The organism is Veillonella tobetsuensis (genome assembly GCF_001078375.1).
GTDB classification, from domain to species: Bacteria; Bacillota; Negativicutes; order Veillonellales; family Veillonellaceae; genus Veillonella; species Veillonella tobetsuensis.
The window spans coordinates 346,028-403,698 of record NZ_BBXI01000009.1; the positions used below are offsets into that span (position 1 = coordinate 346,028).

Annotated in this window: 61 protein-coding genes, 1 pseudogene and 1 riboswitch (2 of these 63 running past the window's edge); of the genes and pseudogenes, 59 read left to right on the forward strand and 3 right to left on the reverse strand. The window is 35.5% G+C overall.

From position 1 onward, the window contains the following. The 20 genes from mutS to VEI_RS04550 all read left to right on the forward strand — a co-directional run. Positions 1-814 carry the final stretch of a DNA mismatch repair protein MutS gene (gene mutS / locus VEI_RS04455; RefSeq protein ID WP_059362350.1) on the forward strand. 1,808 nt of this gene lie to the left of the window's left edge, so 814 of the gene's 2,622 nt are visible here — the last part of the coding sequence; the start codon falls outside the window, past its left edge; the stop codon is at positions 812-814. Further along, positions 814-2,772, forward strand: a complete 1,959-nt coding sequence (mutL, locus tag VEI_RS04460) for a DNA mismatch repair endonuclease MutL (RefSeq protein WP_059362353.1) — start codon at positions 814-816, stop codon at positions 2,770-2,772. Before mutS ends, mutL begins: the two co-directional genes overlap by 1 nt. Before the next feature lies 1 nt (position 2,773). Next, positions 2,774-3,568: a class I SAM-dependent methyltransferase gene (locus VEI_RS04465; RefSeq protein WP_059362356.1), complete on the forward strand. Its 795-nt coding sequence runs from the start codon at positions 2,774-2,776 to the stop codon at positions 3,566-3,568. Further along, positions 3,565-4,488: a tRNA (adenosine(37)-N6)-dimethylallyltransferase MiaA gene (miaA, locus tag VEI_RS04470; RefSeq protein ID WP_059362359.1), complete on the forward strand. Its 924-nt coding sequence runs from the start codon at positions 3,565-3,567 to the stop codon at positions 4,486-4,488. Before VEI_RS04465 ends, miaA begins: the two co-directional genes overlap by 4 nt. 17 nt (positions 4,489-4,505) lie before the next feature. Beyond that, on the forward strand, positions 4,506-5,744 hold the full coding sequence (locus VEI_RS04475; protein ID WP_059362363.1) for a methionine gamma-lyase family protein: 1,239 nt from the start codon (positions 4,506-4,508) through the stop codon (positions 5,742-5,744). Positions 5,745-5,943: 199 nt separating this feature from the next. Then, the gene (mnmA, locus tag VEI_RS04480; protein WP_059362366.1) at positions 5,944-7,005 is read left to right on the forward strand and encodes a tRNA 2-thiouridine(34) synthase MnmA; all 1,062 of its coding nucleotides are present in this window, start codon (positions 5,944-5,946) and stop codon (positions 7,003-7,005) included. 38 nt (positions 7,006-7,043) lie between these two features. Beyond that, positions 7,044-8,843, forward strand: coding sequence for a translation elongation factor 4 (lepA, locus tag VEI_RS04485; protein WP_059362369.1), 1,800 nt, complete (start codon positions 7,044-7,046; stop codon positions 8,841-8,843). Between the two features lies 1 nt (position 8,844). Next, positions 8,845-10,023, forward strand: coding sequence for a radical SAM family heme chaperone HemW (gene hemW / locus VEI_RS04490; protein WP_059362372.1), 1,179 nt, complete (start codon positions 8,845-8,847; stop codon positions 10,021-10,023). Between the two features lie 81 nt (positions 10,024-10,104). After that, the gene (locus tag VEI_RS04495; protein WP_059362375.1) at positions 10,105-10,707 is read left to right on the forward strand and encodes a nitrite/sulfite reductase domain-containing protein; all 603 of its coding nucleotides are present in this window, start codon (positions 10,105-10,107) and stop codon (positions 10,705-10,707) included. Between the two features lie 274 nt (positions 10,708-10,981). Next, positions 10,982-11,998 (forward strand): heat-inducible transcriptional repressor HrcA, encoded by a 1,017-nt coding sequence (hrcA, locus tag VEI_RS04500; RefSeq protein ID WP_059362378.1) that lies wholly within the window; start codon positions 10,982-10,984, stop codon positions 11,996-11,998. Positions 11,999-12,010: 12 nt separating this feature from the next. Next, a complete protein-coding gene (grpE, locus tag VEI_RS04505) occupies positions 12,011-12,562 on the forward strand; it encodes a nucleotide exchange factor GrpE (protein WP_059362381.1) in 552 nt (183 codons plus the stop codon). A 28-nt stretch (positions 12,563-12,590) separates the two neighbouring features. Next, positions 12,591-14,429 (forward strand): molecular chaperone DnaK, encoded by a 1,839-nt coding sequence (gene dnaK, locus VEI_RS04510; RefSeq protein WP_059362384.1) that lies wholly within the window; start codon positions 12,591-12,593, stop codon positions 14,427-14,429. Between the two features lie 16 nt (positions 14,430-14,445). Further along, complete coding sequence (gene dnaJ / locus VEI_RS04515; RefSeq protein WP_059362386.1) at positions 14,446-15,603, forward strand: molecular chaperone DnaJ; 1,158 nt, start codon at positions 14,446-14,448, stop codon at positions 15,601-15,603. A gap of 56 nt (positions 15,604-15,659) precedes the next feature. Then, positions 15,660-16,523, forward strand: coding sequence for a 50S ribosomal protein L11 methyltransferase (locus tag VEI_RS04520; RefSeq protein WP_059362389.1), 864 nt, complete (start codon positions 15,660-15,662; stop codon positions 16,521-16,523). Further along, complete coding sequence (locus VEI_RS04525) at positions 16,520-17,251, forward strand: RsmE family RNA methyltransferase (RefSeq protein ID WP_059362392.1); 732 nt, start codon at positions 16,520-16,522, stop codon at positions 17,249-17,251. The genes VEI_RS04520 and VEI_RS04525 overlap by 4 nt, the downstream gene beginning before the upstream one ends. A 24-nt stretch (positions 17,252-17,275) precedes the next feature. Next, on the forward strand, positions 17,276-18,571 hold the full coding sequence (gene mtaB / locus VEI_RS04530; RefSeq protein WP_059362395.1) for a tRNA (N(6)-L-threonylcarbamoyladenosine(37)-C(2))-methylthiotransferase MtaB: 1,296 nt from the start codon (positions 17,276-17,278) through the stop codon (positions 18,569-18,571). Positions 18,572-18,582: 11 nt separating this feature from the next. Beyond that, positions 18,583-18,927 carry a histidine triad nucleotide-binding protein gene (locus tag VEI_RS04535; protein WP_009351489.1) on the forward strand — a complete coding sequence of 115 codons (345 nt, stop codon included), beginning with the start codon at positions 18,583-18,585 and terminating at the stop codon, positions 18,925-18,927. 156 nt (positions 18,928-19,083) lie between these two features. Then, positions 19,084-19,263 (forward strand): 30S ribosomal protein S21, encoded by a 180-nt coding sequence (gene rpsU / locus VEI_RS04540; protein WP_004695751.1) that lies wholly within the window; start codon positions 19,084-19,086, stop codon positions 19,261-19,263. 129 nt (positions 19,264-19,392) lie between these two features. Then, complete coding sequence (locus tag VEI_RS04545; protein ID WP_059362398.1) at positions 19,393-19,836, forward strand: GatB/YqeY domain-containing protein; 444 nt, start codon at positions 19,393-19,395, stop codon at positions 19,834-19,836. 183 nt (positions 19,837-20,019) lie between these two features. Next, positions 20,020-21,921 carry a type I glutamate--ammonia ligase gene (locus VEI_RS04550; protein WP_059362401.1) on the forward strand — a complete coding sequence of 634 codons (1,902 nt, stop codon included), beginning with the start codon at positions 20,020-20,022 and terminating at the stop codon, positions 21,919-21,921. Positions 21,922-22,005: 84 nt separating this feature from the next. Here VEI_RS04550 and VEI_RS10070 read toward each other — a convergent pair. Together VEI_RS10070 and tpx are read right to left on the reverse strand one after the other, a co-directional pair. Continuing rightward, positions 22,006-22,218, reverse strand: a pseudogene (locus VEI_RS10070) (phosphate-starvation-inducible protein PsiE); the annotation flags it as partial. A gap of 63 nt (positions 22,219-22,281) precedes the next feature. Then, positions 22,282-22,797 (reverse strand): thiol peroxidase, encoded by a 516-nt coding sequence (gene tpx / locus VEI_RS04555; RefSeq protein ID WP_059362404.1) that lies wholly within the window; start codon positions 22,795-22,797, stop codon positions 22,282-22,284. 196 nt (positions 22,798-22,993) lie between these two features. Here tpx and VEI_RS04560 point away from each other — a divergent pair, with 196 nt between their 5' ends. The 11 genes from VEI_RS04560 to VEI_RS04610 all read left to right on the forward strand — a co-directional run bounded on the left by VEI_RS04560 (position 22,994) and on the right by VEI_RS04610 (position 33,857). Next, positions 22,994-24,724 carry an ABC transporter ATP-binding protein gene (locus VEI_RS04560; protein ID WP_059362407.1) on the forward strand — a complete coding sequence of 577 codons (1,731 nt, stop codon included), beginning with the start codon at positions 22,994-22,996 and terminating at the stop codon, positions 24,722-24,724. Then, complete coding sequence (locus VEI_RS04565) at positions 24,708-26,438, forward strand: ABC transporter ATP-binding protein (protein WP_059362410.1); 1,731 nt, start codon at positions 24,708-24,710, stop codon at positions 26,436-26,438. Before VEI_RS04560 ends, VEI_RS04565 begins: the two co-directional genes overlap by 17 nt. Then, complete coding sequence (locus VEI_RS04570) at positions 26,420-27,214, forward strand: TrmH family RNA methyltransferase (RefSeq protein ID WP_059362413.1); 795 nt, start codon at positions 26,420-26,422, stop codon at positions 27,212-27,214. Before VEI_RS04565 ends, VEI_RS04570 begins: the two co-directional genes overlap by 19 nt. Positions 27,215-27,418: 204 nt before the next feature. Beyond that, the gene (locus tag VEI_RS04575) at positions 27,419-28,273 is read left to right on the forward strand and encodes a ChbG/HpnK family deacetylase (protein WP_059362416.1); all 855 of its coding nucleotides are present in this window, start codon (positions 27,419-27,421) and stop codon (positions 28,271-28,273) included. Continuing rightward, positions 28,270-29,256 carry a lysylphosphatidylglycerol synthase transmembrane domain-containing protein gene (locus tag VEI_RS04580; RefSeq protein ID WP_059362419.1) on the forward strand — a complete coding sequence of 329 codons (987 nt, stop codon included), beginning with the start codon at positions 28,270-28,272 and terminating at the stop codon, positions 29,254-29,256. The genes VEI_RS04575 and VEI_RS04580 overlap by 4 nt, the downstream gene beginning before the upstream one ends. A 16-nt stretch (positions 29,257-29,272) precedes the next feature. Further along, positions 29,273-29,722 carry an ACT domain-containing protein gene (locus VEI_RS04585; protein ID WP_059362422.1) on the forward strand — a complete coding sequence of 150 codons (450 nt, stop codon included), beginning with the start codon at positions 29,273-29,275 and terminating at the stop codon, positions 29,720-29,722. A 42-nt stretch (positions 29,723-29,764) separates the two neighbouring features. Then, positions 29,765-31,054: a homoserine dehydrogenase gene (locus VEI_RS04590; RefSeq protein ID WP_059362425.1), complete on the forward strand. Its 1,290-nt coding sequence runs from the start codon at positions 29,765-29,767 to the stop codon at positions 31,052-31,054. 4 nt (positions 31,055-31,058) lie between these two features. After that, entirely contained in the window at positions 31,059-31,985 is a 927-nt protein-coding gene (gene thrB / locus VEI_RS04595) for a homoserine kinase (protein WP_059362428.1), read from the forward strand. A gap of 47 nt (positions 31,986-32,032) precedes the next feature. After that, positions 32,033-32,893, forward strand: coding sequence for a zinc metalloprotease HtpX (htpX, locus tag VEI_RS04600; protein ID WP_059362431.1), 861 nt, complete (start codon positions 32,033-32,035; stop codon positions 32,891-32,893). A gap of 19 nt (positions 32,894-32,912) precedes the next feature. Then, on the forward strand, positions 32,913-33,320 hold the full coding sequence (ndk, locus tag VEI_RS04605) for a nucleoside-diphosphate kinase (protein ID WP_059362434.1): 408 nt from the start codon (positions 32,913-32,915) through the stop codon (positions 33,318-33,320). A 21-nt stretch (positions 33,321-33,341) separates the two neighbouring features. Beyond that, positions 33,342-33,857 carry a cob(I)yrinic acid a,c-diamide adenosyltransferase gene (locus tag VEI_RS04610; RefSeq protein ID WP_059362437.1) on the forward strand — a complete coding sequence of 172 codons (516 nt, stop codon included), beginning with the start codon at positions 33,342-33,344 and terminating at the stop codon, positions 33,855-33,857. A 40-nt stretch (positions 33,858-33,897) separates the two neighbouring features. Here VEI_RS04610 and VEI_RS04615 read toward each other — a convergent pair whose 3' ends face one another. After that, positions 33,898-34,236, reverse strand: a complete 339-nt coding sequence (locus VEI_RS04615; RefSeq protein ID WP_059362441.1) for a hypothetical protein — start codon at positions 34,234-34,236, stop codon at positions 33,898-33,900. Between the two features lie 63 nt (positions 34,237-34,299). On the opposite strand from VEI_RS04615, the gene cobU reads away from it, so the two are divergent. The 28 genes from cobU to panC form a co-directional block, all read left to right on the forward strand. Beyond that, complete coding sequence (gene cobU, locus VEI_RS04620; RefSeq protein ID WP_059362444.1) at positions 34,300-34,878, forward strand: bifunctional adenosylcobinamide kinase/adenosylcobinamide-phosphate guanylyltransferase; 579 nt, start codon at positions 34,300-34,302, stop codon at positions 34,876-34,878. Then, positions 34,871-36,397 (forward strand): cobyric acid synthase, encoded by a 1,527-nt coding sequence (locus tag VEI_RS04625; RefSeq protein ID WP_059362447.1) that lies wholly within the window; start codon positions 34,871-34,873, stop codon positions 36,395-36,397. Before cobU ends, VEI_RS04625 begins: the two co-directional genes overlap by 8 nt. A 5-nt stretch (positions 36,398-36,402) precedes the next feature. Continuing rightward, positions 36,403-37,395 (forward strand): adenosylcobinamide-phosphate synthase CbiB, encoded by a 993-nt coding sequence (gene cbiB / locus VEI_RS04630; RefSeq protein WP_059362450.1) that lies wholly within the window; start codon positions 36,403-36,405, stop codon positions 37,393-37,395. Between the two features lie 7 nt (positions 37,396-37,402). Continuing rightward, on the forward strand, positions 37,403-38,290 hold the full coding sequence (cobS, locus tag VEI_RS04635) for an adenosylcobinamide-GDP ribazoletransferase (RefSeq protein ID WP_059362453.1): 888 nt from the start codon (positions 37,403-37,405) through the stop codon (positions 38,288-38,290). A 54-nt stretch (positions 38,291-38,344) separates the two neighbouring features. Beyond that, on the forward strand, positions 38,345-39,223 hold the full coding sequence (locus VEI_RS04640) for a GHMP family kinase ATP-binding protein (RefSeq protein WP_059362456.1): 879 nt from the start codon (positions 38,345-38,347) through the stop codon (positions 39,221-39,223). 14 nt (positions 39,224-39,237) lie between these two features. Next, entirely contained in the window at positions 39,238-40,368 is a 1,131-nt protein-coding gene (locus tag VEI_RS04645; RefSeq protein WP_059362459.1) for a pyridoxal phosphate-dependent aminotransferase, read from the forward strand. A gap of 9 nt (positions 40,369-40,377) precedes the next feature. After that, on the forward strand, positions 40,378-41,016 hold the full coding sequence (gene cobC, locus VEI_RS04650) for an alpha-ribazole phosphatase (RefSeq protein ID WP_059362461.1): 639 nt from the start codon (positions 40,378-40,380) through the stop codon (positions 41,014-41,016). Between the two features lie 33 nt (positions 41,017-41,049). After that, on the forward strand, positions 41,050-41,748 hold the full coding sequence (locus VEI_RS04655) for a pseudouridine synthase (protein WP_059362464.1): 699 nt from the start codon (positions 41,050-41,052) through the stop codon (positions 41,746-41,748). Between the two features lie 70 nt (positions 41,749-41,818). Continuing rightward, on the forward strand, positions 41,819-42,892 hold the full coding sequence (locus VEI_RS04660; RefSeq protein WP_059362467.1) for a M24 family metallopeptidase: 1,074 nt from the start codon (positions 41,819-41,821) through the stop codon (positions 42,890-42,892). Positions 42,893-42,907: 15 nt separating this feature from the next. Beyond that, positions 42,908-43,465, forward strand: a complete 558-nt coding sequence (efp, locus tag VEI_RS04665; protein ID WP_009352604.1) for an elongation factor P — start codon at positions 42,908-42,910, stop codon at positions 43,463-43,465. 130 nt (positions 43,466-43,595) lie between these two features. Then, on the forward strand, positions 43,596-43,985 hold the full coding sequence (locus tag VEI_RS04670; RefSeq protein WP_059362470.1) for an Asp23/Gls24 family envelope stress response protein: 390 nt from the start codon (positions 43,596-43,598) through the stop codon (positions 43,983-43,985). Positions 43,986-43,996: 11 nt separating this feature from the next. Then, complete coding sequence (locus VEI_RS04675; protein ID WP_059362473.1) at positions 43,997-44,368, forward strand: Asp23/Gls24 family envelope stress response protein; 372 nt, start codon at positions 43,997-43,999, stop codon at positions 44,366-44,368. Between the two features lie 13 nt (positions 44,369-44,381). Next, entirely contained in the window at positions 44,382-44,786 is a 405-nt protein-coding gene (gene nusB / locus VEI_RS04680) for a transcription antitermination factor NusB (RefSeq protein ID WP_059362476.1), read from the forward strand. Beyond that, the gene (locus VEI_RS04685; RefSeq protein WP_059362479.1) at positions 44,786-45,724 is read left to right on the forward strand and encodes a Kae1-like domain-containing protein; all 939 of its coding nucleotides are present in this window, start codon (positions 44,786-44,788) and stop codon (positions 45,722-45,724) included. Before nusB ends, VEI_RS04685 begins: the two co-directional genes overlap by 1 nt. Before the next feature lie 7 nt (positions 45,725-45,731). After that, positions 45,732-46,955: an exodeoxyribonuclease VII large subunit gene (gene xseA, locus VEI_RS04690; RefSeq protein WP_059362482.1), complete on the forward strand. Its 1,224-nt coding sequence runs from the start codon at positions 45,732-45,734 to the stop codon at positions 46,953-46,955. Beyond that, positions 46,930-47,136 carry an exodeoxyribonuclease VII small subunit gene (gene xseB, locus VEI_RS04695; RefSeq protein WP_038123450.1) on the forward strand — a complete coding sequence of 69 codons (207 nt, stop codon included), beginning with the start codon at positions 46,930-46,932 and terminating at the stop codon, positions 47,134-47,136. The genes xseA and xseB overlap by 26 nt, the downstream gene beginning before the upstream one ends. A gap of 5 nt (positions 47,137-47,141) precedes the next feature. Further along, on the forward strand, positions 47,142-48,020 hold the full coding sequence (locus VEI_RS04700; protein ID WP_059362485.1) for a polyprenyl synthetase family protein: 879 nt from the start codon (positions 47,142-47,144) through the stop codon (positions 48,018-48,020). Between the two features lie 20 nt (positions 48,021-48,040). Then, positions 48,041-48,526, forward strand: a complete 486-nt coding sequence (locus tag VEI_RS04705) for a divergent PAP2 family protein (RefSeq protein ID WP_059362489.1) — start codon at positions 48,041-48,043, stop codon at positions 48,524-48,526. Then, positions 48,523-49,326: a TlyA family RNA methyltransferase gene (locus tag VEI_RS04710; protein ID WP_059362492.1), complete on the forward strand. Its 804-nt coding sequence runs from the start codon at positions 48,523-48,525 to the stop codon at positions 49,324-49,326. Before VEI_RS04705 ends, VEI_RS04710 begins: the two co-directional genes overlap by 4 nt. 11 nt (positions 49,327-49,337) lie before the next feature. After that, complete coding sequence (locus tag VEI_RS04715; protein ID WP_059362494.1) at positions 49,338-50,222, forward strand: NAD(+)/NADH kinase; 885 nt, start codon at positions 49,338-49,340, stop codon at positions 50,220-50,222. 15 nt (positions 50,223-50,237) lie between these two features. Continuing rightward, positions 50,238-50,813 (forward strand): tRNA (mnm(5)s(2)U34)-methyltransferase, encoded by a 576-nt coding sequence (locus VEI_RS04720; protein WP_059362497.1) that lies wholly within the window; start codon positions 50,238-50,240, stop codon positions 50,811-50,813. Positions 50,814-51,159: 346 nt separating this feature from the next. Continuing rightward, entirely contained in the window at positions 51,160-51,615 is a 456-nt protein-coding gene (gene argR / locus VEI_RS04725; protein WP_059362500.1) for an arginine repressor, read from the forward strand. Positions 51,616-51,619: 4 nt separating this feature from the next. Further along, on the forward strand, positions 51,620-53,284 hold the full coding sequence (recN, locus tag VEI_RS04730) for a DNA repair protein RecN (protein WP_059362503.1): 1,665 nt from the start codon (positions 51,620-51,622) through the stop codon (positions 53,282-53,284). A 41-nt stretch (positions 53,285-53,325) separates the two neighbouring features. Then, a riboswitch (Lysine riboswitch) is annotated at positions 53,326-53,500 on the forward strand. Between the two features lie 74 nt (positions 53,501-53,574). Beyond that, complete coding sequence (gene dapB / locus VEI_RS04735; RefSeq protein WP_059362506.1) at positions 53,575-54,372, forward strand: 4-hydroxy-tetrahydrodipicolinate reductase; 798 nt, start codon at positions 53,575-53,577, stop codon at positions 54,370-54,372. 34 nt (positions 54,373-54,406) lie between these two features. Then, complete coding sequence (locus VEI_RS04740) at positions 54,407-55,438, forward strand: aspartate-semialdehyde dehydrogenase (protein WP_059362509.1); 1,032 nt, start codon at positions 54,407-54,409, stop codon at positions 55,436-55,438. A 23-nt stretch (positions 55,439-55,461) separates the two neighbouring features. Beyond that, positions 55,462-56,349: a 4-hydroxy-tetrahydrodipicolinate synthase gene (gene dapA, locus VEI_RS04745; RefSeq protein ID WP_059362512.1), complete on the forward strand. Its 888-nt coding sequence runs from the start codon at positions 55,462-55,464 to the stop codon at positions 56,347-56,349. 253 nt (positions 56,350-56,602) lie between these two features. Then, positions 56,603-56,995 carry an aspartate 1-decarboxylase gene (gene panD, locus VEI_RS04750; RefSeq protein ID WP_059362515.1) on the forward strand — a complete coding sequence of 131 codons (393 nt, stop codon included), beginning with the start codon at positions 56,603-56,605 and terminating at the stop codon, positions 56,993-56,995. Between the two features lie 77 nt (positions 56,996-57,072). Next, a protein-coding gene (gene panC / locus VEI_RS04755; RefSeq protein ID WP_059362518.1) for a pantoate--beta-alanine ligase crosses the window boundary here: on the forward strand, positions 57,073-57,671 show its 5' portion. The gene runs 244 nt beyond the window's last position; only the first 599 of its 843 coding nucleotides appear in the window; it begins with the start codon at positions 57,073-57,075; its stop codon lies off the right edge, out of view.

Here is a 57,671-nt window from a genome sequence, read left to right on the forward strand (position 1 = left end):
ACTCAATCATGATGATGATGAATTTATGCTTATTACAGGCCCTAATATGGCAGGTAAGTCAACCTATATGAGACAAGTGGCCATTCTTATGATTATGGCTCAAATTGGATCTTTTATTCCTGCTAGGGAGGCTACCATTTCTCCTGTAGATCGTGTATTTACTCGTGTAGGTGCTAGTGATGATATTTCTACAGGTCAAAGTACTTTCATGGTAGAAATGAAGGAGGTAGCATATATTCTTGAAAATGCTACCTCTAAGAGTTTGATTATCCTGGATGAAATCGGTCGTGGTACAAGTACCTTTGATGGTTTAAGTATTGCACAAGCAGTGGTAGAACATATTTGTAAACATATTCATGCTAAAACATTGTTTGCTACGCATTATCATGAATTGATTCCCTTAGAAGACGTATATCCACGATTAAAGAATTATACGGTGGCTGTTAAGGAAAAAGGGAAAGATATTGCCTTTTTGCGCCGCATCATTAGGGGTGGTGCAGACAGAAGCTATGGTATTCATGTAGCAAAATTAGCAGGTTTACCAGCGCAAGTTTTAAAACGTGCGGAAGTGATTCTAGAATCATTAGAAGAGCAAAACCCTGATACAGACGATTTAGATAATCGTGTTATGACAGCAGAATCTACTATTAAATATGCTAAACCTTCTATTGATACAGATGGGTTTAGTAATTTATTTACACATTCTGTTGTAGATTCTTTACTTGCTATTGATGTTAATACGATGACACCTATAGAGGCATTAAATGTTATTCATCAATTGCAGGTAGAGGCGCGTAATGGAGGCGGTAAATAATGGCAACCATTCATGTGTTAGATGAGACTACAATAAATAAAATTGCAGCTGGTGAAGTAGTAGAAAGACCAGCATCGGTTGTTAAAGAGCTTATCGAAAACTCAATTGATGCCGGTGCTACATCAATAGAGATTGAAATTGGTGAGGGTGGTAGCGCATACATGCGTATTACCGATAATGGAAAGGGAATGACTGAAGAAGATGCACGCCTTGCCGTATTACGTCATGCAACATCTAAAATTCAATCAGTAGAGGATTTGTTTGATATTGCATCTTTAGGTTTTCGCGGAGAAGCTTTGGCCAGTATTGCGTCCGTATCTCATTTTGTTTTGACAACTAGAACTGTAGAACAAGATTTAGGTACTCGCATTCTTATCGATGGTGGTACCTTTACCGATTGTATTCCTTATGGTTCAGCACCAGGAACGACTATTGAGGTAAAAGAATTATTTTTCAATACCCCAGCACGTCGTAAATTTCTGAAAACCGAACGAACTGAATCATCTAAAATCCAAGACATTGTTGGTAAATTGGCATTAAGTAATCCGCATATTGCTTTTAAATTAACTATTGATGATCGTGTAGCCATCATTACACCAGGATCTGGCTCAATACAAGATACAGTAGCTGCATTATACGGTTATAAAACCAAGAATGATATTTTTTCTATCGCTTATGAAAGTGAACATATCTATATTGAAGGTGTCGTGTCAAAACCAACATTGTTAAAAAGTACTCGTATTTGGCAAACTATTATCGTAAATAATCGTGTAATATCTGATAAAACGATTTTAAAAGCCATTGATAATGCATATCATGCATTATTACCTAAATCAGGATATCCTTTAGTTTTATTACATATAACAGTTCCTGCAGGTATGGTAGATATCAATGTACATCCTCGTAAAAGTGAAGTTAAATTTGAAGATGATAAAATCATATTCAAGGCCGTATATCATGCTATATTAAATGCACTAAATAATCCACTTCATGAACGTTACGAACGTGAGTCATCAACATTCGTACAACCATTAAAAACAGAGAATCAAGGCAATAGCTATGATTCCTATAAAACGCCACAAGTATTAAGTGATCATAGTGATACAGCTGAGCATATTGCAACAGCTATTGATTATGATAAGGTTTTTGGCGGACGGCGCACTAAGGGATATGAGATATTACGTCAGGATACACGAGATTTTGTAGATGCCTTAAAAGAAAAAGGGTTTACACCACCAGCTCCAAAAGCGACGTATGAACAGGAAACATTTGAGGAATCCTCATTTACATCAGTTCCTACAGCTTATACTAGCTATACGACAGAAGATAAAGAGAAATTTCATCAAATACAAGAACAACGCATAGACGATGAACAAAGAGAAATTCAAAAATCTGGATTTTTACCAATGGGACAGGTTGCTTCTTGTTATATATTGGCTAAAAAAGGGGATGATTTATATATAATCGATCAACATGCTGCCCATGAAAGGGTTCGGTACGATCGGTTATGTAAATCCTCTGAGTCTATACCTATGCAATATTTATTAGTTCCTGTATTTAGCAATGCTACAGAAGATGAAATGAATCTTGTTGAAAATGAGCAAGATGCATTATTAGATTTAGGTTTTGAAGTTGAATTGGGCGGTCCTAATCAAATTAAATTGGTTGGAGCTCCCATAGATTTAGTTGAAAGTAAAGCGCAGGAAATATTATCCCATGTATTTACTTATTTGCATGAACATGAACAACCTACGAAGGCACAATTGCGTCATGAAATGTTAGCTTATGCTTCTTGTAGAGGAGCCATTAAATCCGGTCATAATCTTAATATGTATCAGATAACTACCTTGATTGAAGATTTATTTCATACTGATAAACCTTATGTGTGCCCTCATGGACGTCCTACAATCATTAAGTTTACACCTGATGAATTAGGTAAATTATTCTTAAGGTCTTAACATGATTATTACTACTTCACAAAAAGCATCACCAACAATAAAAAAAGAATCACTAGAACTAGCTAATTCATTGGGATTATCCTATGTTGAACGCCATAAAAAGCCTATTTCAGAGTTGTTTTTAATAGATAATCCTATTGCGGTGGTTTCTAATAAAAAGCTAACAATTCATTTTAATGAAGAGCAAGAACATAGCTTCCATTTATCAATGGCTCAATTGCGAATTCTGCGTTTAGAACGCAATGAGGAAGATCATCTTGTGAGAGCTATAGAAACTCTTACACACGAATCATCTAAACATATCTCTATCGTTGATTGTACGCTTGGCATTGGTAGTGATAGTATTGTTATGGCTTATGCATTTCCGAATGCCAATATAACGGGTTTAGAAGCATCCTATCCCATTTGGTTATCTACGTGGTTTGGTTTGCGTCATTATGAACATGATAATGATGTTGTAACGGAAGTGTTACGTCGTATAGAAGCCATCCACTGTGATTTTGAAAGTTATTTATCAAATTTACCAGATAAAAGTAAGGATATATTATATTTTGATCCTATGTTTGAAGTGCCTATTGAAGAAAGTCCACAATTTAAACCGCTACGGGGACATACTTTTGAAGGGGCTATAAAAAGACATGTCATAGAAGAAGCTAAGCGTGTTAGTCGTCTAGGTTTTATTATAAAAGAACGTCCCTTTAGTTCAGTTTTTAAAGATTTTCCAACAACGAAATGGGTGGGTGGTAAATATAGTCGTATAGGTTATGGTGTATACAGAAATGAGGAGTTACAATGAACAAATTAATTACAATTGTAGGTCCTACAGCTGTAGGCAAGACTGATTTAACATTAGCATTGGCTAAATATTATCATGGACAGGTTATATCAGGTGATGCATATCAAGTGTATAAACAGTTAAATATTGGTACTGCAAAGCCAACTGAGGAAGAACTAGATACTGTTCCTCATCATCTTATCGATATATTAGAGCCCAATGAAGATTACAGTGTGTCAGTATTTCAGCAACAAGCAAAAATATTGATAGAAAATTTAAACCATAATTCTATTTTACCTATTTTATCAGGTGGTACTGGATTATATGTTCAATCATTGTTAGAGAATTATAACTTTAATGATATTAAACCCAATATAGAGCTAAGAACAGAGTTAGATAAACTATATATTGAACAAGGTATAGAGGGGTTACGTCAGCGTGCTAGTAAATTGGCAGAAAAAGGTGGCATAGAAATAAGATTCACCGATAAACACCGACTATATCGCGCTATTGAGTTGATGTGTGCTGGCGACTACAACGCTTTGACCAATCAAACAAAAGAAGGATTGTCTTATGTCGGACCAGTTATTGGCTTACAAAGGGAGCGAAGTGATTTATATAATCGCATTAATCGCCGAGTAGAAATCATGTTTGAAAAAGGATTGGTGGATGAAGTAATAAGTCTAATTAATAATGGGGTAAATCCAGATTGTCAGGCTTTCAAAGGTATTGGATATAAAGAAGTAGTTCAATACTTAGAAGGTCTAATAAGTTATGATGCATGCATTGCTTTAATTCAAAAGAATACGCGACACTTTGCAAAACGTCAGATTACCTGGTACAAACGTATGCCTTACATTAATTGGATTACTATTGATTCAAATACTACAGAGATTGAAATTTATAATATGGCACGTACCATGATAGATATGAGCCTATAAGAAATAAAGGATAGAGAATGACATTAGAAGAAATACGTAGTAAAGCCCTTGAAATGGCTGAACCACAATTTAAAAAGTTTGAACCTATTGCATTAGCAAATACGAAAAAGGTATTAGAAGCATTTAAAGAGTGTCAAGTATCTGATTATCATTTTAATGGCACTACTGGCTATGGATACAATGATAGTGGTCGTGAAAAATTAGATGAAGTCTTTGCTTATGTCTTTAAAGGCGAAAAGGCTTTAGTGAGACCACATTTCGTATCTGGTACTCATGCATTAGCAACCACATTAATGGCTATTATGGGAAATGGCTCTAAAGGATCTGAATTTATTTATGCTGTGGGAGCTCCTTATGATACGATGCAATCTGTTATAGGCCACACTCGTCCTGTGAAAGGCTCTCTAATTGAGAAGGGGTTTACTTATACAGAAGTACCGCTTAAAAATAATCGTTATGACTTAGAGGGGATTCAAAATGCAGTAAATGATAATACTCGTGCCGTAGTTATTCAAAGGTCTCGTGGGTATAGTACGCGTGAGCCATTGTCGATTGCGGATATTAAAGCTATCGTGGATGTTGTGAAAGCTAAGAATCCGGAAACCATTTGCTTTGTAGATAATTGCTACGGTGAATTTACAGAGCTTCAAGAGCCATTAGAGGCTGGTGCAGATATCATGGCAGGTTCACTCATCAAAAATGCTGGCGGTGGTTTAGCACCAACCGGTGGATATATTGTGGGCCGTGAGGATTTAGTTGAAGATGCATCATATCAATTGACGGCTCCAGGGCTTGGTGATCATATGGGATCCTATGCGCCTGGCTATCGTCTATTCTTCCAAGGCTTATTTATGGCTCCTCACGTAGTTTTACAAGCTCTTAAAGGTGCTGTATACACAGCTGCGGTAGGTGAATTACTAGGATATGAAGTATTTCCTAAGGTAGATGCGGATCGTTATGATTTGATTCAAGCCATCAATTTAAAAAATGGCGAGGAAATGGAGCATTTCTGTGTAGGCATGCAAGCTTACTCTCCTGTAGATGCGCATGTGCATCCAATTCCTGGGGATATGCCTGGTTATGAAGATAAAATTATCATGGCTGGCGGTACCTTTGTACAAGGGTCATCTATTGAGCTTAGTGCCGATGGTCCTGTGCGCCCTCCATATACTATTTTCATGCAAGGTGGTCTTGTATTTGAGCATTCTATGCTCGGTATATTAGGCGCTGCAGAAGAATTATTGAAACATAGATAATCTTAAGAATCTCTTTCTCTTTGGAAAGGGATTCTTTTCATTTCAAATCTTTTCAATGTACCCAGTTCTAGGATATAATATAAGTTGCTATAATTTTATAGTAATACTACTCGGACTTTTACACCGAACTAGTGTTTTTACACGTCAGGCTTTCACCCTGATTAGTTTTATGGTCAAGAGATCATTAAAAGGAGAAAGTATGGAAAAAGTTATCGCTGTAGCTATGAGTGGCGGCGTAGACAGTTCTTTAACTGCTGCAATGCTACTAAAACAAGGCTATAAAGTATTTGGTATTACCCTGTGGCTGTGGGTAAGTGGCACGCCTTATGATGAGGTACCTCTTGCTGTAACAGATGCTAATAAGATGTGTGATTTTCTTGGTATTGAGCATCATGTTATCGATGCACGTGATGTATTCTACGAGAATGTCGTAGATTACTTCGTAAAAGAATACGCCTATGGTCGTACACCAAATCCTTGTGTATTTTGTAATAAGAACATCAAGTTTGACTTGATGCTTAACCGTGCTCTTGAACTGGGTGCCACACATATGGTTACTGGTCATTATGCACAGGTCAATTATAATGAAGAAACAGGTTTATATGAATTACATAAAGGTATTGATCCTACCAAAGACCAAAGCTATGTTATGTACAATATGAACCAACGTATTTTGAGTCACCTCATGTTCCCACTAGGTGGCCAATGTAAGACTGAAACACGTAAATTAGCTGCTGAATATGATTTGCCAGTAGCTAAAAAACCAGATAGTGTAGATATTTGCTTCTTACCTCATGGTAACTATCAAAAGTTGGTGGTTGAGGAAATGAAGGCAAAACCAAAGACTGGTAATATCGTTACCGAAGATGGTGAAGTATTAGGTAAGCATAATGGCTTATTTAACTACACTATTGGTCAACGAAAAGGTCTTGGTATTGCTTACAAGCACCCACTTTACGTTATTGGTTTTAATGGTGACCGCAATGAGGTTATCGTCGGCCCTAATGAACGACTCTTTACGAAGCGCATGATTTGTAAATTCTATAACTTCTTAGATGATGCAATTCATAAAGAATTAAAGGCAGAAGGTAAAATTCGCTATGCTGCAAATCCTTCACCTTGTACTGCACGTATCTTAGATGATGATACGATGGAGGTTATCTTTGAAGAGCCACAACGGGCTATCACACCAGGTCAGTCCGTAGCCTTTTATAATGGCACTCAACTATTAGGAGGTGCTGTTATCGATCGCGTATGTTAGAAAGGAGAATACAAGTTCCTTGAACTTGTTTACATAGTATGTCAACGAAAAAGATTAGAAACTTCTGTATTATAGCTCATATTGACCATGGTAAATCTACCATTGCAGACAGATTAATTGAATATACTGGCACATTACAAAAACGAGAAATGGAAGCGCAAGTCCTAGACTCTATGGATCTTGAACGAGAACGTGGTATTACTATCAAAGCGCAATCCGTTCGTATTTTGTACAAAGCTCAAGATGGGGAAGAATATATCTTAAACCTCATCGATACACCGGGCCATGTGGATTTCAGCTATGAAGTATCTCGCTCTCTTGCAGCTTGTGAAGGTGCATTGCTCGTAGTCGATGCTGCACAAGGTGTAGAAGCACAAACGTTGGCAAATGTGTATCTCGCTTTAGAACATGATCTTGAAATTATTCCTGTTATCAACAAAATTGATTTGCCTTCTGCCGATCCTGATCGGGTTAAACATGAAATTGAAGATATCATTGGTTTAGACGCATCAGAAGCAGTATTATGTTCAGCTAAATCTGGCATTGGCATTCCTGATATTCTAGAAGCGATTGTACACAAAGTTCCTGCACCAGCAGATAAATCTGACCAACCTACGAGAGCATTGATTTTTGATAGTCGTTTTGATGCTTATAAAGGTGCTATTGCGTACGTGCGTGTACAAGAAGGTTCTATCAAAATGAAGGATACGATCCGTATGATGCATGATAAAAAGGATTTTGATGTAACTGAGCTTGGAATATTTACACCGAATCTTGTACCAGTACAAGAATTACCATGTGGTTCTGTAGGCTGTATTGCGGCGAGTATTAAAAATGTAGCAGACTGCCACGTAGGTGATACTGTAACATTAGCGGATAATCCTGCTCCAGAACCATTGCCAGGATATCGCAAGGCTGTATCTATGGTATACTGTGGTCTTTACCCAACAGAGTCTAAAGACTACGAAAATCTTCGTGATGCATTAGAAAAACTACAGCTTAATGACGCAGCATTAGAATACGAAGCAGAAACATCCTTGGCGCTGGGATTTGGTTTCCGTTGTGGCTTCCTTGGACTATTACATATGGACGTTATTCAAGAACGGTTAGAGCGAGAATATAATTTGACGCTTATTACGACAGCTCCATCTGTAAACTATAAGGTATATAAAACAAATGGAGAAATGCTTGAAGTGGATAATCCAGCTAAATTGCCACCTCCAACAGAAATCGATTATATTGAAGAGCCTTATGTAAAGGCTACAACGATTGTGCCTAAAGATTTTGTTGGTACTATCATGGAATTATCTCAAGATAAACGCGGTGAATACCAATCTATGGAATACTTAGATGAAACACGTGTATCCGTAGTGTATCACTTACCTTTGAGCGAAATTATTTATGATTACTTTGATAAATTAAAATCTGCTACTAAAGGGTATGCATCTCTTGATTATGAATTGATTGGTTATAAACAATCTCCAATGGTTAAGATGGATATCTTGTTAAATGGAGAACCTGTAGATGCATTATCTATCATCGTTCATAAGGACCGCGCTGCTACACGTGGCCGTGCATTAGCTGAGAAATTAAAAGAATTAATTCCTCGTCAAATGTTTGAAATTCCTATTCAAGCGGCGGTAGGCACAAAAATTGTAGCTCGTGAAACTGTAAAAGCTTGGCGTAAAGATGTTTTAGCAAAATGTTATGGTGGCGATATTTCTCGTAAACGTAAACTCTTGGAAAAACAAAAGGCCGGCAAGAAACGCATGAAAGCTGTTGGTTCTGTAGAGATTCCACAAGAAGCTTTTATGGCGATATTAAAGGTAGAAGATTAATATGGAAACAAATCATTATGATTTGTTTGTACAGCGGGATATGGGGATATACGTCCATATCCCGTTCTGCAAACAAAAATGTATATATTGTGACTTTCCAGCATATCAAAATTTGGAAGAGTATTACGATACCTATATATATGCATTACTACAAGAAATCACGATGTTTGGGGACACCTATCCAAAAGCTCGCACTAAATTGGTAGACACAGTATATTTTGGTGGTGGCACACCAACCGAATTATCACTTTCACAAATAGAACAAATCATAAATACGATTCAGCGTACCTATAACTTATCTAATGATTGTCGATTTACTATCGAATCAAATCCAGGAGAAATAGATATATCGTATTTGAAGGGATTACAGAAACTTGGATTTTCTCGTATTAGCTTTGGGGTTCAAACATTTAATGATAAATCATTATTAAGTTTACATCGAAGCCACAATAGTAAGGCTGCTATTGATGCCGTTCAGTGGGCGGCAGAGGTTGGCTTTACAGATATTAATATCGATTTAATTTACGGATTGCCGAAACAAACGATTGAGGAAATAAAAGAAAACATCACTCTTGTTAGCCAATTACCTATTAACCATATTTCCACTTATGGTTTGCAAGTAGAACGTGGCACGAGATTGTATCATCTAGTAGAGAAAGAACTTATTTCTTTACCTGATGAATCCTTAGAGGATAGGATGTACGAAACAATGATGCAAGGTATTCAAGAATTAGGATTTGAACGCTATGAAATATCTAATTTTGCTAAAAATGGTGCGTACAGTACCCATAATTTAAAATATTGGCAATATAGCGACTATCTTGGTTTTGGTGCCGGAGCTCATTCCTTTTTTGAAGGGATAAGAAGAGCTAATAATCGTAATGTTATGCCTTATGCTAGAAAAATTGATTGTTTTGAGTTTCCTATCGTTGATGAAGAATTAATTGATCAACAAAGAGCTATCGAAGATTATTGTTTTTTGGCTCTACGCACTAAATGGGGAATTAATACGACAGTTTTTTTTGAAAAGTTTAATGTTACATTAGACAGTATATATGGTTCTATTTTACAGGAATTGATAGAAAAAGATTTAATTGTTAAAGATGGTAAATCATATCATCTTACATCAGAAGGTACTAAACATGGAAATTATGTATTTAGCCAATTCATAGAAGGGTAAGATATTTCACAGTCTTTCAATAAATAAGATGTTATTATATTTGGGATGATGATGAATGTGCATGCTTATTTAGGAGGAACGATGAAGACATCTGTTATATTACATGGTTTACATAATGAATTTTCTTTGGACCAAATGAAAGCATGCATAAGTTTGGCGGAAAAATATGGTGGTTCTTTTCGGCATGTTGTGACGGGGATTCAAATTACAGGCATTGAAAAGGATGATAAAGAACAATTAATTTCAGAATTACCTGAAGGGGTTACAACGGTTATCCATAGGGGCGTAAATTCTTTAATTGCCTGTGTTGGCAAAGGTAAATGTAAAAATGGTCAAATGGAAACGCAAGATTTAGCCGATTATATTGAACGTAAACATTATGGGCGTAAAACGAGTCATAAATGTAAAATTGGTATTAGTGGTTGTGGTCGTAACTGTCCTGATGCTATGGTTAAAGATATTGCATTTATTGGTACGTCTCAAGGTTTTATGCTTGCTGTGGGTGGCAATACAGGCATGCGGCCAGAAGCTGGTCAAATACTACTTCGTAAATTAACTATTGAGCAAGCAAAAAAAGCTGCAGATATTTTAATTGACTGGTATGCAGAACATGGAGAACCAAAAGAAAGAATGGGGAAACTATTAGAACGACTCGGCAATCCGTTAGAAAAAATTAATTTATAAATAGAAATAAACTCCTAGTTATAGTTTGACTAGGAGTTTTTCAATTATTAGTACTCATAATTACTGATGCTAGTTGTCTTTTTGACTATTTTGTGAAAATTCAAAAATTGTCTTTTTGACTAATTATTTAAAAATATTATATTGTCTTTTTGACTAAACTGATTTTATTAGGCTTTTTAGGGATAAAATTACTTGACAATTTATTTTAGTATGGTAATATTATACATGCGATTAGCACTCAAATGTTTTGAGTGCTAACAAGTGAGGTGTCATTATGGATGAAAGAAAACAACGCATCTTACGAGCGATTATAGAGGATTATGTCAAATCCGCTGAGCCTGTTGGTTCTAGGACAATTGCTAAAAACTATGATTTAGGTATTAGTCCTGCCACGGTGCGTAATGAAATGTCCGATCTTGAGGACTTAGGATACCTAGAAAAACCTCATACATCGGCTGGACGGATACCGTCATCAAAAGGCTATCGCTTATACGTTGATTCTATGATGCATCAAGGTCCAGTATTAGATGAAGATGTGAAACAAATCCATACGATATGGAATGATTCACAACTATCGGGCAATGAAATGCTGTTACATATGGCGAGATTAGTTTCTCAGATAAGTCATAGTATGAGCTTGTTATTAGCACCTGGCCATGATCAAGCATTATTAAAATATATACATATTTTACCTCTTGATGGTCACCAAGCTGTTATGGTTGTTATAACTGCAACCGGAGCACTTGATAATGAATTGATGTATTTTACATCACATGTAAAAGCTGATGAAATACAACGACTAGCTATACAATTTAGCAATGCTGTTCAAAACAAGCTTTTAAGGGATATTACATCGGCTCATATTAGTGCTATTATCGCTCATATAGACGGTCCAAAATCCGTTTTATTACAAATCGGAGAAACCTTATTAAGGGCCATCACTAAACGACGCTTATTTTATTCGGTAGGTACTACAGAGTTGTTATCACAACCGGAGTTTAAAACGGTAGAAAAGGTACAACCTGTACTTTCACTATTAGAAGAACAACAACAATTAGGTTACATATTACAAGACGATTCAAATACACCAATAAAGATAAAGATTGGTTCAGAAAATCAAACAGAAGCATTGAATGATATGAGCCTAATACAAGCTGATTTCTCTCAAGAGAATAATCAACTTGGTACGTTGGCTATTTTAGGGCCTACGAGAATGGAATACGGTCGTATTATTAATATGCTTTCCTATATGAAACATTTAATGGAAACGATGGCAAGGAATCAAACATAGAAAGGGTAAGGCATGTCTGAAGAACAAATTAAACAAGATGTGGTAAATGAAGAGGTTACAGAGCCTACAGAAGGTACTACAGAACAAACCGAAACTCAAAACGCTGAAGAAGCCGTAGTTGATGCAGGTCAAGTGTTAGAAGAATTAAAAGCTGACTTTGATAATCGCTATAAACGCTTGCAAGCTGATTTTGAAAATTTTAAACGCCGTACTAATCAAGAAAAAGAACAGTTAGCAGGATTCGTTAAAGGTGATGTTTTAATGGACCTACTGCCTGTATTAGATAATTTTGAACGTGCTGTTGCAACTCCTGCCGAAGGAGATGCAAAGGTATTTCTAGATGGATTTATTATGATTCATCAAAATTTGATGGCTATGCTATCTAAACATGGTTTAGCTGTTATTGATGCAGTTGGACAACCATTTGATCCAAACTTCCATCAAGCGATTATGCGTGTACCATCAGATGAATTTGAATCTGATACGGTATGTGAAGTATTGCAAACTGGCTATACTGTTGATGGTCGTTGTATTCGTCCTGCAATGGTAAAAGTTGTTGAATAGATTATAAAGTATTAGGAGGTCATATATTATGGCAAAGGTAATTGGTATTGATTTAGGTACTACAAACTCTTGTGTTGCGGTTATGGAAGGCGGCGAACCTACGGTTATTACTAACCAAGAAGGTGCTCGTACAACTCCTTCCGTTGTTGGTTTTGCAAAAAATGGCGAACGTTTAGTTGGTCAATTGGCTAAACGTCAAGCTGTATCTAACCCTGAAAACACAATCATTTCTATTAAACGTCACATGGGTACAGACTACAAAGTAACTGTAGAAGGTAAGTCTTATACTCCTCAAGAAATTTCTGCAATGATTCTTCAAAAAATCAAAGCTGATGCAGAAGCTTATTTGGGTGAACCTGTAAAACAAGCTGTTATTACAGTTCCTGCTTACTTTACAGACTCTCAACGTCAAGCAACAAAAGATGCTGGTGCGATTGCAGGTCTTGAAGTACTTCGTATCATCAACGAACCAACAGCAGCTGCTCTAGCATACGGCGTAGATAAAGATGAAGATGGTAAAGTTCTTGTATTTGACCTTGGCGGTGGTACATTCGACGTATCCATTCTTGAACTTGGTGATGGCGTATTCGAAGTATTGGCAACATCTGGTAACAACCATCTTGGTGGTGATGACTTCGACCAACGCATCATGAACTACCTTATCGAAGAATTCAAAAAAGAAACAGGTATCGATTTATCCAATGATAAATTAGCTGATCAACGTTTAAAAGAAGCTGCTGAAAAAGCAAAAATTGAATTGTCTGGCGTAGCAAGTACAAATATCAACTTGCCATTCATCACAGCTGATGCTACTGGTCCTAAACACTTAGACGTAACATTAACACGTGCTAAATTCGAAGAATTAACTGCTGACTTGGTACAAGCTACAATCGAACCTACTCGTAAAGCTATGAACGATGCTGGTTTATCTGCATCCGATATCGATAAAGTATTGTTAGTTGGTGGTTCTAGCCGTATCCCAGCTGTACAAGAAGCTATTAAAAAAGTATTGGGTAAAGAACCAACTAAAAACGTTAACCCAGATGAATGTGTAGCTATTGGTGCTGCTATTCAAGGTGGTGTATTAGTAGGTGAAGTTAAAGACGTATTGTTACTAGATGTAACTCCATTGTCTCTTGGTATTGAAACAATGGGTGGTGTATTCACACGTATCATTGATCGTAACACTACAATTCCTACATCTAAATCTCAAGTATTCTCCACTGCAGCGGATAACCAACCATCTGTAGATATCCATGTATTGCAAGGTGAACGTGAGTTCGCAGCAGATAATAAAACATTGGGTCGCTTCAACTTGGATGGTATTCCAGCAGCTCCTCGTGGGGTTCCTCAAATCGAAGTAACATTCGACATCGATGCTAACGGTATTGTACACGTAAAAGCTAAAGACTTGGGCACTCAAAAAGAACAAAAAATTACTATTACTTCCTCTAGCGGTTTGAAAGAAGAAGAAATCGATCGCATGGTTAAAGAAGCGGAAGCTCATGCAGCAGAAGATAAAGCTAGAAAAGAAGAATTAGATATTAAAAATAATGCAGATTCCTTGGTATACCAAGCTGAAAAAGCATTGAAAGATCTTGATGGTCAAGGTGATGCAGCTTTATTGAAAGAAGTTGAAGAAGCTAAAGATAAATTGAAAAAATCTATCGAAGCTGGCAACATTGAAGATATCAAAAAAGATAGCGAAGCTTTAGAACAACCATTACACAAATTGGCTGAACAAATGTATGCAGCTGCTCAACAAGCACAACAAGCTGCTGGTGGCGCAGAACAAGGTGAACAAGCAAAAGCTGACGACAATGTAGTTGATGCTGATTACACAGTAGTGGATGACGAAAAGAAATAAGAAGGGTTGGTAACTAATGGCACGAGATTATTATGACATCCTAGGGGTCAGTAAAAATGCCTCTCAAGATGAAATTAAAAAAGCCTTTCGTAAAAAGGCACGCCAATACCATCCTGACGTAAATAAAGACAATCCAAAGGAAGCAGAAGCGAAGTTTAAAGAAGCAAACGAAGCTTACGAAGTATTGTCTGACGAAACTAAAAAAGCTCAATATGACCAATTCGGCCACGACGCCTTCAAACAAGGAGGCGGCGCTGGGGCCGGTGGTTTCCAAGGTGGCTTTGGCGGTTTCGGAGGCCAAGCTGGAGGCTTTGGTGATATCTTTGGCGACATTTTTGGTGGCATGTTTGGTGGCGGTCGTCAACAACAAGGCCCTCAAAAAGGTAATGATTTACGTGAAGATATCGATATTTCCTTCGAGGATGCAGCTTTTGGTAAGTCCATGTCAATTAACATTCAGCGTCATGAAGAATGTACTCATTGTCACGGTACTGGCGGCGAACCTGGATCTAAGGTAGATACATGTCCTAATTGTCATGGTTCTGGTCAAGAGGTAGTTATTCAAAATACACCATTTGGTCGTATGCAATCTGCAAGAACTTGTTCTCGTTGTCATGGTTCTGGTAAGGTTATTGAAAAATCATGTTCTAAATGTCGTGGTTCTGGCGAAATCTTAGCAAAACGAAAAATTGATATTAAGATTCCTGCTGGTGTAGATAATGGTTCACGATTACGCGTTGCAAATGAAGGTGAGCCAGGTATATTAGGTGGTCCAAAAGGCGACTTATATGTTTACATTTATGTACGTCCTCATAAAGAATTTGAACGTAATGGTAATGATGTTATCAGTAGAGTGAATATCAGTTTTGCGCAAGCTGCATTAGGTGCGACTGTACAAGTGAATACCTTAGATGGTAAAGTAGAATTAAAGATCCCAGAAGGCACTCAAACGGGAACTGCATTCAGACTTAAGGGCAAAGGTATTCCTTATTTACGCAATCCAAAACAACGGGGCGATCAACATGTAGTCGTTACTGTACAAACACCAAAAAAAATAACTGATGCACAACGTGAATTATTACTCAGATTTGCAAAAGAAAGTAATGAGGATGTAAATAATCTACAAGTTAGCAAAAGTTTATTTGAAAAAATAAAGGATCGTTTAACTAAATGAACAGCTCTGATGCGTGAATGGTTTGTTCCTGCGCATCAATAGTAAAGGAGCACAATATGCAATGGATAGAAATATCCATTGTCTGTGAAAGAGTAGCCACCGATGAGGTGACTACTCTTTTTGACGATTATGCAGACAATGGAATCATAGAAGAAGATATTGATGATCAACCCAATTTAATTAAATTAACTCTATATGCTGATCCATCTCTTGATACTGATATGATTAAAGTAGATTTAGAAAAACGCCTTACTGAGGCGAATATAGATGTTAAATCGATAGAGGCACATATACTAGACGAGTCTACTTGGTTAAATTCATGGCAACAATATATTGAGCCTACAGAAATTTTACCTAATATTGTCATTAAACCTGCATGGCAAGACTATGATAATGTAGACAATAAAACGATTATTGAAATAGATTCTGATATATCTTTCGGTACAGGATCTCATGAAACGACGAGAAGTTGTGCAGAACTTTTGAAGGACTATAGTGTATCTATGGAGCTTGATAAGGTTACATGTTTAGATATAGGTACTGGTACAGGCGTACTTTTATTAGTAGCAGCTCAATTAGGCATAAAACATTTAGTCGGCATTGATATTGAGGAATACGCTGCAAATCAAGCTAAAATTAACTGTGCAAATAATAAGGTGCATGCTGAAATTATTTGTGGTGATTTAGATCGTGATTTTAATGGCAAAGCTAATTTAATTTTAGCTAATTTGACCGTTGATCCTTTAAAAATATTATTACCACAAATTGGCAGAAAGCTTGAAGATAATGGTATTTTAATCATTAGTGGTATCATTGATGACCGTTATGATGAAATCATGCCGTATATTAATAAACATTGGCATATTATAGAGGAACGCGTGGCGGGCCCTTGGCATACCTTTGCGTTAGAAAAGCTATGAAGAAAATATTTATCCCTACACCATTAGATGAAATAATAGAACTACCGAAAGATGTGACGCATCATGTGCTACATGTATTTCGTCATAATATGGAGAAACCCATTACTGTAACGGGCAGTGATAATCGTTGTGGTATGTATCAGATTATCGAAGAAGTTGATGGTATAGCACAGGCTAATCTTATTGAATATGTAGCGACTGATGTATCGTCGTATCGAACTATTCTAGTTCAATCTTTATTGAAAGGTGAAAAGTTAGAATGGGTTTTACAAAAGGCTACAGAGCTTAATGTAGATACTATTTATCTTGTATCTACGGCTAACTGTGTAGCTAAATATGACGATAAGAAATTACAATCAAAAGTTTCTCGTTGGGAAAAAATTATGCTCGAAGCAGCCCAACAATGTGGACGAAATCAACTGCCCACACTTGTGGTAGGTGAAAAACTTTCACAAGTCCTTGAAATCGAGGGTGACGCATTAAAACTAGTAGCCTATGAGAATGAAGAGGGACATACTATTAAGACTGCACTTGAATCAATACATAGTAATCAAAATATAACTGATATTCTCATCTGTATTGGTCCTGAAGGGGGCTATCAAGAGAAGGAAATCAATGCTATTATAGAGAGTGGTGGAAAATCTGTTTCTCTTGGTAATACTATTTTACGAGCAGAAACTGCTGCCATTGGATCATTAGCGATGATTCAATATGAATTAGAACTATAAATTAAATAAGAATAGAGAGGTGCAATGAAAACCGTTGCTTTTACAACCTTAGGCTGTCGTGTCAATCAGTATGACACAGATGCTATGAAAGGTTTATTTTTACAAAATAATTACGAAGCAGTAGACTTCGATGAAAAAGCTGATATATATGTAATTAATACATGTTCTGTAACAAATATGGGGGAAAAGAAATCCCGTCAATTGATACGGAAAGCAAAACGTCAAAATGAAGATGCTTATGTAATCGTTACCGGTTGTTATGCTCAGCTTGATCCAGATGCGATTGCTGCTATTGATGGTGTTAATCTTGTTATCGGTACAAACAACCGTTCTAAAATCGTTGAGCTCGTAGAGCAATTGGAATCTACAGAACGTCAAATCAATGCTGTTCGTGACATTATGAAAGAGTCCAACTTCGAGGAAATGCCATTATTTGGTAATGAATCAGATAAGGCTCGAGCTTTCATGAAAATTCAAGAAGGCTGTAATAACTATTGCTCTTTCTGCATCATTCCATATACTCGTGGTAAATTAAAATCTCGTAAAATTGAAGATATCGTAGAAGAAGCTAAACGGTTAGTAGAGCACGGATTCCATGAAATCGTATTAACAGGTATTCATTTGGGAAACTACGGTGTTGAGTTACCAGGTCGTCCTACCTTGGCTGATGTAGTAAAAGCTTTACTAGAAATTCCTGAGTTGTACCGTATCCGTTTTGGTTCCATTGAATCCGTAGAGGTTTCTGACGAACTAGTAGAATTAATGGCTACCGATAAGCGTGTATGTCCGAATTTACACCTGCCACTACAAGCGGGTTCAGACCATGTATTGAAATTGATGAGACGTCACTATACACTACAAGAGTATAAAGATCTTATTGCAAAACTGCGTTCTCGCATTAAAGATTTATCCATTACGACTGATATCATTGCAGGTTTCCCACAAGAAACAGATGAAGATTTTGAAGAAACATTGAATACAGTACGTGAAATTGGGTTTACCCATATTCACGCTTTCCCATATTCTATTCGTGAGGGAACGCCTGCAGCGACTATGCCTGATCAAGTACCTGAAGCCGTTAAAAAGACTCGTGTAGCACTTTTGAATGGTCTTAGTCAAGCTGGTTATGAATCATACGCAAAATCTCGCATTGGTAAGCCTGGTGAGATTCTCATCGAAAAAGAAGAGAATGGATACTATATGGGCTTAACAAATGAGTATGTAAATGGTAAAGTTAAATCTGATGGGGCACATAATATTGGTGATCTTATTGGCGGTATTGTTGTTGGTTTAGAAGATAATTATTTAATTATTGAATAAGGAGTCTAATTATGAGCGATTGCATTTTCTGTAAAATTATTAATGGTGAAATTCCTTCCAATAAAGTATTAGAAAACGATAAATTCTATGCATTCCATGATATTCAACCGGTGAAAAAGGTGCATGTTCTAATCGTGCCTAAAAACCATGTATCTAATATTGCGCATCTTACAGAAAAAAATGCTGACTATGTAGAAGGTTTGCTACCATTTGTTCGCGATGTAGCTAAAGAATTAGGTATTTCTAAAGATGGTTACCGCTTGATTTTCAATACTGGTGGTAAAGCTGGTCAAACTGTGTTCCATATGCATGCACATCTATTAGGTGGCGAGGAAATGGGCTGGCCAGAAGCATAAATTATAGCTTAATGTATTTTTTTATAATACTTATTAAAATTCCTATAAAATATACCGGAAAATATTGACAGAACCTATGTCTATACATATAATATTATATGTGCGTATGTAAATTATCAGCACTTCCCGAGATTAATTTTGGAGGGAGGGATATAGATGTCTGAAATCAAAGTCGGTAAAAACGAAACGCTTGAAAGTGCTCTTCGTCGATTCAAACGCTCCTGCCAAAAAGCGGGTGTTTTGTCTGAAGTAAGAAAACGCGAACACTACGAAAAACCAAGCGTAAAAAGAAAGAAAAAATCTGAAGCAGCAAGAAAACGCAAATTCAGAGCATAAGATGATAACCCTAATTCTGCCTTTTCATGGCTTCATGAAATTCAGAATTAGGGTTTCTTTATTTTATCCTATGGTATCTATTACTTAGATTATTATCTAGTATATATATTAATAAAATTGGAGGTTACTATGAGTTTAAAAGATCAATTAAAAGAAGATATGAAAGCAGCTATGAAGGCTCGTGAAGAAGGCAAAATTGCCTTATCTGTAATTCGTATGGTGAATAGTGCTATTAAAAATACAGAAATCAATGACAAAGTAGAACTTGATGATAATGGTGTGTTAGGCATTCTTGCTAAAGAAATGAAAACACGTCAAGATTCTCTTACAGAATTCGAAAAAGCAGGTCGTGAAGATTTAATAGCACATGTAAAAGAAGAAATGGCAGTTCTTCAAAAATATATGCCAGCACAACTTACTGAAGAAGAAATTCGAGACGTAGTAAAAAATGCTATTGCTGAGTGTGGGGATAATGTAAATATGGGTAATGTAATGAAACATGTAATGCCTCATACAAAAGGTCGTGCTGATGGAAAACTCGTTAATACCATTGTAAAAGAATTATTAGGATAATTCAGTATTAGTTACCAATCATACAAAACTATAAAATTCTATAGAAATTATTTGACAATAATTTTCTCAGTGTGGTAATATGTACTCAAGAAAATAATTAGTCAATGAAGACTCCACTGGATAGGTATGCAGATTGTATATCTATGTTGTTGGAGTCTTTTTTTATGGCGTAGGAGGCACAAAATGGCTAAAAAAGATTTATTGTATTACATTCCTGCAGGTCAATATGGTAAAGAAGGTGTTTTATCTCTATTAGAGCAACATCCGGAAATTAAATTCGTTTCTCTTGTAGGCATTGACTTGGCTGGTAATGATACAGATGAAAAAATTCCAATGTCTGTATTTTTTGATGACTATGAATCCTTCTTTGAAGGCCGTGCCGTACAAACAGACGGTTCTTCCGTAGTATTGACTAATATCGCTACATTAAATAACGCACGTGTTGATATGTGGGGGGATCCTGATGTTAACTGGTTCGTTGATTATAACTATGAAAATATCGATGAAGCAACAGGTTTACCAACTGGTACATTACGTATTCCAGCGTTCTTGATGCATAACTATCGCTATGTGGATTCTCGTTCTATCTTAAAACGTAGTTGTGACTATGTTCGTGCTGAGCTTTTATCTTTAATTAAAGAAAAAGGCATTCCAAGTATGCCACACATCAATCCTGATGAAATTGTAGACATCGTATTCACATCTGCTACTGAATTAGAATTCTGGGTAAAAACTCCATCTAAAACAGTTACAAAAAAAGAATTATCCGTATCTCAACGTCTACAAGAACAATACTGGCAACGTACTCACGGTACCGTTCGTACTGCTTTAGAGCAAGCTGTAGAACGCCTTGATCAATATGGTATGGTTGCGGAAATGGGCCATAAAGAAGTAGGTGGCGTTAAAGCTAAATTAGATGAAGATGGTCATGAAGCAGTCGTATTGGAACAATTAGAAATCGATTGGAAATTCTCTAGCAATCCAATGCAAACTGCAGATAATGAATTGCAAGCTCGTATCATCGTTCGTGAAGTATTCCGTGAAAACGGTCTTGATGTAACCTTTAATGCAAAACCAATTATTGGTGTAGCAGGTTCTGGTGAGCATACTCACTTTGGTGTAATGGCAAAGCTTAAATCTGGAAAACTTGTTAACTTATATAGCCCAGAAGATATGAAAAAAGAATCTTGCAGTGGCTTAGGTATTGGTGCAATCATGGGTCTATTAAAACACTATGAAGCAATTAATCCATTCATTAGTTCCACAACAGATTCTTTGAATCGTTTAAAACCAGGCTTTGAAGCACCGGTATGTATTGTTACTTCTTTGGGTACGGACCCATCTGAACCTAGCCGTAACCGTACAATCCTTTGCGGTTTGATTCGCGATATTGACAATCCAATGGCAACACGTTTTGAATTGCGTTCTCCAAATCCTTACACTAATACATATACTGCATTGGCATTGATTTTTATCTCTGCTTTTGATGGTATGAAATACGCAATTACAAGTGGTAAAACACAGGCTGAGCTTGAAGCAGAACTTTCAAAAGAAGCTGGTCAAGATGCAGACTACTTACAAAAAGAACGTGCATTCCGTTCTGAAAAAGATGTATTTGAAGACTTTACTCAAGAAGAACGCAATCAAATGTTTGGCGTAGCACCTGCTACTGTTTGGGAAAATATTAAAGGTTATAAAAACAATCCTGACTTAGTTAATACGTTAGCTCAAGGCGAAGCATTCGCTCATGACTTAATGGATTCTTTCATTGCGTCTATCTTAAAACGTTGGAAACTCGTATTAGCACATCGTATTATTCCTGATAATATGGATACTGTTAGACAAATGGTTTCTATTCATACTGACAGCCGTAATAGTATTGATGACAAACGCTTTGCAGAAGTTAATGACTTGCGTTTCTATCTTGCAAAAGACAGTGATGATCGTAAATCCTTATTCACACGTATCGTAGATGCATTGCGTGAAGAAGATTATGATACTGCATCTGCATTACAAATTGAAATGAATGACAAAATGGAAGAGTTAGAAGCTAAATATGCTAACTATAGCAAAAATATTTTCTAAAACTTTCTATTAAAGATAAAGGTCCACCCATTCTCGGGTGGACCTTTTAGCTGTTTATATGAAAAGAATATACAGGAAATTCCATTATTCATTATGTAAAAATTTCTCGACTAATACTAGACTACACACTAGTACAAAGATAGAAATGGCCCATATTAACATGTCCATTGCAGATTCATGAGATATAATCAATAATCTTACGATGGCAGTAATACCTATATAGAGAAAAAAATCGAGAGGGAAATGAAAGTTATTTTTAAAATACTTTACAATGAGAGCTATAAACTCAAAAAAGACCGTACACCGTACGGTCTTTTAATACATCCAGTAATAGGATAGAAAAAATCAATTAGCAATCTATTAGATATCTGCTTTAATTGCTTCTAATGCAGCGTCGAAGTTAACAGCTTGTGTTACTTCAGGTACATATTCAACATATGTTACTTTATTGTCTTTGTTGATTACTACAACACCACGAGTTAATAGACGTAATTCCTCGATTAAGAAACCATAGTTTTCACCAAAAGAAGCATCTTTATGGTCAGATAATGTAACAACTTTGTCTACACCTGCTGCACCACACCAACGTTTTTGAGCAAATGGAAGGTCCATAGATATTGTTAATACAACAACATCTTCGGAAAGGGATGTTGCATCTTGATTGAACCAACGAGTTTGTGCATCACAAACACCAGTATCAAGGGAAGGTACTACAGAGATAACTTTTACTTTACCTTCGTAATCTTTCAATGTTTTAGGTTGTAAATCGTTAGATAATACTGTGAAATCAGGTGCTTGTTGACCTACTTTAACTTCAGGACCAACTAATGTGATAGGACCACCTGCAAATGTTACGACACCAGTACGTTTTTCCATGTTTCATTCCTCCTAAGAGTATATATACAAAATTGATTAAACAATAATTCTACAGTTAGTATACCACTTCTAAATATTTAAGTAAACTAATTTTTTCGATATAGTTTTTTATTTGAAAAAGACATGGATTTATTGTTTTGTGGTAGAAGAAATAACATGTAAATGGTACGATAGAAAGATAAGAGGAGGTTATTTAATGAATCCATCTGCTATTTTTAAAGAATTTTTTCGCCGTGAAGGTATATATTACCTTATAGGATTAACTATGTTAATCGCTATTGATGTGGCATTTTTAATTGTTCCTCAATTAATAGGTAGTGCTATCGATACATTAAGTCAAAATAAAGAGGGCTTAACACAATACATACTATATTTTATTGGGTTATTAATAATAATTACAGTATTAAAGGTTATTTCTCGTCGTACTTTACTAGGGTCTATACGACGCATGGAGTATTTATTTCGTCAAAAATTATGTGCTCGAGCCTTAGAGATACCAACGACATACTATGATGTTAATGGTCCTGGTAAGGTTATGGCCTTAATGACCAATGATGTTACATCACTACGTGTTGCACTAGGTTTAGGCATCATGCTTTTGGTAGATATTATTTTGTACTCCCTATTAGGATCTATTATATTAATTCAAAAAATAGATTTTTTATTAGCTTTAAAAATAATGACACCTGTCTTGATTATATTAATATCTATATTCACTTTGGGACGTCGCTTAAGAAAAAAACAACGTCAAGCTCAAACAACCTATAGTGATATGACAGAATTTGGGCAGGAACTATTCCAAGGTATGGAGGTCATTCGAGCTTTTAATAAAGAAGCTATCATTAGTGGATTGTTTAATCGTATAAACAAGAAAAACTACAAAGACAATATGAGTGTTGCAATACTCGATGCAGTTTTATCACCACTTACAATGATTGCTCCATTTATTTGTATCAGTATTAGCATGTATATATGTGGTACGTTAGCTGTTGAAGGACTTATGACAGTAGGGGAATTCGTTACAATTAATGCTTTTATTATGCTAATTATAGGGCCATTAATTTCTCTCGGTTCTTTAGTTGCCATTGTTCAAAAAGGACTTGCTTCATTAGATAGAATTATTGATTTTATGAGTTTACCTGCCGAATGTAACAGTACCGATGGAAAACAGCTTGCTTTAGGTGATATAGATATTAGATATTTAAATTTTACCTATGATGAAGCAAAGACACCAGCTTTACGTCAACTTAATATTACCTTTAAAAAGGGTGAGTTTGTTGGTATTGTGGGGAAACCAGGATCTGGGAAAAGCACACTATTTAAACTCTTATTAGGGCTACAAAAGGCACCTGCAAAAACGATTTATATTAATAATCAAGATATTACAAGTATACCTATCGGTACTGTACGAAACTCTATTTCTTATGTTCCAACACAATCTTATTTATTAAGTTCAACCATTGCTGATAATATAAGTTTTGGCTATGAAAACGAAAATCATATTACTGTATCTGAGGCAGCTAAAAAAGCACAGTTATATCGTGATTTAGGGAATGACTTAGAGAATTCATTAAGTGTATTAGCTGAAGAAGGACGCGATTTATCAGGAGGTCAAAAGCAGCGAATCAATTTAGCACGTGGCTTTTATAAAAACGCTCCATACTTGCTCTTAGATAATTGTTTCTCTGCATTAGATGCCATAACGGTAAATGACATGATTCAAATCTTGAAAGCTACTGAAGATAAAACCATTTTATGTATTTCTCAACGATTAGAAGTAATAAAAGAGGCAGATCGTATCATTGTTTTTGATGATGGCATGATTCGTGAAATTGGTAACCATCAGGAGTTAATGAAAAAAGAAGGATTATATTATCAAATGTATACAGCACAGAATAGGGGGGCGACTAATGAAATTAAAATATAATGACTGGCGCCTATTCACCTATCTAACACGGTATATTAGGCCTTATTTATGGCTACTAATTTTAGCTAGTTTTTCATTAATCTTTAATTTACTATCTACATTAATACGGCCATATCTATCGAAACAAGCAATCGACTTAGGTTTTGCTGTAAAAGATTTACACACCATACAATATTATGCAGGAGTATATGCTATAACCATTGTATGCAGTGTTATTTTTATTCTTTTACAAAATTATTTACTTGCCACTTTTGGTCAAAAAATTATCTATCATATTCGCAGTTCTGTTTTTGAAAAGATTCTTCATAAGACAGCTGCTGATTTTCAAACCTTACCGATTGGTAATTGGGTAACGCGGATTACTAATGATGTTGAGTCACTTCGAACCTTATATACAGATGTATTATTAAAACTCATTAGTAGTGCATTGATGATTATAGGTATATTAGTTTTTATGTATGCTATAAATGTATCATTAGCGATTGTGATGACTTTGTTAATTCCTATTATGGGATTTATCATTTGGGTATATCAAAAGTTTTCTCGCCGTGCATTTCGTCAAGTTCGTTCATCGGTAGCCGCATCCAACTCTAGCATCAAAGAATTGTTAAACTATATTTTGATTGTTAAGACTTATTTAGGTGAAAGAAGTATTGAACGTCGATATGATTCGGTAAATCGTGATTTTTTGAATGCTGGTATATTTGAAGTAACTACGTTTTCTATATTTAGACCTCTCGTAGATGGACTATTTTTTGTAGCACTTATTGTTATTTTTACTATGACAAATTTATTAGATTCTGTAGCTGATGCAGGTACAGTATTTGCTTTCATTCAATATATGGATCGATTCTTTCAACCGATGAAAGAGATTGCTGATAAATATAATTCCTTACAAAGTGCCTTGGCCGGTGCAGAACGATTGATACCTATATTAGACGAGCCAAAACGTGAATTAGTAACAACTGTTCCCGAAGAATTTAAAACCATTGAATCTATTGAGTTAAAAGATGTGAGTTATTCGTATGATAATAATGAAACATATGCTCTCAATAATATATCTTTTACAGTAAAAAAAGGCGAATATATTGGAATTGTCGGTTTATCTGGCAGTGGTAAGTCTACATTACTCTCACTATTAATGGGAATATTACGTCCTACTAAGGGGCATATATACATCAATGGTAAAGATATACATAACTATGATGCTTCTATGATTAGAAATATTATGGGATATGTGTTTCAAAATGCTTACCTGTTTAAAGGATCCATACAAGATAATCTTAATTTATATGATTCCTCTATATCTATGGATACAATCATAGATGCTACTAAAAAGGTTAAATTACATGATATGATTGAATCATTGCCTGACGGCTATCAAACTTCGGTAGGGTATTTAGGATCATTGTTATCAGATGGGCAAAAACAATTGCTAGCATTTGCACGAACTTTAATTTTAAATAAACCAATTCTTTTACTTGATGAAGCTACTGCTAATATTGATAGTCATACAGAATTGCAGATTCAAGATAGTATTGAAACTATTCGTGGTGAAAAGACTATTATAAATGTGGCTCACCGTTTATCAACTGTACAAAAAGCAAACCGTATATTTGTTCTTTCATATGGTAATATTGTTGAAAGCGGACCATTTGAAGAACTTATGCAACATAAGGGGGATTTTTACCAATTATGGAATCATCAAAAATAGATTATATTCAATCTAAAGACAATAAAACGATTAAACATATCATTAGTCTACAGCAGCGAAAATTTCGACAAAAATATAGTGAATATATTGTGGAGGGCGTTCGTGCCGTTACAGATATTGCCAAAAAAGGTTCATTACGTTCAATTTTTATTAGAGAATCAAAACGTAATGAATTAGAGCCTATGATACAACGAGAAATGAATATACCCTCTATATATGTAGTACAGGACCCCATTTTTGATAAGATTGAACATACTGTAAATGGACAAGGCATCATTGGTATAGCTAAAAAAAGAGAACTAAACTTACAGTCCTTTTCCATTGAAGATGGATTATATATAGCTCTAGACGGCGTACAAGATCCAGGGAATTTAGGGACTATAATTCGTACAGCGGTAGCCGCTGGGGCTAAAGGTATAATTTTACTAAAAGGTACAGTAGACCCATATAATGAAAAATGTGTTAGAAGTACAATGAGTGCATTGTCTAACATTCCTATTTTTGAAGATATTACATTATCTGAGTTTTATGACTTTGTAAAAGATAACGATATATCAACTTATGTAACATCATTAGAAAATGCTAAGCCATATCATTCTATTACATACAATCCGAGAACTATGATTGTTTTAGGTAATGAAGGGAATGGAGTAAGCCATGACATTATACAACTGTGTGATCAGGCTATAACTATTCCTATGTATGGAGATATAGAATCTTTAAATGTTTCTATTGCAGCCGCACTATGTATGTACAAAGTAAGAGAACAAATTTAATATATCATGTTACATACCCTGTCATCGATTATCTATGATGACAGGGTATGTAAGTTATGTGAAAACGATATAAAAAGTCCGTTGTCAGTACACAAGCATCACTAATTTGTATTGATTTTTAACTCCTGTATTTGTTAAAATAACATATATCCTTTGTGGGTGAACATCGTTCTCCCATTTTTTTACGAAAAAAGAGGCACTCATATGTCAAAATTAATCATAAATGCCGATGATTTTGGCCTTCACACAGCGGTTAACGAAGGCATTATCTCTGGGCATACAAAAGGTGTTATTACTAGTACGTCCTTATTGGCAAGTGGTGCTGCTTTTAATGAAGCAGTAGAAATGGCAAAAAAATATCCTAAGTTGGGTATTGGTATTCATATAGCATTAGTAGGCGGGCTAAACCCTGTCAGCGATCCCAGTGAAATCCCTACTTTGGTAACTAAAGAAGGTGTATTTGTCGATTCCTATGTAGAATTTATGAAGCGTATTTATAGTGGCTCCATAAATTACGATGAGGTAAGAAAAGAAATCCGTAGTCAAGTCTCTAAAATTATAGATACTGGTATTAATGTAACTCATATTGATGGACATCAACATATGCATGTATTACCCAGTATCATACCTATCATCTTACAACAAGCTTTACAGCATAATATTAAAGCGATTCGTATACCTAATGAAAAAATGTTTTTCTTAAATGGCATATATAATCCTGTTCGTATTGCTGGAAAAAGTGGTTTGAGTACAGTAGCTGCACGAGCGTTACCAATTATTCGTAGCATGGGAATTCATAGTACCCAATATTTTTGGGGGATGATTAATGGTGGACAATTGGATGAGCGTGTTCTACTATCCATTTTAAAAGAAGTTAAATCCTTATCCGGAACTCACGAAATAATGACTCACCCAGGTAATAATAACTTAGTGCTAAATCAACATTTCAATTGGGATTACCATTGGGAAGAAGAACTATCGGGAATGATGTCTGATCATGTACGTAGATATATCAATCAATATAATATCCAACTTATAAATTATGGGGATCTATTATGAGTAAGATGATGAGACGCGGTATATTGATGTTTTTTTTATTATTAGCCGTATCTCTAGGAATTATTTATTACACTATAGATTTAGAAGCTCTTAAGACAATTACAACGTTTAATCATGAATCATTATTCTTAGCTATATTGGCCCTTGCGTTGGGGATGTATTTTGATGGATTAAGATTACAGCGACTCGTGCGAATAGGTGGTTATCAACTATCGCTAAAAGCAGTTCTTCGTGTTATTTTTAGTAACTACTTTATGGCTATGTTAACACCAGGTGCCAGCGGTGGTGCTGTTGCTCAAGTTCTAGTATTAAAAAGTTATAATGTGCCTATAAGTAAAGGAACTCCAATCGTATTAATACGAACGGTTTTTTCTATTATGTTTTTAGTGATTATGTTGCCTTTTGTATTTCTATATGATGCCATAGAAATCCCATATATTTCACGAGATATGTTATTGGTATTCTCTTTTTTAGCTGTTATCGCTACATTAATTGGTACATATATTCTCCAAACCGTATATATGAGGCAATTTGTTTACAACTTAGCACAACGCTATAAGGCTAATAAAACCAAAGACTGGTTAGCTAAACTTGAAACTTTAAATCAAGGTCTTTCATTATTATATAAAAAGCCTGTTCAATCCTTTATTGTATTTATAGAATCAGGATTAAGTCTAATATTCTTATACTGTATAGCACCGGCCTTAATGTTCGCTTTTACTACAAATGTACCAATCATTACGATATTAGATCGAATGATATTATTAAATTTAATACTTTACTTTGCACCCACACCAGGGGGAACAGGTATTGCAGAAGGATTATTTATTTTACTTTTTGCACCATATGTACCAAGTGGTACCGTTGGTATTTTAGCTGTTGCGTGGCGTGTAATGGCAGAGTATATTCCATTTTTTATCGGTATGTATGCTGTATTAACTTTATATGGACGTCAATTTGTCGCTCAGGAAACATCAAATTAAAATAAGGAGAATTAGTATGTCAAAGCCAAAAAAGGACAAATTCTATTTAGTTCAAGAAGATATTTTACCAGAAGCAATAAAAAAAACTATTAAGGTAAAAGAAATTCTAAAGCTTGGTGAGGTTAAAACGATTAATGAAGCTGTTGAAAAGATGGATTTAAGTCGTTCAGCCTATTATAAATATAAAGATTATGTATTTCCATTTTTTGAAATCGCCCAAGGTAAAATTGTAAGTATTACCGTATCTATGTCAAATGAATCTGGTATGTTATCAAGTGTATTAAAGGCTATTGCTGATAAAAATGGCAGTATTTTGACAATTAATCAAGACATTCCTTTACAAGGAATTGCTAATAGTAGTATTTCTTTCGAAACAAAAAATCTACAAGGTTCTTTAGAAGAACTTTTACATGATATACGCAATATGAAAGGAATCATTAAAGTAGAAATTTTAGGCCAAGCATAATTTGCTTTGCATTGACTATTAATAAAAGAGAGTAGGACTGTTATGAAGACTGTAAAAATAGCCTTATTAGGATTTGGCACCGTTGCACAAGGAACATTCAACTTATTACAGGATAATGCTAATTTAATTGTAAATCGTTCTGGTGTGACTATTGAGATTTCTAAAATTTTTGTACGTAACCCAGAGAAATATAGTCATATTACCTTGCCTAGTACAGCTAAATATGTGACTAATATAGACGATATTGTTAATGATGAATCCATTGATATTGTCGTTGAATTAATGGGTGGTACTACATTTGCCAAAGACTGTGTTGAATCAGCTTTAAAACATGGTAAAAGCGTTGTTACAGCAAATAAAGATTTATTAGCTGAAGCAGGACCTTACTTATTTGATTTAGCGTATAAAAATAAGGTTGATTTACGTTTTGAAGCATCTGTACTTGGCGGTATTCCAATTATTAGAACTTTATATGAATCCCTTGGTGGTAATCATATTACTGAACTCGTAGGAATAATGAATGGTACAACAAACTTTATATTATCAAAAATGACAGAAGAAGGCTTAAGTTATGGAGCGGTTTTAAAAGAAGCTCAAGACTTAGGCTACGCAGAAGCTGATCCTACTGCCGATGTAGAAGGATTAGATGCGGCACGAAAGCTTGCAATCTTAGCATCTATTAGTTTTAATCGTCGTATATTCTTCGAAGATGTTACAGTAGAAGGCATTACTAAAATAGATACAGAAGATATTTCTTATGGTAAGGAGTTTGGTTATAATATTAAACTCATCGGCATTGCAAAAGAAACTTCAAAAGGTTTATCGCTCAATGTGTACCCTGCTTTTGTGCCATTAACACATCCATTAGCCTCTGTGCGCGGTTCGTATAATGCCATTTATATCAAGGGTAATGGTATTGATGATGCCATGTTCTATGGTCGTGGTGCAGGTAGCTTGCCAACAGGTAGTTCTGTTGTAAGTGATATTATGGAAGTTGCTAAAAATATTGCGTTTGAATCTACAGGTAGATTTAAACCATTCTACTTTGATCAAAAAAATATTTACTCTCCAGGTAAAATTCAATCTAGTTACTATATTCGATTAGCTGTTGATAATAAAACAGGTGTTCTTGCAAAAATTGCCACAAAATTAGCAGAACAAAAGATTTCTGTACTTTCTATTGTTCAACGTAACAAAGATCCTGAAACGGCAGTGCTTGCTATTGTTACATCTAAATGCCCACACTCTTATATTTTAAATTTAATTGATTCTTTCAATAGCTTACGCTCTGTAAAAGAAGTAAGCAGTGTAATCAGAATTATGGAAGCATAACCTTATGACTACTATTCGTGTACAAGTGCCCGCTACAAGTGCTAACTGCGGGCCCGGCTTTGACTGCCTTGGACTAGCTTTAAATTTATATAATGTATTTGAATTTACACCTGATGGTAAAGCTACATCCTTTACTTATAGCTTTACAGGTTATGGTGCAGATATTTTGGAAAAGGAAGATCCTAAAAAAAATCTTATTGGTATTGCGATGGAGCAAGTATTTGCAAAGGTGCAAGAACCAATTCAATATGGACATATCAAGTCCGATACATTAATTCCACCTTCACGTGGTCTCGGAAGTAGTAGTACTGCTATCGTTGGTGGCCTTTTATTAGCTAATGAGCTTGTAAAGACACCGCTTTCAAAAGAGGATTTATTAATTATTGCCAATCGTATGGAAGGTCACCCTGATAATGTGGCACCCGCTATTTATGGTAATCTTTGCTGCGCTACAGGTTTAAAAGACAGAGTGTTAAACACTGTAATACCAGTGCCAGAGTCACTTCATTTTGCCGTAGTAGTACCAGAAGTATTAGTTTCTACAGAATATGCGCGTTCAGTGTTACCAAATCACGTCCCTTTTAAAGAGGCTGTTCAAAATGTAAGCCATGCATCATTGTTTGTAACTAGTTTGATTACAAATCAATTGACTAACTTAGAGGTAGCTTTAGAGGATAATTTGCATGTTCCTTATCGTAAAACTCTAATTCCCCATTGTGATAAAGTGTTTTCAGCAGCTAAAGCTGCTGGTGCGTATGGGGCAACGATTAGTGGATCAGGATCCACATTAATCGCTTATACAGATAAGGCACATGTACAAACTGTAGCAGAGGCAATGGGACAAATTTTTGATTTTCATGGTATTGAAAACAAAGTATACATATTAGAGGCTGATACGATAGGCGCCACAACTATTCAAAATGTGATATAATAAAAAATAGTTAAGGCATATTCCAAAAACTTATGTTGGAGGATTTTATGAATAATTTTAAAACAACAATGTTACTAGCAAGTATGATTGCAATGCTAGTATTATTAGGAAATGCTTTTGGCGGTGCTCGCGGTATGATGTTTATGTTCATCTTATCAGCGGGGATGTCATTTGCATCATATTGGTATAGTGATAAGATTGTATTAGCTCAATATAATGCCCAAGAGGTTACAGCTCAATCAAACCCTAAGTTATATGGAATGGTTGAAAAATTAGCGCAAAATGGCAAATTACCTATGCCCAAGATTTATATTATTCCAAGTGATGTGCCGAATGCATTTGCAACAGGTCGTAATCCTGAGCATGCAGCTGTGGCCGTAACAGCTGGCATTCAACGTCTATTGACCGATGATGAATTAGCCGGGGTATTAGGGCATGAGTTAACACATGTCAAAAATCGCGACACTTTAATTAGTACAATTGCCGCCATTATAGGCGGTGCTATATCAACTATCGCACAATTCGGTATGTTCTTTGGTGGCCGTTCTGATGATCGAGATAATAATGCTAATCCACTATTATTGATTGGTATGGTTATTTTAGCTCCATTGGCAGCTGCCATAATTCAAATGAGTATCTCTCGTACTCGTGAGTATTTAGCAGATGAGGGCGGTGCAATGCTCAGTAAAAATCCATTAGGATTAGCATCTGCATTGGCAAAAATTGAGGAATATTCAAAATATGGTACTTTGCCTAATGCTAATAATGCTACAGCGCATATGTTTATCATAAATCCGATGATGGGTATCGGTGCTAGCTTATCAAATCTGTTCAGTACACATCCAAGTACTCAAGATAGAATTGCTAGATTAAAGAAACTTTCTTTAAATCCACATTACAGATTTTAATAATATAGGAGGTATGAAAATGGAAGAGACATTAGTTCTTATTAAACCAGATGGCGTAAAACGTCAACTATGTGGTGAAATTCTTAGTCGTTATGAACGCAAAGGCTTAGAAATTAAAGCTATGAAACTACTTCAAACACCGCAAGAATTAGCAGAAGAACATTATGCAGAGCATAAAGATAAGCCATTCTTTGGAGAATTAGTAGATTTCATTACTTCTGGCCCCGTATTAGCATTTATACTAGGCGGCCAAAATGCCGTTGCTTCTGTTCGAGCTATCAATGGTGCAACTAACCCATTAGATGCCACCCCTGGTAGTATTCGTGGTGATTATGCCTTAACTTTAGATTCTAATGTTGTACACGCCTCTGACTCTGCTGAGTCTGCAGCTCGTGAAATGAAATTATGGTTTCCAGAATATAAATAATTCATAATAGGAGGTACGACTATGGGTAGCAGTGTTTATACAAAAACAGGTGATCAAGGTACAACCGGTCTATATACAGGGGAACGAGTAAAAAAATCCTCTCTTCGCGTTGAAGCCTATGGTACGATTGATGAACTTCAAGCTTTCCTCGGATTAGCTCGTGCTTATGCAAAGAATGTAAGAGTCCAAGCTGAGTTGCTTGATATTGAACGATCTTTATGGACTTTGATGGCTGATATTGCAAGCTTAAACCAAGCACCACAAATTACAGATCAACAAGTAAAACATTTGGAAAAGGTTATCGACCGTTTTGATGCTAAATTAGAGCCATTAGCAGAATTTATTTTACCTGGCGAGAATAAATCTTCTGCATATCTACATGTAGCTCGAACTGTTACTCGTCGTGCAGAACGCGAGTTATGGCGTGTATTAGATGAAGGTGAAAGTGTACATGATTCTAATTTACGTTATCTAAATCGACTTTCTGATTTATGTTTTATCTTGAGCCGTGTAGAGGAAGAAATCGGAGAAGAATAAACGAAAAAAAGCTATGTCATTCACATAGCTTTTTTCTTTATTAAGATTGTGTAATTTCTTGATTCAATACATCATGAGGACTCGGATAGAAAAAGAAAATATGAGGGATTTGATATCTAAATTTCTCACGTAATAAATCAGATAGTGTAGCTTCAAAATTAATTATTTTTGAAACATCAAAAGAAAAATCCTCTACTAATACAAATAGCTGTGGTTCAACAGTTGGTGCGTTTGGTGGCAATTCAGAAGGATCGATTGGTACATTTACAACTGCACGACATGTTCCAATATATCCACCTTGTCCATCTTCAATGGCAACACGATATGTATTTTCCCAGAGGGTGGACATCATTTTTAGTTTCATATTCATAATTTCCATAGTGTATCTCCTTTGCTATACTAATTATGATACAGAAATTATATATACTTGTATAGGTGCTTTATGAAATCTACAATTATCCTATGCTCCGGAGGGGCGCGTAGTGGAAAAAGTGAATTTGCAGAACAATTAGCATTATCCCTTACAGGTCGCAAAACATATGTGGCTACGGGACAAGCTTTTGATGAGGAAATGAAAGACCGAATCAAAAAACATCAAGAGCGTCGAGGAACAGAATGGGACAACTTTGAAATTCCCCTTCATTTACACGAAAATTGGGAAAAAATTAGTGCTGTAAGTGATATCATATTAATTGACTGTCTTACTATGTTTACATCAAATCATTTATTTGCATATGGTGAAGTGAATCATCAAGAAGATGCTAATCGAATAGAATCAATTATTTTAGATGAAATACATTTACTGTTACAAGATATCAACAATAGCGAAAATAAAACTGTTATATTCGTAACTAATGAAATTGGTTTAGGTATAGTGCCTGAAAATAAACTAGCTAGATATTTCCGCGATATTAGTGGTCGTGTAAATCGTGAAGTTGCTACTGCTGCTGATAAAATATATTTGACTATTAGTGGTATAACAATTGAATTAAAATCTCAGGAGGTTCATATAAATGGCTAAGAAAATTATGTTCCAAGGAACAAGCTCTAATGTAGGTAAAAGTATACTCTGTACTGCATTATGCCGTATTCTTTACAGAATGGGTTATAAAACAGTACCATTTAAAGCACAAAATATGGCCTTAAATTCATATGTAACCAAATGGGGCGATGAAATTGGTCGTGCTCAAGTTGCTCAGGCTGAAGCAGCTGGTATAGATCCTATTGTACAGATGAATCCTGTATTACTAAAACCAACAGGTAATCAATCATCCCAAGTAGTATTAATGGGAAAACCCGTTGGTGTATATAGCGCGAAGGAGTATCACACACAATACTCCCTAACTGCACTTGATAAAGTTAAGGAATCGCTAGCCTTTTTAGATGAAAACTTTGAAATGATAGTTATTGAGGGTGCTGGTAGTCCTGCAGAGGTTAACTTAAAGGCTAATGATATCGTTAATATGCGCATTGCTAAGATGACTCAAGCACCTGTATTTTTAATTGCTGATATTGATAGAGGCGGTGCGATTGCTTCTATCGTAGGTACGTTAGAACTATTAGAGCCAGAAGAACGAGATTTAATAAAAGGAATTGTAATCAATAAATTCCGTGGAGACATTAAACTTTTAGAACCAGCATTAACTTTCATAGAAGAAAAAACAGGTAAAAAAGTAGTAGGTGTAATTCCAGCTATTGAAAATCTTGATATTGATGAGGAAGATTCTGTAGCATTGGAAAACAAACGAAATAAAGGCTCTAAAGAAATTCAAATTGCTGTTATTCAAACACCTAAAATTTCTAATTTCACCGATTTTGATGCACTAAATTATGAACCTGATGTATCAGTGCGATTTGTAGGCAATGGTGATGTAATAGGAACACCTGATTTAATTATCTTGCCAGGGTCTAAAAATACACTAGCTGATTTAACGTACTTAAAAAATTCTGGTTTGGCTGATGAAATTAAGGCTTTAGCGGCAAAAGGAACACCCGTAATTGGTATATGTGGTGGAAATCAAATGTTGGGCACTGCAATCTATGACCCTCATCATATGGAAGGGGATATCGAAGAAAGCGAAGGCTTAGGTCTAGTTAATTCTACGACTACTATGAAGGATCAAAAAACAACTCATCAAGTAACATTTGATGTAGATAATTTACAATTTCTTAATGGCCAATTCTCTGGCAGTGAGCTCGTTGGCTATGAAATTCATATGGGTGATACAACACCAAATGATGAATCCGTTAAACGTTGTTTTACAATTACTAAACGAAGTGAAAGTGCAATTGAGGTGGTAGACGGCTTTATCGATGGTCAACATCAAGTAATGGGCACTTATATTCACGGCGTTTTTGATAATGATGATTTCCGTCGTTTTATAATCAACCAATTACGTTTACGCAAGGGGTTAGAGGAAATGCCTGTCGTATTCCATTATTTTGAACATAAAAACAATGCCTATAATCGCTTGGCAGACATTGTAGAAGAACATTTAGACATGGATTATATCATGTCATTATTAAAGGATAATGGGTGATTTTAATGGATTTACATATACTCTTAGATTGGTTTAAGCAATATAGCTATATTTGCATTCCAATTTTAGCGTTTATTATCGATACAATTATTGGTGATCCTAACAGTAAATTTCATCCCGTAGCATTAATTGGCCGTATTATTACATTTTATGAAGCTGTATTTTACAAAGAAACAGATAATGATACTAAAAAACTTTGGTATGGCGGTATTACGGTTGGTTTTATACTGTTAACCGTATATATCATCGCTTCTTTACTTCTTTGGATAGGTGGCCTTATCAATGAATGGGTAGAGTATGTAATTCAAGTTTTGATTGTATATATAACTATTTCTCCACGTTCATTAGGTGCGGCAGGTTTTGAAATTAACAGATTAATAAAACAAGGACTTATCAATGAGGCAAGAGAACGTGTTTCATGGATTGTTGGTCGTGATACAGATTATCTAGATGAAGGAGAAATCACTAGAGCAACCGTTGAAACGATAGCAGAAAATACAATTGATGGTATTGTTTCACCATTGTTCTTCTTTATTCTAGGTGGGCCAATAGGGGCCATTTTATATCGCACTGCCAATACAATGGATTCTATGTTAGGTTATAAAAATCAAAAGTATATGTTTTTTGGACGTGTAGCCGCTCGTTTTGATGATATGTTAAATTGGATACCAGCACGTATAACCTTTATATTATTTGTCATTTCTGCCTTTATCTTACGATTTGATGCTAAAAACGCCTTCCATATAGGGCTAAGAGATGCCAAAAAACATCCTAGTCCTAATGGTGGCTATGCAGAGGCTCCTGTAGCAGGCGCTTTACATATTCGTTTAGGTGGATACAATCAATATTTTAAAAAGATGACATTCCGTGAATACATGGGGGATGCTTTAGAATCTTTGAACCGTTTACATATAATACGTTGTATATATATGATGTATCTTTCAACGATACTCATGATTGTGATTACAACCTTTGTAACCTATTTATGTATGGAGTAGTAAACACATGACACCTTTCTTTATTGCTTTGCAATTTCTAACTAGACTTAAAATAGTAAATCAAACAGAATGGACCATGGAGGATTTTGGGAAGTCTGTTGCTACATTTCCTTATATAGGTTTAATCATAGGTATATTTTTAACTATCATTTACTTTATATTTTCCCAATTTTTAGCGCCTGTACCATTAATGTTATTCATTGTTATTAGCGAATTTCTATTTACTGGTGGATTGCATGCTGATGGATTAATGGATACCAGCGATGGCCTATTTTCTGGCCGTGAGCGTGAGAAAAAATTAGAAATAATGAAGGATAGTCGTATAGGATCCTTTGGTGTAGTAGCATTTGTTTTTGTTACACTCCTTAAATGGCAATTATTAACATCCATTCCTATGCCCGAATTTATTCCAATCATTCTTATTATGATGCCACTAATGAGTCGCTATACATTAATCTTAAGCATTCGATCCTATCCATATGCACGTAAAAGTGGAATGGGGCAAGCCTTTGCAGAGTATGCACCAAAACACGTCATTACTTGGAGTACAATTTCTACACTATGTATGCCTCTAATTATTTGTATAATTTTAGCATTCTTATATGCACTAACATTGGGTGTTACAAGCATTTTTTCCATCCCATTCATACCGTTTAATATGGCTATGTTCGGATTAGCATATACCTGCATTGGTTTAATGGAAATCAATATATTTTCTATGATAATCAGCTATATTATTAATCGTATTCTCAACCATTATATTGTTAAACAATTAGGTGGTACTACAGGAGATACATATGGTTTTGTCGTAGAACTAACAGAGGTTCTATTAATTTTAGTCTATATTATCACTTTGACATTTTTATCGACCTTTTTAAAAGGACCTATTTTTTAATATCTACGAATAATTAAGTAATTATTATTGATTCTAAATTGTAAGGAGGAATTAGTGACTTATTATGTTCGTGCACCTGGCACATGTGGGGAATTTATTCAAGGCGCAATTGATGGACAATCATTTCTCGTGACCTGTCCAATTAACCGATATTCCTATGCACTTAGCCAAGTAACACATCCATTACCACACTATTATTGCTCCTTACAGCCGAAGGCAAGCAAAGCTTGTAGACTGGTAAAAGACACTTTATCGATAGCGAATCAGGATAGTACATCTATTTATGTTCGTTCTGATATTATACAAGGTAAGGGGATGGCCTCTAGTTCAGCTGATATTGCTGTAGCAGCTATGGCGACTGCATTATCTCTAAATATAACTTTAACGCCTAAAGAATTAGAAATGATTTGTTTATCCGTAGAACCTACAGATGCTTCTTTTTATCCTGGTATAACTCAATTTGACTATATAAATGGATCGATTTGTAATTTCATGGGTATGTGTCCACCTTTGAAAATTCTTATTTTTGATGAAGGTGGCATTGTTGATACCGTATCATTTAATAAACAAAAAGATTTATTTCAGAAAATTCAAGAAAAAGAACCTATTATAAAGGAAGCTTTAGAACTCTTTACTAAGGGTTTAGAATCACATGACATTACTTTAATAGGCCAAGCCGCAACTTTAAGTGCTTTTGCTAATCAAAGAATTTTATATAAGCCTAATTTATATGAGTTCCATGATATAGGTAATGCATTCCAAAGTGTAGGCACAATTATCGCCCATAGCGGCACGATAATGGGCTTGTTATTTCCTAATGATCATAATGCAGTAGAGGATTGTAGACGCTATATTGAAAAGAAATTACCAACTTTACAATATATTGATACTGTGGAAACTACAAATGAAGGTTTAACATATATAAAACGATAAAGGAGGATCCTTATATGCCAGATACACATGGCGGTAATATCTTTAAATTTGCCCACGAACATCATATTAATCCATCGGATGTATGTGATTTTAGTGCCAATATTAATCCATTAGGACCTAGTCAAAAGGGATTAGAATCACTTAATAAGCGCTTAGATTATATTTCACATTATCCAGACCCTACTAATGATGATGTACTAAATGCAGTAGCAGACGTATATGGTGTAAATAAGGATTCCATTCTCATCGGTAATGGTGCGGCGGAGTTATTATATGCCATAGGTCGATTACCTGAATTTACAGGCTCCTTTGTACCTGCACCAGGATTTTCAGAATATCGTAATTCTATGGATGCAGCCAGTATTCCTGTGCGAGATATTTTTTATCGCCAACGGCAAGATGAAAAGGGTACCCCGTATTTTGAAATACCTTATTTGGCGTTACAAACATTTGCTGCTAAATTAAAGGGGCAGGATGGGCGTATCATTGTTTTCTTAGGAAATCCGAATAATCCAGATGGTACATTACTCGATAAAAAATATATTGATAAACTGGCTAACATGTTGCATGATGCAAACAGTTTATTAGTTATAGACGAATCTTTTATCGATTTTATTGGAAATGATTCACTTTGTGATAATAGTTATTCTATGCGAAGTCTTATTTATCATCATGACAACGTAATTATTATCCATTCTTTTACAAAATTTTATGCTGTTCCTGGGCTTCGTATAGGTGCAGCCTTTGCTAATCCATCACTTATCAAAAAATTAAGTGCCTATATTCCTTCATGGTCTGTTAATACCTTATCACAGGCTTATATTACAGCTGCCATGAATGATACCAACTACATCAAGAATACGAAAGATCTATTGGCCAACGAATCTGAGTTTATGTATAAATCGCTATCTGCTATAGATGATTTGATTGTATATAAGCCATCGGCTAATTATATATTGATTGAAATCAAAAATCCTACTATAACAGTTGATAATGTGCAAAGAAATCTAGAGAAACATAATGTGTTGATACGCAATTGTGCCAACTATAATGGTTTAGGTGCGCAATGGATGAGGATTGCCATAAAAGATCACAACCATAACGTAGAACTTATTCGTTTACTATCTGCCATTTTTGAGAAATAAGGATTAAAAATGAAAACATTATATATTGTTAGACATGGAGAAACCGAGTGGAATAAGATTGGTCGATACCAAGGTATTACAAATGTGCCACTTAATGAAAACGGTATTGCACAGGCCAAAGCTTGTGGTAATGCCTTAAAGGATATTCATTTTGATCGCATTCTTTCTAGTGATCTATCAAGAGCTCTTGTAACGGCTGAAACGATTCGTGGAAATCGACAACTAGAGATTAAAACAGATGAACGATTACGTGAAATTAATTTTGGCGATTGGGAAAAGCTTCTTTTTACTGAAATAGAAGAACGTTGGCCTGGCCTTATTGATCAAATGTATCGTCGCCCTGATATTGTAAAGGTGCCTAATGGTGAAAGCTTTCAAGAGGTGCAAGATCGTGCTTGGAGTGCAGTATCTGATTTTCTAAATGAAAATAATGAAGATGAAACTATTTTAATTACTTGTCATGGTGGTACAATACGTACTATATTATGTAAATTACTCGATATCTCCATCAGTCATTGTTGGAATTTCAGCCAAGGAAATACAGCCATTAATCGCGTGTTTTATAATGGTATGGGTGAATCAGATCACAATATTTTAAACTTGCTCAATGATACAGCTCATGTAGATAATTTAAGAGGACATGTATAATAGCTTCTTTCAAATAGAAGAAAGGAATCTTAAATGCGTTTAGATAAACTATTAGCCAACAAGGCCTTTGGTAGTCGCAAAGAAGTTCATCAAATCATCAAAGATAGACGTGTTACCGTGAATGATATCATTGTGGTGAAAAAGGATTATCCTATAAATATTGATACAGATACTATAGCGGTTGACGGCTCACAAATATCTACAAAACAACTATATTATATTAAGTTTCACAAGCCTGCTGGATATATAACGGCAGTAGAAGATAGGTCTCATCCTGTAGTAATGGATTTATTACCTCCTGAATTTAAAAAAATGGGCGTATTTCCCGTTGGTCGTCTAGATAAAGATACAGAAGGTCTATTATTGCTCACTAATGATGGAGTATGGGCTCATTCGATTATCAATGGGCATAAACATGTACCTAAGGTTTATTATGTTGAGTTTCATGGAATACTATCTAAAGAGGGCCTAGAACGCATATCAGTCGGTATAGTTCTAGGCGATGGAATACAATGTAAACCTGCTACGATCAATATCCTATCAGATAAATCGCTAGAAATAACCATCGAAGAAGGCAAATATCATCAAGTAAAACGTATGATAGGGGCTGCAGGTGGTGAAGTAACGTATTTAAAAAGATTGTCAGTAGGCCATATTACACTAAGTGGAATTGAAGAAATTAATACATACTTAGAAATTGGTGACCAAGAAATAGCAGACTTTAAAAAATAGCATGAAAATCTACCCAATATAGGTATTTTATGGTATTATAAAGTGTACTTTATAGACTAGGAGCATGATTATGAATGGTTTAAATCAGCTACAACAGTATATTAAAGAACAAGAGTTAACAGGTGTTATTTTAATCAGTCCAACCAATTTACATTATTTTGCTAGCTTTACTGGTACTACAGGTTTTGCTATTGTCACACAAGATCAGGCCTTTATGATTACCGATTTTAGATATACAGAGCAAGCAACAAAGCAATGTGAAGGATATACGGTTATTCAATACGAAACAACTGTTATGGATACTCTTGTTGATATTTTTAATGACAATCACATCCATGAAGGCCTCTTTGGTATAGAAGGAAAATATATGCCTGTAGATACCTATGAATCTTTATGTGATACGTTAGATGAACGCTTTAATTTCACGTCTCTTAACTTTGCAACACTACGCGCGGTGAAACGTGAAGACGAATTAGAATTGATGCGTAAAGCAGCTAAGATTGGTGATGAAGCTTTTGCTGCACTTTTACCACAATTAAAGGTGGGGATGACCGAAAACGAAGCACGTATCATCTTAGAAACAGAAATGTTAAAATGTGGTTCTGAGGAACCATCATTTGCTACTATTGTTGCATCTGGCAATCGGTCTAGCATGCCACATGGTGTGGCTAGTGATAAGGTTATTGAAGCCGGTGATTTTGTTACCTTTGACTTTGGTGCTGTTTATAAAGGCTTTCATTCAGATATGACGAGAACAATCGTTATGGGGCCCGCATCAGAATTACAGAAAAAACTGTATACTATTGTTTTAGAAGCACAAAAACGAGGTGTTGCAGCTGTTCGTGCTGGAATTACAGGCAAAGAGCTCGATGCAGTATGTCGTAACTATATACGAGATAATGGATATACCAAGGAATTTAATCACGGTACAGGGCATGGTGTAGGATTAGAAATTCATGAGGAACCTGTGGCCAACCCGAAATCCAACACGGTATTTTCCGAAAATATGATCATTACGGTAGAACCAGGCATATATCTTTCTGGTGAAATCGGATTGAGAATAGAGGATAGTGTTATTGTTAAGGCTAATGGCTGTGAAGTATTAACACATAGTCCAAAAGAGTTAATTGAAATAGGTATTTAGAAGGAGAAGAGTTAGATGATTTCCAGTAATGATTTCCGCCCAGGTGTAACCGTTGAAATCGACGGTAATGTATGGCAAGTAGTTGATTTCCAACACGTTAAACCAGGCAAAGGTGCTGCATTCGTACGTACTAAAATGAAAAACTTGCAAACAGGTTCCGTAGTAGAACGTACATTTAATGCCGGTGAAAAAGTGCCAAAAGCACACGTTGATCGTCGTCGTATGCAATACTTATACGAGTCTGATGGTGCTTATACATTCATGGATAACGAAACTTATGACCAAGTTGAACTTACCCTTGAACAATTAGGGGAAGCTAAAAACTTCCTTCTTGAAAATATGGAAGTATCCATCATGTTCTTCCAAGGTATCGTTATCGGTCTTGACTTACCTGTAGCTGTAGAACTTCGCGTTGTTGAAACAGATCCTGGTATCCGTGGTGATACTGCTACTGGTGGTAACAAACCAGCAGTATTAGAAACAGGCTACACTGTAAAAGTACCTCTCTTCATTGAAGTAGACGATGTACTTCGTATTGATACACGTACAGGTCAATACATCGAACGTGCCTAAAACTATTTCATTGATATAGTGGGCCAGATCTTTTAAATGTAATATAGTCCCCCATATATCTTTGTTGAGCTGAGCACTTGTCGTCTATGTCATTATATAGGGACAGGTGCTCTTTTTGAAAGAGGCCTATATGACTAAGAAAATAACTGAGTTAGAAACGGGTAAAATTAAAATTGCTGACGATGTATACGCTACTATTGTTAGTATGACCGCATTGGATACAAAAGGGATTCATCATATGAGCTCTACCTTTAATGACGGTGTAAATACATTTTTTGGACGTAAAAACGCCCATGAAGGTGTAAAAATTTCCTTCAATGATGAAGGGGCTCTTTCCGTAACATTGTACGTAAGTATATCCTATGGCTATCGCATACCAGATATTGCCCTTCGTTTACAAGAACGAATTAAAACGGCGCTCGTTAATTATACGGAAATAGATGTTGAAACTATTGATATCGTAGTCCAAGATATTATTTTTGATGATTTTACACCTGATACATCTCAAGGTGAAGAATAATAGGAGGACCTATGAGCCAAGACGATAAATTAAATTATGGTTTAGATACAGCAACTGTTGATATTGCTGATTCGGTGATTATCGATGTTGCTATCAAACCACTTAGCACAATTCCTGGTATTCATTCTTTAAGCCCTCGCTTATATGATGAGATTGTAGATGGTATTACAAATGCATTTGGTCAAAAAAATCTACCTGGTATCAATGTAAAACATAGAAAAGGATTTTTGGAAATCAATATTTATATCCGTGTTTTATATGGCTACAATGTAATAGATATAGCAAAACAATTACAATCTGAAATTAAACAAACCTTAAAGAACACGCTCGATCTTGATAATGTAAAGGTTGATGTACATATTGAAGGAATTGTGAAAGAATAATAGAGGAAACAACATGTCTAAAAAGAGAAATCGACGTGAAGCACGTCAATATGCATTCCAAGTGCTATACGCTAATGAATTTCACACTTGTAACGATGATGTAATCTTCCCTGAAGGCGAAGTAACTCTATCTATGGATATTGCTTATGCAAATCAAATGATTGACGGTGTATTAGCCCATACAGAAGAAATCGATACAATACTTAATCCATTTTGCACAAAACGTAAATTAGAACTTATGGATAAGGTAGACCGCGCTATTTTACGTCTTGCTATATGGGAGCTCAATTATAATAGTGAAGATGTATCTCCGTCTATCGTAATCAATGAAGCTGTACAATTAGCAAAATCTTTTGGTTCTGATGCATCTTACAAATTAATTAATGCTATTCTAGACGCTTATAACAAGAGTAAATAATGAAACAATACTTTCTAGGAATCGACACAAGCTGCTATACGACGAGCTGTGCCATCATTGATGATGAACTAAATATTGTAGGGGAAGCTCGTAAAATTTTGGACGTCAAATCTGGTATGAAAGGCCTTCAACAGTCTAATATGGTATTTCAACATACAAAGGTACTACCTCGTCTTATAGAAGAGTTAGTTCAAGTTCCGTTATCGGGAATTGGTGTCAGTGCCTTTCCTAGACGGGCTGATGATTCTTATATGCCAGCTTTTCTTGTAGGTCATAGTTTTGGTCGTGCGCTAAGCCATATGATGAAAGTACCAATGTACGAGTTTTCCCATCAAGAAAATCATATATTGGCAGCATTGCGTGACATAGGATCTATCCCAGATCAACCATTCTATGCCTTGCATCTTTCCGGTGGTACAACAGAACTTGTGCTAACAGAATATAAAGGTAAAGGTGTTTTTGAAAGTTCTATCATCGGTGGCTCTAACGATTTGCAAGGTGGACAATTTGTTGATCGCGTCGGTGTTGCGTTGGGCTTACAATTTCCTTGTGGCAAGGAATTAGAACGACTTGCGTTACAAACGGATACATATGATCCATTACCTTCATCAGTTAAAGATGGATGGATTAGCTTTGCTGGTCCTTGTAGTGCGGCATTACGCAATATAGGAAATGGTGTCGCTCCTGCATCTATAAGTAAGGCACTCTTTAGTTGTATAGGAAACTCCTTAGAAAAATTATTGACATATCATCTTGAACATACACCAGTATCAACATTAGTTGCAGTAGGTGGTGTTATGAGTAATTCCATATTACGAAATCGTATTAAAGGTTTCTGCAATAAAAATGATGTAAAGGTTTACTTTGCAACTCCTAAGTTTTCCGTCGACAATGCTACTGGTAATGCCTACGGAGCATTATTAGCATCAAAAGAGTAGGTATATCGTGAATATATTAAGTATTACCCAATTAAATAACTTAATAAAACGAACAATAGATAGAGAATATCTCCTTAAAAATGTATATGTTAGCGGTACTATTATCAATGCTAAACGTCATAGTAGCGGGCATGTATACTTCACACTCAAAGATGAGGAATCATCTATTGATGTGACGATGTGGTCTAGTACGGTACAAAGCAAAGGTCTGGCTAATTCTTTTCAAAATGGATTATTAGTAACTATCAAAGCATCTGTTAATTTTTACAATAAAATGGGACGTTTAAATCTTATCGCTACGGATATGCAAGTAGGTTCTAAAAGCCCATTACAGCTTGAATTTGATGCATTACAAAGAGAGTTGGCTGCGTTAGGCTATTTTGATGATGCTCATAAACAACCTATACCAGTTTTATCTAGTTGTATCGGTATTGTTACATCTCCAACTGGTGCCGTTATACACGATATCTTACATATTAGTGAACATAGAAATCCTCTTATGCAATTTAAATTATTTTCTGTCCCTGTACAGGGTTCAACTGCTGGCCCCATTATAGCTAAAGGGATTGAGGCCGCTGATAAAGACCCTGATGTAGACGTAATTATCGTCGGTCGTGGCGGTGGATCAATGGAAGATTTATGGTGCTTTAATGATAGAGTAGTAATTGAGGCTATATATAATTCATCAACACCAATTATATCTGCTGTTGGGCATGAGACCGATTATACATTAGCAGATTATGCTGCTGATATACGTGGCGCTACACCGAGTCATGCTGCGGAAATCGCTGTACTTCCATTAGCTACATTGCAACAGAATTTACAACAAAAATTTGATTATATTCAGTACGTAATGAGTCAAACATTACAACAAAAACGCATCGAATTAAGTACGATTTTTAATCGCCGTCTTGGATTTCCTGCATTGCAATTGATTCACAAGCAAAACTCCTTATTGCAATCATATAAAGAAAAAATGCAAACACTTACATCACAGCGACTACAGCAGGAAAAACATAAACTTTCATTAATCACACAGGAATTGTCCTTACAAAACCCACTTCATTTAATGGTGAAAGGATACTCCAAGATAGAAAAAGAGGGCAATGTTGTAAAATCAGTGCAATATTTAGCAAAAGGTGATTCATTTAGCATTTCATTGAGCGATGGCTCTATACATGCAGTTGTAGAGGAGGTACTACCTAATGGCAGCATCACTGAAAAGTTATGAGAAAAAATATAAGGCTCTTGAAGATATAGTTCGCCAATTAGATGATGGCGAATTATCTATGTCAGAGCTCTTAAATCAGTATAAAAAGGGATTAACCTTAGTTAAGGAATGTGCAGATATGCTAGATTCTGTGGAAGGCGAAATTCAACAGATTATTGAAGAAGTACGCATTGGAGAATAAAGGCTATGTTAAAAACATATTTAGAGACTAGCAAACAAACTATTGAACAATGGTTAAATACCATATTAAAATCTCCCATACCAGAATACGAACGCCTATATGAATCTATGAATTATAGTTTATTACAAGGTGGTAAACGAATTCGTCCCATTTTAACAAAGGCTGTACTTGAATCTATGAATATGGATGCCTCCTTATATAAAGAGTTCCTTTGTGCTTTGGAATGCATTCATACGTATTCATTAGTTCATGATGATCTACCGGCTATGGATAATGATGATTATCGACGTGGTAATTTAACTAATCATAAAGTATATGGTGACGGTTTAGCAATTCTTGCTGGTGATGGTTTATTGACCTATGCATTCCAACTTTGTTCTGAAAATAAAACCGCATCAGCAAATCAAAAAATTAAAGCGATTCAATGCTTAGCTACTGCAGCTGGCCCTGAAGGAATGGTGGGCGGTCAAGCATTCGATTTACTTTCTGAGGGAAAACATATACCGCTTGAGGAATTAAAAGTCTTACATGGTGGTAAAACGGGAGCGCTCTTTAATGCGGCAATAGAGTTAGGCCTTATCTTATCTAACGCTGAGAAAGAAAAGTATACAGCCTATATGACCTATGCCAATTGTTTAGGATTGCTATTCCAGATTACAGATGATATTCTCGATGTAACAGGAACTATAGAGGAGTTGGGCAAAACACCTGGTAGTGATATGCGTCAAGACAAATCTACTTATGTTTCCTTATTAGGCCTAGAAGGTGCTCAAAATGAAGCGCATAGGGTCGCCCAAAATGCTCATTCGGCACTATCGACATTAACAGATAATACAGAAATATTAAGTGCTATTATCGATTATTTAATGGAACGTACACATTAATATCTAAAGGATGAAGTCAGATGTACCATATTTTTGAAGAAATTTGTCATAATTATATAGCGCAAGCGGCATTTTGGGGCTGGTTTTCCGCGCAAGCCATTAAATTCTTGTGGCAATTAATTCGCTATCGTACATTACGGTTGGAACGACTTGTAGGATCTGGTGGATTTCCTAGTTCTCATACATCCTTTGTTATTTCAACGACAACTGCATTATATTTTAAAAATAATGGTATTACAGATTTATTTGTAGTAGCCCTTGTATTCTCCATCGTTGTTATGTATGACGCATCTGGTGTACGTAGGGAGGCCGGTAGACAAGCTCAAATTTTAAACCAAATTGTAGAGTATTTTAGCAAACGTAATATTCCGGTCATCTTAAAAGGTCGTGAAATCGCCTTGAAAGAATTATTAGGTCATACACCAATCGAAGTATTTGGTGGTTTAATACTAGGCATACTGGTTGCGTATATTCAATATTTCTATGTATATAATGGTGTAATATGAGTAATAAAGAACGTTTAGATATTCTTCTTGTAAATCGAGGATTATTTGAAAGCCGCGAAAAGGCAAAAGCTGCCATTATGGCTGGTCAAATTTTTATGGATACTACAAGAATCGATAAAGCGGGTACAAAGGTTCCTGTTGATGCCAATCTTACAGTAAAAGGGAATACCTTACCATATGTAAGTCGCGGTGGCTTAAAATTAGAAAAAGCTATTCAAATATATCCTATCGATTTAACTGATGCAGTTATGGTTGATATTGGTGCTAGTACTGGTGGTTTTACTGATTGCGCTTTGCAAAATGGCGCTTCAAAAGTGTTTGCCATTGATGTAGGATATAATCAACTAGCTTGGAAATTACGCCAAGATGAACGAGTTATCAACATGGAAAAACAAAATATACGCACTGTTACACCTGAGCAACTAGGTGAACTTGTAGATTTTATCTCTATCGATGTAGCCTTTATATCCCTTGATAAAGTATTACCTGTTGCTACAACCTTATTAAAAGATACAGGTTCTCTTGTAGCCCTCATAAAGCCACAATTTGAAGCTGGAAAGGAAAAGGTTGGTAAAGGTGGTATTGTTCGTGATAGATTAGTCCATGAAGAAGTCCTACAACGTATATTGCAATTTGCTTATGATTGTCGACTTTATTTACATGGTTTAACATTCTCACCAATCAAAGGAACCGAGGGAAATATTGAATTTTTAGGTTATTTTACTAAATCTGAAGATGATGCATTATCAATAACTGATGAATTAATTACAGCAGTTGTCGATGAAGCTCACGCGTTATAGGAGATAGATTTATGCGTATTGGTTTTTTTCCTAACATGGGCAAAAGTACAATAATGGCCGTTTTAAAAATGGCTGCACACATCTGTAGAGAAGAACAAATAGAAGTATATTTACCAGATGATCTTGAAAGACCTGATACTTATAAAGTGTTACAAATTCCTAAAGATCATGTGCTTCCTAGGCCAGAAATTTTCAAACATATTGACGTGGCTTTTAGTTTTGGTGGTGACGGTACCATCATTCATTTAGCACGACAAATCTTCTCTTACAATATACCTGTATGTGGTATCAATTTAGGGGAGCTAGGCTTCTTAAATCAAATTGAAGTACATCAATTACAAAGCCACATTAAACGCGTTGCGCAAGGTGATTATACTATTGAAAAAAGAGGCCATTTACATGCCTGTATTGATAGAGAAGATGGTTCTAAAGAAGAATTAGTACCAATTATCAATGAAGTTGTAATTACAAGAGCAGAACCTGCTAAAATGGCACGTATTAATTTAGCGGTTAATAATCAACATACTCAAATGTATCCTTCAGATGGTCTTATCATTTCATCTGCTACTGGTTCAACAGGGTATAATTTATCTGCTGGTGGTCCCATTATGAAACCTGATAATCGTTCTATTATTATTACACCCGTGGCGCCTCATTTAATTCAAGGTATTTCGATGGTGTTAGAAGAGCATGACACGATTCAAGTCACTATGCCTGAACGAGAACCTAAATTGCACATATGCATAGATGGAACATTTGATTATTCTTTTACAAACAAAGAGACTCTACATATTTCATCTAACCCTGTATATTGTTTATTTGTTCGCTTCAAAGATCAATGTTTCTTCGGTACATTATTTAAAAAATTGGCATCTCGTAGGGACGAGTTATTATAAGGAGTGTGAACGCATATGATTAACATCAACAATGCAGTTCAATTTCAACATCTCATTTGGGATCATATCATGAAATCCGCCTCTGTTGTAGTGGATGCAACATGTGGCAATGGCCACGATTTACTATATTTAGCACAACGAGCTAAAGCAGAGTGTCATCTCTATGGTATTGATATTCAAGAACAAGCAATCGGTGCTAGTAGGAAATTATTAGCATCTAAGACATTACAATCTGATGTGACGATAACATTCCTACATAATTCTCATGATATTGCGTTACATGAAGCAATTAAAGAAAATAGCATAGATTTAATTATCTTTAATTTAGGGTATTTGCCAGGTGGGGATCACCGAATTATAACGCGTCCAAAACATACCATAGAAGCACTAAAAAACGCCTTTCCTAAATTGGCCAAGGATGGGGCCATAACAATTGTTGCTTATCCTGGTACGCCAGAAGGAATGAATGAGAAGGAAGAATTACAGTTCTTCTTATCAGAATTAGAGCAAAATAAGTTCAATGTATGTCATTGGCATCCTTTAAATCAAGTAAATAATCCACCTGAATTATTTATTATACAAAAACGTTAGCATATACTCCTTACAGTATAGAAAATTTATAATATTCCTATAATTCTGCTATACTTAAAATGCATAATGACCTATAAAAGACCCATAATTGGGTCTTTTATTTATTTATAGCACAAAAAAATGTATAAATTATAAATTCTGTATAAATAGATGAACCATATATTATGTGCCTTTATAAGTAGTATTTTCGCTTTCTTTTTAAAAAATATAAAACATTCTCATTATATGCATAAGACGTATGGTATATACGGTATATACCATATATTAATTTTGAATATATGGTATAATAATGTAGAAAAGATACTATTCTCTTTTATGTGCAAGGTTTTAAAAAAGGGAGATCAAAATGAAACGCTATCGCTACAACAAAATTAAGGAAATTGTCCAGTCTAAGGCGATTGAAACACAAGAAGAGTTAGCAGCAGCTTTATTACAAGAAGGCATTGAAGTAACACAGGCTACCGTCTCTCGTGACATTAAAGAGTTAATGTTAATTAAAATTCCTACTGGCGATGGACATTATCGGTATGCATTGTCTCCAGAAGAAAATGTGGTTCTTTCACGCAGTCGTATAAATAGACTATTCCAAGATTCATTAATTAAGGTTGATCACAGTCTTAACCAAATCGTGCTACATACGATTCCTGGTTCAGCACAATCTGTAGCATTTTCAATTGACCATGCTAAATGGTCTGAATTGATTGGTACACTAGCAGGGGATGATACAATTTTACTTATTGCCCGCTCTGAAGAAGATGTACCTGCAATTCTCACAAGAATTCAAGATTTAATGAAGGATTAATTATATGTTAACGCAAATGAGCATTCGCAACTTTGCGTTGATTGAGCAAATGAATATTTCATTTAAAGATGGCATAACTATCTTTACCGGCGAAACTGGGGCAGGTAAATCCATATTAATGGATGCTTTCAGTATCTTACTAGGAGAACGAGCTAGTAGCGAGTTTATTCGTCATGGTAAAGATAGTTTTGTTATAGATGGCATATTCGACATTGCTAATCACCAAAGTTTATTAGATGTATTAGAATCAAAAAATATTATAGTAGAAGATGATCAACTTATTTTATCTCGATCCTTTAATACTTCTGGTAAATCGATGATATTGGCTAATGATCAACCAATTCCTTTAAAAGCACTTAAAGAAATTGGTCAGTTATTAGCAGATATACATGGCCAATATAGCAATCAAAAATTATTGAATCCAGATTCGCATCATGAATATCTAGATAGTTATAATGAAGTTGGGCTAAAAGCTTATCAAGAATATAAGGAAGCCTATAAAGAATATAAAGCAGCGAAGCAAGCATTAGATAATTTATCTGAACATATGGCGGAGCGTGCTCGTGAGCTTGATATGCTACGCTTTCAGATAGATGAAATAGAAGAAGCAGGTTTACAACCTGGTGAAGACGAAGCCATCGCTGAAGAATTAAAACGTTTAGATAGCTTTGACCATATCGATAAGGTACTTGGCTCATGTTATGATGCATTTTACAGCGGACGTCATCCTTTATTAGATACGGTGAACGCTATAAAGGTAGAAGTAAATGATCTTGTTAAATATGATGATGAGGTTAAAGAGATTTCGGAACTAGTCAATTCTGCATACTTTCAATTAGAGGAAGCTGCACAATCACTAGATCGATATAGAGATTCCATTAGCTATGATGAAGAACGATATGCGTATTGCCAAGATAGAGATTCTACTATTTATGGTTTAAAGAAGAAATATGGTGATACTGTTCAGGACATATTAAATTATGAAGACAAAGCTCAACAACGCCTAGAGGAACTACAGTCTGAAGTTTGTGAACAAGTTCAGTTGGAGGAGTTGTTAGCGGAAAAAGAAAGTATTGCTAAGAAAGCATTAACTAAGCTTACAACTGTTAGACAAGAAAATGCCATTATAATTGCAAAACAATTACATACTGAATTTGCAGATTTAGGCATGGAAAAAGGGGATATCCGTTTCTATATTGATTCTAGCGAAGACCTTTTACCATTAGGCGCTAAATCTATCGAATTATTGTTTTCAGCTAATAAAGGTGAGCAATTATTACCACTACACAAAGTGGCTTCTGGCGGTGAATTAGCTCGTATAGCACTAGCTTTTAAATCTGTATTCCGTACAGATAATCATAAGACCCTTGTATTCGATGAAATTGATGTCGGTATTAGTGGTGATATTGCATTAAAAGTTGCAGAAAAAATATTGACTTTATCTAAAACAAATCAGGTATTCTGTATAACACATTTACCTCAAACTGCAAGCATAGCAAAACAACATTATCATCTTGCTAAACAGGAACATGAAGGGCGAACAATATCTACATTATCACAATTAAATGATGAAGAACGTCTATCACAAATAGCTTCCATGATGTCTGGAAAAGGAATGTCCAACACAGCTCTGGCAGCTGCAAAAGAACTTATTGACCATTTCCATTGACTAAATACGCATAATTTCTTATACTTATTATAATAACTCAATAATAAGGTAGAGGTGCGGGTATAAAGAGTCATCATGAGGAGTCGGCAAACAATGAGTCATGATAAAAGGTGTGCTTGCCGAAGTGGGGTGATTGCCAAGTCATCATGCTGGTTGTCTATTTAATAGGTAGACAACTGTCATCAATATTGATATTGGTGGAGTGCTATCATAGATCTTGTTTAATTAACGATGAATCGTATATATTAAGCCAGTGGATAGCTTTCCACTGGCTTTTTTGGGAGGTAAATATGATTCGAGTAATGGTAAACGGTGCAGGCGGCAAAATGGGTCGCGAAGTCGTAAAAGCAGTACAAGCAGATTCTGAATTAACATTAGTAGGGGGAATCGATCCAACTAAGGACGGACAAGACATTGGTACTGTAGCAGGTATGGAGCCACTACAAATTACAATGGCTCCATCCGTAGACGATGTACTCGGAAATAATAAGCCTGATGTTATTGTAGATTTTACAAATCCTGCAGTTATTTTTGAAAATGCAAAAAAAATCCTTTCTGCTGGAGTTCATCTAGTGATTGGCACCACAGGTTTGACAGAAGAACAACGTAATGAATTACATGAAATTGGTCTAAAGAATCACGCCAACTGTCTAGTAGCACCAAACTTTTCTTTAGGCGCTGTAATGATGATGAAAGTAGCCGCTGATTTGGCACCATATTTCCCAGATGTGGAAATCATCGAGTTACATCACAATCATAAATATGATGCACCATCAGGAACATCCATTTTGACTGCAAAACTCATTAATGATGCTAAACAAGCTGCTAATGTGACAAGTTCTGAAGACTTGACACGTGAAAGCTTACCTGGCGCACGCGGTGCAAAGGTAGACGATATTACTATTCATAGTGTACGATTACCAGGTTACGTAGCTCATCAAGAGGTATTATTTGGTGGTCATGATGAAACATTGACTATTCGACACGATAGCTTAAGCCGTTTATCCTTTATGCCTGGCGTTGTACTAGCATGTAAGAAAATTACCTCTAAACCAGGCTTAACATATGGCTTAGAACATTATTTATAATTTTCATTAAATAGATTATTTGAGGAGACGAGAGATGAAAAAACCTAATGTAGCAATCCTTGGTGCCACTGGTGCAGTAGGGGCAGAATTTATTACACTTATTGAAGAGCGTAATTTCCCTTATGAAAATTTAAAATTATTAGCATCTTCCCGTTCTGCAGGCATAGAACTGACTGTAAATGGCAAAACTTATATTGTAGAAGAAGCTAAACCAGAATCTTTTGACAATATTGATATTGCATTATTCGCAGGTGGGTCTATTTCTAAAACATTAGGTCCTGAAGCGGCAAAACGCGGTGCTATCGTTATCGATAATTCCAGTGCATTCCGTATGGATCCAGAGGTTCCTCTTGTTGTACCAGAGGTTAACCCAGATGATATCTTAACGCATAAGGGTATCATTGCTAACCCAAACTGCTCTACAATCATCATGTGCTTAGGCTTAAAACCACTTCATGATTTGTCTCCCATTAAACGCATTGTCGTATCTACATACCAAGCAGTATCTGGTGCCGGTAAAGAAGGTATTGAAGAGCTAGAAAGACAAGTACAAGAATTCACTGAAGGTAAAGAAATGACAGCTAATTTGTTACCTACTGGTTCTGCGCCAAAACACTATCCAGTAGCTTTCAATTTATTACCTCAAATTGATGTATTCTTGGAAAACGATTATACTAAAGAAGAGATGAAGATGGTTTACGAAACACAGAAAATCCTTCACGATGATACTATTCAAGTAGTACCAACAACCGTTCGGGTTCCTGTATATCGTTCTCATTCTGAATCCGTATTAGTTGAAACAGAAGCACCAGTATCTGTAGAGGATTTCCGTAAAGCCTGTACAGCATTCCCAGGGTTACAAGTAAAAGATAATCCTGCTGAGCAAGAATATCCAATGCCATTGTATACATCTAATCAAAACGATTGTGAAATCGGTCGTATTCGTAAAGATTTATACAATGATAAAGGTATGAATTTCTGGATTGTAGGGGACCAAATCCGCAAAGGTGCTGCATTAAATGCATTACAAATTGCAGAATATTTAGTAGAAAAACAAGCATTTTAATATCCATCAAGGGGGAGATTACTATGAAAACCTTTGGTCGTGTATTAACGGCAATGATTACATCATTTAATGAAGATGGATCCGTCAATATTGACAATACATTAACCATAGCACATCATCTTTTAGAAAATGGGTCTAATGGTTTAGTCGTTTGTGGAACAACAGGTGAAAATCCTACTATATCCCGTGAAGAAAAAGCAGCGCTTTTTAAAGCGGTAGCAAAAGAATGTAGTCATAAAGGAACTATTATTGCCAATGTAGGCTCTAATGATACAAAAGCATCTGTTGATTTTGTAAAAGAAGTTTCAGAAATTCCTGGTATTAATGGATTCCTAGTAGTGGTACCTTATTATAATAAACCAAATCAACAAGGACAATATTTGCATTTTAAAGCTATTGCAGAAGCAACTACTTTACCAATCATGATATACAATGTGCCAGGTCGTGTCGGTACTGGTATATTACCAGCTACAGTAGCGCGACTTCACAAAGAATATCCTCATATATGTGCTATAAAAGAAGCTAGTGGTAATGTACTAATAGCTTCTGAAATCAAACGTTTAATGCCTGATGATGATTTCATGGTATATAGCGGTGATGATGGACTTACATTACCAATGCTAGCCGTTGGTGGTTGTGGTGTTGTATCTGTTGTTGGACATGTAGCTGGCAAAGATATGAACGCTATGATTGCAGCCTATGAAGACGGTAATACAAAAGAAGCGTTACGCTTACATCAAAAAATAGGCGATATTATCAAAGCCATGTTCGTTACAACCAATCCCATCCCTATAAAATATGCTGTTCGTAAGCTTGGATTACCATCTGGTGCATTCAATCTTCCAATGTGTGAACCATCTCCAGAAGAGGCAGCATGCATAGATAAAGCATTAACTGAATATCTAAAATAAGAGATAAGAGTATAGAAAACCAGTAACTACATTTGTGGCTACTGGTTTTACTTTATAATAAGCATATTATAAATATTATCTTTGATGACTATAAATATATTTTTGTGTGTCAGATTTTATTATGATATAATCTCACATGGAGATAGTATTTTTAACTATACTCTAGTCTACTGTTAATTCATGATAAACATATAAATTGTGAAAGTTCGAATCGACCATTAGGCGGTTACATTTAATACACAAGGAGTTTAACATGGAACTAACAATGTTAAAAGGTAAAATTCACAGAGCTACTGTGACTCAAGCAGAACTTGATTATGTAGGGAGCATTACAATTGATACTGATCTTTTGAATGCATCTGGAATACGTGAATATGAACAAGTTCAAATTGTAAACATTAATAATGGTGCACGTTTTTCCACATATACAATTGCTGGAGAATCTGGTAGTGGTGTAATCTGTTTAAACGGTGCTGCAGCAAGACATGTACAGGTAAAAGATAAGATTATTATCATGTGCTATGCTCAGCTTAATGAAAATGAGGTAGATACCCATAAGCCTCTCGTTGTTTTTGTAGATAATAATAATAAGATAAGTCATATAAAAAACTATGAAAAACATGGTTTATTAGTGGATCAAGACTAACTGTTTTTGATCGAATTACGGTAGACTGTATAGGACTATCTTTGTATTTACAATTTACAAGTAACGGAGGAATTCTTATGGAAATTATAACTACAATAGAAAAAGTACGAAATACAATAAACACTTGGAGAAAACAAGGGTATTCAATTGGATTTGTGCCTACTATGGGATACTTACATGATGGTCATGCTGCATTAATTGATGAAGCAAGAAAAAATAATGACAAGGTTGTTGTATCTATATTTGTTAATCCTACTCAGTTTGGAGAAAACGAAGATCTAAGCTCCTATCCAAGAGATTTAAATCGAGATAAAACACTATGTGAATCACATGGGGTTGACCTCATATTTACGCCTAGCCCAGATGAGATGTATTGCAATAGAAAAGCCTTTGTAAATATTATTGATTTATCTGATACATTGTGTGGCGTTCGTAGACCAATTCACTTTAAAGGTGTTTGTACTGTTGTAGCAAAATTCTTTAATATTATTCAACCTAATAATGCTTATTTTGGTGAAAAGGATGCACAACAATTAGCCATTATACGTAAAATGGTTTTCGATTTAAACTTCCCAGTAAATATAATTGGAGTGCCTATCGTTCGTGAATCAGATGGTCTAGCAAAATCTTCTCGTAATACATATTTATCTAGTGAAGAACGAAATGCTGCCACAAT

Excerpts from the sequence above, each read along its gene's own strand:
- VEI_RS04700 (WP_059362485.1), top strand. The coding sequence starts at position 47,142 with ATGTTAAAAACATATTTAGAGACTAGCAAACAAACTATTGAACAATGG.
- argR (WP_059362500.1), top strand. The coding sequence starts at position 51,160 with ATGAAACGCTATCGCTACAACAAAATTAAGGAAATTGTCCAGTCTAAG.
- dnaK (WP_059362384.1), top strand. The coding sequence starts at position 12,591 with ATGGCAAAGGTAATTGGTATTGATTTAGGTACTACAAACTCTTGTGTT.
- VEI_RS04585 (WP_059362422.1), top strand. The coding sequence starts at position 29,273 with ATGTCAAAGCCAAAAAAGGACAAATTCTATTTAGTTCAAGAAGATATT.
- cobU (WP_059362444.1), top strand. The coding sequence starts at position 34,300 with ATGAAATCTACAATTATCCTATGCTCCGGAGGGGCGCGTAGTGGAAAA.
- cobC (WP_059362461.1), top strand. The coding sequence starts at position 40,378 with ATGAAAACATTATATATTGTTAGACATGGAGAAACCGAGTGGAATAAG.
- mtaB (WP_059362395.1), top strand. The coding sequence starts at position 17,276 with ATGAAAACCGTTGCTTTTACAACCTTAGGCTGTCGTGTCAATCAGTAT.
- cobS (WP_059362453.1), top strand. The coding sequence starts at position 37,403 with ATGACACCTTTCTTTATTGCTTTGCAATTTCTAACTAGACTTAAAATA.
- VEI_RS04535 (WP_009351489.1), top strand. The coding sequence starts at position 18,583 with ATGAGCGATTGCATTTTCTGTAAAATTATTAATGGTGAAATTCCTTCC.
- VEI_RS04685 (WP_059362479.1), top strand. The coding sequence starts at position 44,786 with ATGAAACAATACTTTCTAGGAATCGACACAAGCTGCTATACGACGAGC.
- ndk (WP_059362434.1), top strand. The coding sequence starts at position 32,913 with ATGGAAGAGACATTAGTTCTTATTAAACCAGATGGCGTAAAACGTCAA.
- VEI_RS04710 (WP_059362492.1), top strand. The coding sequence starts at position 48,523 with ATGAGTAATAAAGAACGTTTAGATATTCTTCTTGTAAATCGAGGATTA.
- VEI_RS04575 (WP_059362416.1), top strand. The coding sequence starts at position 27,419 with ATGTCAAAATTAATCATAAATGCCGATGATTTTGGCCTTCACACAGCG.
- VEI_RS04705 (WP_059362489.1), top strand. The coding sequence starts at position 48,041 with ATGTACCATATTTTTGAAGAAATTTGTCATAATTATATAGCGCAAGCG.
- nusB (WP_059362476.1), top strand. The coding sequence starts at position 44,382 with ATGTCTAAAAAGAGAAATCGACGTGAAGCACGTCAATATGCATTCCAA.
- dapA (WP_059362512.1), top strand. The coding sequence starts at position 55,462 with ATGAAAACCTTTGGTCGTGTATTAACGGCAATGATTACATCATTTAAT.
- mnmA (WP_059362366.1), top strand. The coding sequence starts at position 5,944 with ATGGAAAAAGTTATCGCTGTAGCTATGAGTGGCGGCGTAGACAGTTCT.
- VEI_RS04570 (WP_059362413.1), top strand. The coding sequence starts at position 26,420 with ATGGAATCATCAAAAATAGATTATATTCAATCTAAAGACAATAAAACG.
- VEI_RS04475 (WP_059362363.1), top strand. The coding sequence starts at position 4,506 with ATGACATTAGAAGAAATACGTAGTAAAGCCCTTGAAATGGCTGAACCA.
- VEI_RS04610 (WP_059362437.1), top strand. The coding sequence starts at position 33,342 with ATGGGTAGCAGTGTTTATACAAAAACAGGTGATCAAGGTACAACCGGT.
- dapB (WP_059362506.1), top strand. The coding sequence starts at position 53,575 with ATGATTCGAGTAATGGTAAACGGTGCAGGCGGCAAAATGGGTCGCGAA.
- hrcA (WP_059362378.1), top strand. The coding sequence starts at position 10,982 with ATGGATGAAAGAAAACAACGCATCTTACGAGCGATTATAGAGGATTAT.
- VEI_RS04720 (WP_059362497.1), top strand. The coding sequence starts at position 50,238 with ATGATTAACATCAACAATGCAGTTCAATTTCAACATCTCATTTGGGAT.
- VEI_RS04520 (WP_059362389.1), top strand. The coding sequence starts at position 15,660 with ATGCAATGGATAGAAATATCCATTGTCTGTGAAAGAGTAGCCACCGAT.
- htpX (WP_059362431.1), top strand. The coding sequence starts at position 32,033 with ATGAATAATTTTAAAACAACAATGTTACTAGCAAGTATGATTGCAATG.
- VEI_RS04715 (WP_059362494.1), top strand. The coding sequence starts at position 49,338 with ATGCGTATTGGTTTTTTTCCTAACATGGGCAAAAGTACAATAATGGCC.
- VEI_RS04525 (WP_059362392.1), top strand. The coding sequence starts at position 16,520 with ATGAAGAAAATATTTATCCCTACACCATTAGATGAAATAATAGAACTA.
- VEI_RS04545 (WP_059362398.1), top strand. The coding sequence starts at position 19,393 with ATGAGTTTAAAAGATCAATTAAAAGAAGATATGAAAGCAGCTATGAAG.
- recN (WP_059362503.1), top strand. The coding sequence starts at position 51,620 with ATGTTAACGCAAATGAGCATTCGCAACTTTGCGTTGATTGAGCAAATG.
- VEI_RS04580 (WP_059362419.1), top strand. The coding sequence starts at position 28,270 with ATGAGTAAGATGATGAGACGCGGTATATTGATGTTTTTTTTATTATTA.
- VEI_RS04495 (WP_059362375.1), top strand. The coding sequence starts at position 10,105 with ATGAAGACATCTGTTATATTACATGGTTTACATAATGAATTTTCTTTG.
- VEI_RS04670 (WP_059362470.1), top strand. The coding sequence starts at position 43,596 with ATGACTAAGAAAATAACTGAGTTAGAAACGGGTAAAATTAAAATTGCT.
- VEI_RS04465 (WP_059362356.1), top strand. The coding sequence starts at position 2,774 with ATGATTATTACTACTTCACAAAAAGCATCACCAACAATAAAAAAAGAA.
- rpsU (WP_004695751.1), top strand. The coding sequence starts at position 19,084 with ATGTCTGAAATCAAAGTCGGTAAAAACGAAACGCTTGAAAGTGCTCTT.
- VEI_RS04565 (WP_059362410.1), top strand. The coding sequence starts at position 24,708 with ATGAAATTAAAATATAATGACTGGCGCCTATTCACCTATCTAACACGG.
- miaA (WP_059362359.1), top strand. The coding sequence starts at position 3,565 with ATGAACAAATTAATTACAATTGTAGGTCCTACAGCTGTAGGCAAGACT.
- VEI_RS04645 (WP_059362459.1), top strand. The coding sequence starts at position 39,238 with ATGCCAGATACACATGGCGGTAATATCTTTAAATTTGCCCACGAACAT.
- panD (WP_059362515.1), top strand. The coding sequence starts at position 56,603 with ATGGAACTAACAATGTTAAAAGGTAAAATTCACAGAGCTACTGTGACT.
- VEI_RS04655 (WP_059362464.1), top strand. The coding sequence starts at position 41,050 with ATGCGTTTAGATAAACTATTAGCCAACAAGGCCTTTGGTAGTCGCAAA.
- efp (WP_009352604.1), top strand. The coding sequence starts at position 42,908 with ATGATTTCCAGTAATGATTTCCGCCCAGGTGTAACCGTTGAAATCGAC.
- VEI_RS04550 (WP_059362401.1), top strand. The coding sequence starts at position 20,020 with ATGGCTAAAAAAGATTTATTGTATTACATTCCTGCAGGTCAATATGGT.
- VEI_RS04615 (WP_059362441.1), bottom strand. The coding sequence starts at position 34,236 with ATGGAAATTATGAATATGAAACTAAAAATGATGTCCACCCTCTGGGAA.
- thrB (WP_059362428.1), top strand. The coding sequence starts at position 31,059 with ATGACTACTATTCGTGTACAAGTGCCCGCTACAAGTGCTAACTGCGGG.
- VEI_RS04590 (WP_059362425.1), top strand. The coding sequence starts at position 29,765 with ATGAAGACTGTAAAAATAGCCTTATTAGGATTTGGCACCGTTGCACAA.
- grpE (WP_059362381.1), top strand. The coding sequence starts at position 12,011 with ATGTCTGAAGAACAAATTAAACAAGATGTGGTAAATGAAGAGGTTACA.
- VEI_RS04675 (WP_059362473.1), top strand. The coding sequence starts at position 43,997 with ATGAGCCAAGACGATAAATTAAATTATGGTTTAGATACAGCAACTGTT.
- mutL (WP_059362353.1), top strand. The coding sequence starts at position 814 with ATGGCAACCATTCATGTGTTAGATGAGACTACAATAAATAAAATTGCA.
- tpx (WP_059362404.1), bottom strand. The coding sequence starts at position 22,797 with ATGGAAAAACGTACTGGTGTCGTAACATTTGCAGGTGGTCCTATCACA.
- VEI_RS04625 (WP_059362447.1), top strand. The coding sequence starts at position 34,871 with ATGGCTAAGAAAATTATGTTCCAAGGAACAAGCTCTAATGTAGGTAAA.
- lepA (WP_059362369.1), top strand. The coding sequence starts at position 7,044 with ATGTCAACGAAAAAGATTAGAAACTTCTGTATTATAGCTCATATTGAC.
- VEI_RS04560 (WP_059362407.1), top strand. The coding sequence starts at position 22,994 with ATGAATCCATCTGCTATTTTTAAAGAATTTTTTCGCCGTGAAGGTATA.
- VEI_RS04660 (WP_059362467.1), top strand. The coding sequence starts at position 41,819 with ATGAATGGTTTAAATCAGCTACAACAGTATATTAAAGAACAAGAGTTA.
- cbiB (WP_059362450.1), top strand. The coding sequence starts at position 36,403 with ATGGATTTACATATACTCTTAGATTGGTTTAAGCAATATAGCTATATT.
- VEI_RS04740 (WP_059362509.1), top strand. The coding sequence starts at position 54,407 with ATGAAAAAACCTAATGTAGCAATCCTTGGTGCCACTGGTGCAGTAGGG.
- dnaJ (WP_059362386.1), top strand. The coding sequence starts at position 14,446 with ATGGCACGAGATTATTATGACATCCTAGGGGTCAGTAAAAATGCCTCT.
- hemW (WP_059362372.1), top strand. The coding sequence starts at position 8,845 with ATGGAAACAAATCATTATGATTTGTTTGTACAGCGGGATATGGGGATA.
- xseB (WP_038123450.1), top strand. The coding sequence starts at position 46,930 with ATGGCAGCATCACTGAAAAGTTATGAGAAAAAATATAAGGCTCTTGAA.